The sequence below is a fragment of the Limnohabitans sp. 2KL-1 genome, from assembly GCF_003063435.1.
Lineage (GTDB): Bacteria > Pseudomonadota > Gammaproteobacteria > Burkholderiales > Burkholderiaceae_C > Limnohabitans_A.
The window spans coordinates 1-57671 of record NZ_NESL01000003.1 but is presented as its reverse complement, the minus strand read 5'-3'; the positions used below and the strand labels follow the sequence as shown (position 1 = coordinate 57671).

The 57671-nt window shown below is 60.7% G+C and carries 26 protein-coding genes (1 of these 26 running past the window's edge); 9 read left to right on the top strand and 17 right to left on the bottom strand.

What is annotated here, in order from left to right; genetic code table 11:
- The 4 genes from B9Z47_RS18910 to B9Z47_RS08305 form a co-directional block, all read right to left on the bottom strand.
- Positions 1–13853 carry the 5' portion of a tandem-95 repeat protein gene (locus B9Z47_RS18910; protein ID WP_255418456.1) on the bottom strand. Its footprint begins 574 nt before the window's first position, so only the first 13853 of its 14427 coding nucleotides appear in the window; its start codon is at positions 13851–13853; the stop codon falls past the left edge of the window.
- A gap of 251 nt (positions 13854–14104) precedes the next feature.
- Positions 14105–19435 carry a hypothetical protein gene (locus tag B9Z47_RS08315; protein WP_108330813.1) on the bottom strand — a complete coding sequence of 1777 codons (5331 nt, stop codon included), beginning with the start codon at positions 19433–19435 and terminating at the stop codon, positions 14105–14107.
- A gap of 192 nt (positions 19436–19627) precedes the next feature.
- On the bottom strand, positions 19628–31888 hold the full coding sequence (locus B9Z47_RS08310) for an Ig-like domain-containing protein (protein ID WP_158271648.1): 12261 nt from the start codon (positions 31886–31888) through the stop codon (positions 19628–19630).
- 1059 nt (positions 31889–32947) lie between these two features.
- Positions 32948–33697 carry an SOS response-associated peptidase gene (locus B9Z47_RS08305; protein ID WP_108330811.1) on the bottom strand — a complete coding sequence of 250 codons (750 nt, stop codon included), beginning with the start codon at positions 33695–33697 and terminating at the stop codon, positions 32948–32950.
- A 165-nt stretch (positions 33698–33862) separates the two neighbouring features.
- Here B9Z47_RS08305 and B9Z47_RS08300 point away from each other — a divergent pair, with 165 nt between their 5' ends.
- The 6 genes from B9Z47_RS08300 (at position 33863) to B9Z47_RS08275 (ending at position 39393) form a co-directional block, all read left to right on the top strand.
- Positions 33863–34399 (top strand): pseudouridine synthase, encoded by a 537-nt coding sequence (locus B9Z47_RS08300; protein WP_108330810.1) that lies wholly within the window; start codon positions 33863–33865, stop codon positions 34397–34399.
- Positions 34400–34467: 68 nt separating this feature from the next.
- A complete protein-coding gene (locus B9Z47_RS08295) occupies positions 34468–35106 on the top strand; it encodes a nitroreductase family protein (protein ID WP_108330809.1) in 639 nt (212 codons plus the stop codon).
- Positions 35107–35456: 350 nt separating this feature from the next.
- Entirely contained in the window at positions 35457–36119 is a 663-nt protein-coding gene (locus B9Z47_RS08290; RefSeq protein WP_108330808.1) for an RluA family pseudouridine synthase, read from the top strand.
- Between the two features lie 289 nt (positions 36120–36408).
- Entirely contained in the window at positions 36409–37686 is a 1278-nt protein-coding gene (locus tag B9Z47_RS08285; protein ID WP_158271647.1) for a tetratricopeptide repeat protein, read from the top strand.
- Positions 37687–37889: 203 nt separating this feature from the next.
- Positions 37890–39062 (top strand): murein L,D-transpeptidase family protein, encoded by a 1173-nt coding sequence (locus tag B9Z47_RS08280; RefSeq protein WP_108330806.1) that lies wholly within the window; start codon positions 37890–37892, stop codon positions 39060–39062.
- 37 nt (positions 39063–39099) lie between these two features.
- Positions 39100–39393 (top strand): 2Fe-2S iron-sulfur cluster binding domain-containing protein, encoded by a 294-nt coding sequence (locus B9Z47_RS08275; protein ID WP_108330805.1) that lies wholly within the window; start codon positions 39100–39102, stop codon positions 39391–39393.
- A 14-nt stretch (positions 39394–39407) separates the two neighbouring features.
- Here B9Z47_RS08275 and ntrC read toward each other — a convergent pair whose 3' ends face one another.
- The 9 genes from ntrC to B9Z47_RS08230 all read right to left on the bottom strand — a co-directional run bounded on the left by ntrC (position 39408) and on the right by B9Z47_RS08230 (position 49121).
- The gene (gene ntrC, locus B9Z47_RS08270) at positions 39408–40994 is read right to left on the bottom strand and encodes a nitrogen regulation protein NR(I) (protein ID WP_108331169.1); all 1587 of its coding nucleotides are present in this window, start codon (positions 40992–40994) and stop codon (positions 39408–39410) included.
- Between the two features lie 35 nt (positions 40995–41029).
- A complete protein-coding gene (glnL, locus tag B9Z47_RS08265) occupies positions 41030–42094 on the bottom strand; it encodes a nitrogen regulation protein NR(II) (RefSeq protein WP_108330804.1) in 1065 nt (354 codons plus the stop codon).
- Positions 42091–42594, bottom strand: coding sequence for a hypothetical protein (locus B9Z47_RS08260; RefSeq protein ID WP_108330803.1), 504 nt, complete (start codon positions 42592–42594; stop codon positions 42091–42093). The genes glnL and B9Z47_RS08260 overlap by 4 nt, the downstream gene beginning before the upstream one ends.
- A gap of 198 nt (positions 42595–42792) precedes the next feature.
- Positions 42793–44208: a type I glutamate--ammonia ligase gene (gene glnA, locus B9Z47_RS08255; protein WP_108330802.1), complete on the bottom strand. Its 1416-nt coding sequence runs from the start codon at positions 44206–44208 to the stop codon at positions 42793–42795.
- 296 nt (positions 44209–44504) lie between these two features.
- A complete protein-coding gene (locus B9Z47_RS08250; protein ID WP_108330801.1) occupies positions 44505–45320 on the bottom strand; it encodes a molybdopterin-binding protein in 816 nt (271 codons plus the stop codon).
- A gap of 61 nt (positions 45321–45381) precedes the next feature.
- Positions 45382–46302 (bottom strand): EI24 domain-containing protein, encoded by a 921-nt coding sequence (locus tag B9Z47_RS08245; protein ID WP_108330800.1) that lies wholly within the window; start codon positions 46300–46302, stop codon positions 45382–45384.
- 48 nt (positions 46303–46350) lie between these two features.
- Entirely contained in the window at positions 46351–47313 is a 963-nt protein-coding gene (locus B9Z47_RS08240; RefSeq protein ID WP_108330799.1) for a sterol desaturase family protein, read from the bottom strand.
- A 61-nt stretch (positions 47314–47374) separates the two neighbouring features.
- The gene (locus B9Z47_RS08235; protein WP_255418448.1) at positions 47375–48178 is read right to left on the bottom strand and encodes a polysaccharide deacetylase family protein; all 804 of its coding nucleotides are present in this window, start codon (positions 48176–48178) and stop codon (positions 47375–47377) included.
- Complete coding sequence (locus B9Z47_RS08230) at positions 48162–49121, bottom strand: YncE family protein (protein WP_369912078.1); 960 nt, start codon at positions 49119–49121, stop codon at positions 48162–48164. Before B9Z47_RS08230 ends, B9Z47_RS08235 begins: the two co-directional genes overlap by 17 nt.
- Positions 49122–49205: 84 nt before the next feature.
- Between B9Z47_RS08230 and B9Z47_RS08225 the strand changes: the two genes are divergently transcribed.
- Positions 49206–50024: an alpha/beta fold hydrolase gene (locus B9Z47_RS08225; RefSeq protein WP_108330798.1), complete on the top strand. Its 819-nt coding sequence runs from the start codon at positions 49206–49208 to the stop codon at positions 50022–50024.
- On the opposite strand, the gene B9Z47_RS08220 is transcribed toward B9Z47_RS08225, so the two are convergent.
- The gene (locus B9Z47_RS08220; RefSeq protein ID WP_108331166.1) at positions 50014–50733 is read right to left on the bottom strand and encodes a pseudouridine synthase; all 720 of its coding nucleotides are present in this window, start codon (positions 50731–50733) and stop codon (positions 50014–50016) included. The genes B9Z47_RS08225 and B9Z47_RS08220 overlap by 11 nt on opposite strands.
- A gap of 77 nt (positions 50734–50810) precedes the next feature.
- Here B9Z47_RS08220 and B9Z47_RS08215 point away from each other — a divergent pair, with 77 nt between their 5' ends.
- Positions 50811–51089 carry a hypothetical protein gene (locus B9Z47_RS08215; protein WP_108330797.1) on the top strand — a complete coding sequence of 93 codons (279 nt, stop codon included), beginning with the start codon at positions 50811–50813 and terminating at the stop codon, positions 51087–51089.
- Positions 51090–51319: 230 nt separating this feature from the next.
- On the opposite strand, the gene ettA is transcribed toward B9Z47_RS08215, so the two are convergent.
- The 3 genes from ettA to B9Z47_RS08200 form a co-directional block, all read right to left on the bottom strand.
- Entirely contained in the window at positions 51320–52981 is a 1662-nt protein-coding gene (gene ettA, locus B9Z47_RS08210) for an energy-dependent translational throttle protein EttA (RefSeq protein WP_108330796.1), read from the bottom strand.
- 137 nt (positions 52982–53118) lie between these two features.
- Entirely contained in the window at positions 53119–54273 is a 1155-nt protein-coding gene (locus B9Z47_RS08205) for a 3'-5' exonuclease (protein ID WP_108330795.1), read from the bottom strand.
- A 77-nt stretch (positions 54274–54350) separates the two neighbouring features.
- Positions 54351–55364 carry a tripartite tricarboxylate transporter substrate binding protein gene (locus B9Z47_RS08200; RefSeq protein ID WP_108330794.1) on the bottom strand — a complete coding sequence of 338 codons (1014 nt, stop codon included), beginning with the start codon at positions 55362–55364 and terminating at the stop codon, positions 54351–54353.
- Positions 55365–55686: 322 nt separating this feature from the next.
- On the opposite strand from B9Z47_RS08200, the gene B9Z47_RS08195 reads away from it, so the two are divergent.
- Positions 55687–57531 carry a DEAD/DEAH box helicase gene (locus B9Z47_RS08195; protein ID WP_108330793.1) on the top strand — a complete coding sequence of 615 codons (1845 nt, stop codon included), beginning with the start codon at positions 55687–55689 and terminating at the stop codon, positions 57529–57531.
- The last annotated feature ends 140 nt before the right edge of the window (positions 57532–57671 follow it).

The following is a 57671-nucleotide window of genomic DNA, read 5'->3' as shown; positions in this document are numbered from 1 at the left end:
GCGTATTGGCTGTTGTCGTGCACCAAACCATCGGCGTACTTGTCCCACACCAGCACGCCGTCCTGGCGACCCGCCCAGGCCGTCTGGTCCAGCTGGCCGTCGTTGTTCACGTCCATCAGCGTCTGGCTGTAAGACAAGTCGCCGTCGCGGTTCAAGTCCAGCACCACAGGCGCCACGCTGTCGTTGTTGGTCACCAACACGCCCGCCTTCACCAGCACTTGCGCCATGTTGCCTGCGTTTTGGTACACGTCGTATGTCACGGCTCCGTTGCTGACGGTGCCAACGTTGGTCCAAAAACCGGTGTCGGCCGCAAACACCACCGTGTCGATGTCCGTGCCGTTCACCACCAGCTGGTGGTACCGGGTGGTCGCACTCAGCGCCGTTCCCGTTGTGTTGGTCCAGACGTTACCGTCTTCACTGGCCGTGCCCGTGTGGATCACGTTGAAGCCGGCCATGTCCTTGACATCACGGGCTGTCAGCGTCAGCGTGTTGGCGGCAGTGTCTGCGCCCATCACGATGCGCTCGATGCTCTCGATGCGGCTGTTTTCTTTCAAGCCCAGCACACTGGTATTGCGGATGGTCGTGAGGTCCAGATTGGCCCCACTGCTCAGGCGAATCGTGTCAAAACCACTGCCACCGTCCACAAAGGCTTTGGCCGTCTGGCCCGTCGCGTTGTTGGCCAGTTGGGTCACATCCGTGCCTGTGAGCACGATGGTGTCATCCCCCATACCGGCAAAGAAACGGTCTACGCCGCCACCGCCCGTCAAGGTGTCGTCACCCGTTGACCCCACCAGGGCTTCAGAGGCGGCGGCTCCGGTGATGGTGCCTTGACCTTTGACCACCGACGTGATCCATTGCGTGCCGCCCAGCACCACGTTGTAGCTGCCGGCCGTAACGTTGCTCGGTCCGCCCACGATCAAGTCGTCCAGGCCGTCACCGTTGATGTCACCCGCCGCAGAAACCGCAAACCCCACCTGGCCAGTGATCTGGAAGCCCTGGCTCGGTGAAAGCGAGCTTGCTGCCGTGCCCACCGACATGCTGGTGCCACTGGCGTTGCCATAAATCACATACACCGCATTGGTGAAGCCACCACCGCCAGACACCATCAAGTCCATCAAGCCATCACCGTTGACGTCGCCAGCGCCCGAGACCCGCAAGCCCAGGTATTCCGAGGTTGTCGATGCGATTTTGAAGCCCAAAGAAGGTGTACTTGCCACACTGCTCAGGTTCACCGAAGACCCTGTGCTGTTGCCGTAAACCACATAAGCCGCGCCGTAGTTGGAATTGGTGCCGGCCGTATAGGTGCTCACAATCACATCGGCCAAACCATCGCCGTTGACATCGCCCACCATGTCCACGCTGCGCAAACCCGAATTAAGGTCCGCCACGATCTTGTAACCCATGGAGCTTGGAACCGTGGTACCGGTGATTTGATAGGAAGTCCCCGTGCTGTTGCCATAAATCACATAAGCAGCGCCGGTAGGCGGAGCCGTGCTGCCTTCCCCAGGCGCACTCACCACCATGTCGGCCAAACCGTCGCCGTTGACGTCGGCACCGCCAGACACCACGTAGCCAAAACCGTGGTTGTCGGTCGATCCGGCAATCCTGTAGCCACTGGACGCTGCAATGGTCTCGCCGCTGAAGTCGAACCCGGCACTGCCGGTGTTGCCATACACCACAAACACTTGGCCCGTGCTGGTGCCTTTGCCGTCATTTCGGGCCACGATCAGGTCGGCCAGGCCGTCGCCGTTCACGTCGCCAGCGTTGCTGACGTGCACACCGAAGAAAAACGCTTGACTGGTGCCGCTGCCTTTGACCCTGAAGCCCAGACTGGACGCGATGGTTCCACCGGACAAACTGAGGTCTGTCGCATTGCTGCTGCCATAGACCACATAGGCTGCGTTGTTGCCAGACCAAGTGGTTGGATTCGCGTAAGTACCCACCAACACGTCCATCAAACCGTCACCGTTGATGTCACCCAAACCCGACACGCTGTAACCCAACTCGCTGTTGGAGCCGCCCGTCATCTTGAAACCTGCGCTTGCAGCAATGGTGCTGTTGCTCAAATTAGGCAAGGTGCCAGAGGCGTTGCCGTACACCACATACGCTGCGCCAGAATAGCTGGAAGTGCCATGCGCCCCCACGATCACATCGTCATAGCCATCCCCGTTGAAGTCGCCCACTTCGGACATCGACATGCCCAGGTAACTCGAGGTTTGACCGGCATTGGCCGTCAAAGCAATGCTGCCGTCTGCGCTGGCCGTGGTGAAGTTCAGATCGGTGCTGTTGTTCAGCCCTGCAAATGAACTGCCCGCTGCATTTTTGATGGCGGCGGGGTTGATCTTGAGGTAGTAGTTGCTGGCACCGGCCAAGTTGGCAGTCGGGTTGATGCTCAAGGTGTTGCCTGTCCAACCCGTCACCTCGGTGGTGGTGGCCGCATCAAAGCTCTGCACCAAGGTGCCCGTGCTGCTGTTCCACAGCTCAATGGTGCCGGTACCCCGAACCACCGCCTGATCGAAGCTCAAGGTGATGGCGTCACTCAAGGCCATCATGTAGCCGTTGTCACCCGGCGTGCTCGACACCAGGGCGGGCCCGCCCAAGGCCTGCACCGCCACACCCGATTTGACCAACACCTGCGAAGCCGTGCTGGTGTTTTGATAAACCGTGTAATTGTTGACGCCGTCGCTGACCGTGCCCTCCAGGCTCCATGGCCCCACGGGGGTGCTGAGCACCAGACTGTCGTTGCTGCCACCCTCCACCACCATCTGATGGAAGTTGGTGATCGCTTTCAAGGCCTGACCCGACACATTGGTCCAGGTCTTGCCATCGGCACTGGGGGTGCCGGTGTGGATCAGGTCAAAGCCTGCCATGTCCTTCACATCGGTGGTCGTCAGCGTGAGCGTGTTGGCTGCAGCATCCGTGGCCAAGTCGATGCGTTCAATGCTTTCGATGCGGCTGTTTTCTTCCAAGCCCATGGCACCGGCATTGAAGATGGTGGTCAGATTCAGCGCAGCACCACCGCTCAAGCGCAGTGTGTCAAAACCCCCACCACCGCTCACGCTGGCCTTGGCTGTTTGGCCTGCGGCCACGTTACCCAAGTTGGTCACGTCGCTGGCGCTGAGCACGATCGTGTCGTCACCCAAACCGGCAAAGAAACGGTCTACACCGCCGCCGCCCGTCAGGGTGTCGTTGGCGGTTGAGCCCAGAACGGCCTCAGAGGCTGCTGTGCCCGTGACAGCGCCGTTGCCCACCACCGAAGCGGTCAGCCACTGCGTGCCACCAAAGACAATCTTGTAGCTGTTCAAGTTGCCAGTGGTCGACGACTTTTCGGCAATCACCAAGTCGGTCAGACCGTCACCGTCAAAGTCGCCCGCGAACGACACATCCTGCGCGGTCACCGCGTTGTCGGTGGTCGAATAGGTGAGTTTGAAGCCTTGTGATGCCGCAATGGTTGCTGCAGTCAAATCCACATCCACACCCGTGGCACTGCCGTACACCACATACGAGGAGCCGCTCTTGGAGCCCACGATCACGTCGGCAAAACCGTCGCCGTTGATGTCGCCCGCGCTTGAGACTTGGCTCAAGACCGCACCCGTGGTGGCGCCGCTGAAAATACGGAAACCTTGCGAAGCGGCCAAGGCCGCGTTGGTCACCGTCAAGCTTGTAGGAGCAGAACTGCCATACACCACATAAGCAGCGGTGTAGGTTTGATCAGCGTCGGTCGCCACGATCAAGTCGGCATAGCCGTCACCGTTGACGTCGCCTGCGCTCGAGACGCTGGTGCCCAATTGGATACCATTGGTGGAAGTTGAACCACTGATCTTGAAGCCCTGGCCTGCAGCCACAAGGGCATCCATCGTGCCACCCATTGTCGCACCGCCAAAAATGACGTAACTCGCTCCGTTGCTGGTGGACCCGGTATTGGGTGCACCCACAATCACATCGGCCAAACCGTCACCGTTGATGTCGCCAGCGCCTGACACAGAGAAGCCCGCCTTGTCACCGGCTTTGCCCGAGAGCAGCAAACCGTCCTGGGCTGCAATGCTGTAGTCGGTGCCCAGTACCAACGTACTGCCATTGGTTTTGCCATAAACCACATAAGCTGAACCGCCACTGGCGTTCACACCCAAAGACGGCGCGCCCATGATGAAGTCACCCATGCCGTCGCCGTTGAAATCACCCACGCCTGAGACACTGCTGCCCAAAGCGATACTGCCCTTGCCACCCACGATTTTGAAGCCGCGCGACGCAGCTATGTTGCCGCTGGAAATGTCCAAGGCCGCAGGATTGGCACTGCCGTACACCACAAACGCCGCACCAGCACTGGTGCCACCTTGGCCGTCGGTGGAGGAACCTATCAACACATCGGCAAAACCGTCGCCGTTGACGTCGCCAATGCCCGTCACCGATGTGCCCAATGAATTACTGCCGTAAATCTTGAAGCCCTGGTCGGCCGCAATCACGCCGTTGCTCATGATCGCACCGGCGTCCAGCTTCATACCCTCGCCAAGGGCGTTGCCGTAGACCACATACACGCCGGACTGACCGCCCGCCACACCGATCAGCAGGTCGTCGAAACCGTCACCGTTGAAGTCGCCTGCCGTCGCTACCGACCGCAAAAACGAAGAAGAACTGGCCGCACTGGCAAACGAAGTCGTGACGGCATAACTGCCATCGGCCGCCTGGGTGGAGAAGTTCAGCTGAAGGTCGCTGTTCATGCCCGCATAGGCCAAGCCTGACGAGTCCTGAATGGCGTTGTCGCTGACTTTGAGGAAATAGTCAGTACCCGCCAACAAGTTGGCCGAGGGGTTGATGCTCAACAGGCTGGTGCCCCAGCCTGTGACCAGCGCGCTGGTGCTCACGTCAAACGCTTCCACCGGCATGCCTGTGGTTTTGTTCCACAGCTGAATGAAGCCTGTGCCTTTGACCACGTTCTCGCTGAACTGCAAGGTGATGTTGTTGCCCAGGTTGGCCGTGTTCACAAAGTCGTTGTCGGCTGGCGTGCTCCACAAGAGGGTGGGTGCCTGGGTGTTCACCGCCACGCCCTGCTGCACCAGCAGCTGCGAGTGGGTGCCGTCGTTCTGGTACACGGTGTATTGGCTGGTGCCGTTGCTCACGGTGCCCACGTTGGCCCAGGTGCCCCCGTTGGCCGTCAGTGCCACGGTGTCGTTGCTGCCGCCCTCCACCACCATCTGGTGGTAAGGCGTGGTGGTGCCCAGCGCTGTGCCGGTCACGTTGGTCCAGGTCTTGCCGTCTTCACTGGCGCTGCCGGTGTGAATCTGGTTGAAGCCGGCCATGTCGTTGATGTCTTTGTTCGAGATCTTGAGCACGTTGGCCGCCGTATCGGTGGCCATGTCGATGCGCTCCATGCCTTCAATGCGGCTGGTTTCGTCGATGCCCATGGCCGCAGCGTTGGAGATTTTGAGCAAATCAAGGCTGGCACCGCCGGTCAGGCGAACCGTGTCAAAGCCTGTGCCGCCGCTGAGGGTGGTCTTGACCGTTTGGCCTGTGCTGTTGTTTTGCAAATTGGCGATGTCACTGGTGGTGAGCACGATGGTGTCGTCGCCACGGCCTGCAAAGAACCGGTCCACACCGCCGCCGCCGGTCATGGTGTCGTTGCCGGTGGAGCCGATCAAGGCTTCGTTACCCGCTGTGCCGGCAAAGTCACCCGAGCCGTTGAGCGCAGCGGTGACCCACTGCGTGCCGCCCAGCACCACGTTGTAGCTGTACTTGGACCCACCCAGAGTGGACGAGACCAACAGGTCGTTCAAGCCGTCGCCGTTGATGTCGCCGGCGCTGGCCACCGAATTGCCCACCCCGCCCACCAGCTTGAAGCCGTTGCTGGCGGCAATGTTGCCACTGGCGTCGATGGCCACGGTGGTACCGCTGGCATTGCCGTACACCACATAGGTGGTGTGCGCTCCGCCCCCAACGTCACTCCCGGTGATGATCATGTCGCTCAAGCCGTCACCGTTGATGTCGCCGGCACTGGCGAGACTGGTGTAGCCATTGCCAAGGTTGGCGTTGACGGTGGTGTTGCCATTGGTGATTTTGAAACCACGGCTCGGATCGATCACGCCGTTGCCCACATTCAGGTCCAGGGCTGTGCCACTGCTGTTGCCATACAAGACGTACACCACGCCACCGCCCGAGGCGGAATTGCCGCCATTAGCCGCCTCATAGGGCGAGCTGACCATGACGTCGGCTAGGCCGTCGCCGTTGACGTCGCCAGCGCTGGACACCCCAGTGCCAAAGTATGAGTTGGTACCAGAACGTGTAAGGCCTGTCACTTTGAAACCTTGGCTGGCATCAATGTTGTTGTTGGCGTCCAACTGAACGGGGGTACCCGTGCTGTTGCCATAAACGACAAACGCAGCACCCGCTTTGCCAACCGATCCGAAGTTGTTGGCCCCCACAACGAAGTCGGCCAGTCCGTCCCCGTTCACGTCGCCTGCGCCGTACACGGATGCGCCCAACTCTGCGACGGCACCTGCGAATAGGTTGTAACCCAGGTCGGCCGTGAAATCGGCGTAGGACGTCAGGTTGAGGGCTTGTGAGCCCGTTTTGCCGTAAATAACGTACGCATTGCGGAAATTGCTGGTGCCTTGGTCAGAGGTCACCAGCAGATCGCTCAAGCCATCGCCGTTCACGTCGCCCGCGTTGCTCACCGCATGACCAAGGTAGGTCTCGGTGATGTGGATCTGGTAACCATTGGTGGCAGCGATGCCGTTACCAACAGTGAAGCTGCTGCCATACACGGTGCTGGCGTTGTTTTGGCCAAAGACGACAAAGGCCGAGTTACCGGTGGGGTAGACGTTGCCACCGTATTTGGCCGTCACCACCAAATCGGCCAGACCGTCACCGTTGGTGTCGCCTGCGCTGTTGACGGCGACGCCAAAGTAATCGGCAACAGTCAATCCCGTTGAAATTTTGAAACCCGCACTGGCCGCAATGCTGCCGCCACTCAAGTTGGGCACGGTGCCGCTGGCATTGCCGTAAATCACATACGCCGCACCTGTGCTGTTGGCAACGCCCGCACCCACAATGAAGTCGTCGTAGCCGTCACCGTTGAAGTCCCCAATGGTGGACAAGTCTTGGCCCAAATAAACCCCAGTCTGACTGCTGGTAGTCGGCACCACAATGGCACCGCTGGCATCGGGTGTGGTGAAGTTGAGCGTGGTGGCATCGGCAATGCCCGCGTAGGCGTTGCCCGTCAAGTCTTTGACGGCGGTGGCGGCGACCTTGATGTAGTAACCGGTGTTAGCCAACAAGTCAGCCGTGGGGTTGATCGTCAAGTTGCTGCCGCTCCAGGTCAGTGCGGTGCTGGTGGCGGCGTCAAAGCTTTGCACCAGCGTGCCGTCGGCTTTGTACAACTCGATCAGGCCCGTGCCTTTGACCACGCTTTCGCTGAAGTTCAGCACCAGGTCGTTGCCCACGGCCGTCACGTAGCCGTTGTCACTCGGGTTGCTGCCCACCAGCGTGGGGACTTCGTCCACCCACACCTGCACGCCGTCACGCACAATCACTTGCGACAGGGTGCTGTTGTTTTGGTACACCTGATAGCTGTAAGTGCCATTGCTTGCCGTGCCGACCTTGTTCCACAGGCCCGGACCCGTGCGCATGTCCAGCACATCGCGGCTGTCGCCCTCTACCACCAGCTGGTGGTAGCGCGTGGTGGTCGCAAAGGCGGTGCCGCTCAGGTTGGTCCACACTTTGCCGTCGGGGTTGGTGGCGGTGTTGCCGCCCAGGCGCACGGTGTTGAAGCCGGCCATGTCGTTCACGTCACGGCCATTCAGGGTCAGGGTGTTGCTGGCGGTGTCGGTGGCCAGGTCGATGCGCTCGATGCTGTCGATTCGGCTGGCACCGCTGGTGCCCGAGGCGTCCACGTTGCTCACTTGCGTCAGGTCCAGGCTGGCACCGCCACTCACTTCAATCGTGTCGTAATGGTTACCGCCGTCCACGCGGGCCAGCTGGGTGGTGTTGCCGTTGGCCCCCATGTCGCTTTGCAGCGCAGCGATGTTGCTGGCGTTCAGCACAAAGGTGTCGCGGCCCTTGCCGCCATACATCACGTCGGCACCGCCGCCACCGATCAAAACGTCGAACCCCTCACCTGCCGCAAAGGTTTCTGCGGCGCTGGAGCCTGTGAGGGTGTCTGGGCCTACGGTACCCAGACGGTCCACCGTGGTGGCAAACTGGCTGCCCCCCAAGATGACATAACTCTTGCCCGCACCGACTCCGCCAGCGGGGTCGGCATCGCGTGCCGAGACCAGCAAGTCGGCAAAGCCGTCACCGTTGATGTCGCCTGCATAGCTGACGCTGCTGCCCGCCAAGTCGTCCGTCGATTGGCCATAAATCACAAAGCCGCCTGAGCCGTTGGCAATGTTGGTGAGGTTCACGCCCGTGCTGTCGGTTTTGCCATACACCACGTAGCTGCGTCCTGCGTCCACCAGGCCGTCGCGGTCTGCGCGCAATGCCCCGACGATCATGTCGGCCAGGCCGTCCCCGTTGACGTCGCCGGCATAGCTCACGCGCCCGGCCATGTCCCCGTCACTTTCGCCGCGAATGACGTAACCGCCCGTGCTGGTGGTCAAGGCAATCACCGACACGTTCATGGACGTGAGGTTGGAGCCACCAAACACCACGTAGCTGCGTCCGGCATCGGTGTTGCCGCCAGGGTCCGAGAAGAATGAGCCCACCAGCAAATCGGCATAGCCGTCGCCGTTGACGTCGCCTGCATTGCTGACAAGACCAGCCTGGTCGCCTGCACAGTTGCCCGAGAGTGCAAAGCCCCCGTTGTTGACCGCCACTTTGCTCAAGTCAACAAAGCCGGTGTCGGTCTTGCCATAGACCACATAGCTGCGGCCACTGGCACCGTTGGCGTTGGTGGCTCCAATGATCAAATCGGCCAGTCCGTCGCCGTTCACGTCGCCTGCGCTGCTGACACTGGCACCGCTGCGGTCACCGGCAGATTCACCCAGGACCACAAAGCCGCCTGTGCCATTGGCCACATCGCGCAAGCTGATGGCGCCTGTGCTTTTGCCAAACACCACGTAGGTGCGGCCAGCGTCGATGCCGCCTGCAGGGTCAGAGTCAGGCGCACCAATGATGAAGTCAGAGATGCCGTCACCGTTCACGTCGCCTGCGCTGCGGATGCTCCTGCCGGTGAGTTCGTCTACCGTGGTGTCCAGCGATGAGCGGCCATAAATGTAGAAGCCGCCCGAGTTGGCCGCGATGTCGCTGGCATTGACCGCGGTGGTGCTGGATTTGCCGTACACGATGTACGTGTGGCCCACGTTGTCACCGGTGGCGGTGGCCGAGAAGCGCCCATTGGTCGCGCTGACCATGACATCGGCCAGCCCATCGCCGTTGACGTCGCCTGCAGCGCTGACCGAGGTGCCCAAATAGTCCGATTCACTCCAGCCATTGACCACAAAGCCGCCGACGCCAGCCTCCACAGCGCTGAGGTTGATGGCGGCCAAACCCACTTTGCCGAACACCACATAGGATTTGCCCGCGTTGAGGGTAGCGCCCACTTCGGCCTGGTCTGCGCCGATCAAAATGTCGTCAAAACCGTCGCCGTTGACGTCCCCCGCATTCGAGACGGTCCAGCCGGATCGGTCACCAGTGCTGTCGCCATTGATGACGAAGCCGCCCAGGCTGCTGTTGATGTTGTTCAGGTCCACCGGGAGCATCTGGCTGATGGTGTCCATGTCGGTCGAAAAAGCCGTTGTCGCGCCATTGGGCACGGTGCTGACAAAGGTCCCTTCGGTGCCGCTGGTCTGGTCCCAGGCACGGAAAGTCAGCGCATCGCTGACCAAGCCACTGGCCACGCCGGTCACGGGTTTGAAGTACAGACGGTTGTTCGCGTCCGCGCCGATCAACAAGGCGTTGGTCTCGCTCAGCGTGCCGGACACTTGCGTCCAGCTGGTGCCGCCATTGGTGCTGTACCAGAGCGTGCCTTGGGTGTTCACGCCGGTGATGGCCATGCCGTGCAGCGCGCCTGTGTCGATGTCGGTGACGCCGCCCACAAAGTTGCTGACCAGACTGCCCACCGCGCCAACGGGATTGCCCGAATAGGTGCCCAGAGTCGTCAGGCTCAAAGCGGTATCGGCCAGCACGGGCGCATCGTTGGCAGGATTGACCGTGATGGCCACGGAGTCACTGTCGCTGAGCGTGCCGTCACTGCTGGTCATGGTCAGCGTGGCACTGCCATTGAAGTTGGCCGTGGGTTTGTAGGTCACGGCGTTGGCCGTGGTCAGCAAGGTGTTGACGGCGCTGACGGTGCCCGTCAGCGTCACGCTGGTGCTGTTGTTGTTGGTCAGGGTCACGCCGGTGCCCCCCAGCAGGGTCAGGGTGCCGTTGGTGACGGCCAGCGTCACGGTCAGACTGGTGCCCGCATCCGCATCGCTGACACCCAGGCCGGTGATGACTTGGTTGGTGTCTTCCGTCGCGGTCTGATCTGCCGGAACCGCGTTCACAGGGGCGTCGTTGACGGCGGTGACGTTGACGGTGATGGTGTAAGCGGCGACGCTGGTGTTCACACCGCTGTTGGCAACGCCGCCGTTGTCTTGTACCTTGAAGCCGAATGTGGCGTAGCCGGTGCCATTGCCGTTGGCTGCGGGTGCGTAGACCAAGTTACCCAAATTGGCAACGGCAATGGGCACGTTGAGGGCGACCGCTACGCCGCTGAGCTTGAGCGTGCCCGCCGTGGGAAGCGCCGTGATCATCACCGCGCTCAAAGCATTGGCCGGCGAATCGGCAGCGTCGGCAAATCCGAAGTCGGCCGCTGTGAAGACCCGGCTGCCATCCTCGGTCACAGTGATGGTGCCGTTGGTGCCTGTGGGCGCGTCGTTGACAGAAGCCACAGCGATGGTCACGGTGTCGCTGTCCGACAGCGTGCCGTCGCTGCTGGTCATGGTCAGCGTGGCGTTGCCATTGAAGTTGGCCGCAGGCTTGTACGTCACGGCGCTCGCGGTGGCCAGCAACACGTTGATGGCGCTGACGGTGCCCGTCAGCGTCACACTGGCGGTGTTGTTGGTTGCCAGGGTCACGCCTGCGCCACCCAATAGGGTCAACGTGCCGTTGGTCACCGCCAATGTGACGGCGATGCTGCCCGTGGCGTCGACATCGGTGACCTGCAGGCCACCGATGACTTTGTTGGTGTCTTCGTTGGTGCTTTGCGCACCGGGCACGGTGTTGACCGGGGCGTCGTTCACGGCCGAGACCGTGATGGCCACGCTGTCGGTGTCGGTCGCCGCATTGCTGTCGGTGGACAAGACTGTGAGCGTGTCCGAGCCGCTGTAGTTGGCATTGCCTTGGTAGAACAGAGAATTCAAGGCCTGGTTGATCTGCGATGGCAAGGCCGTCAGAGTCAAGGTGCTGCTGCCGTTCGCACCGGCCGTGATGAAGCCTTCATAGAACGAACCGATGCCCACCGTGCCGTTGAGCACAGTGAGCTTGACGGTGGCCAAGTTGCCATCCACATCGTCCACGCTCAGACTGGAGATGGCCAAACCCGTGTCTTCGGTGGCCGTCAAAGTGGCAGGCACCGTGTTGACCGGTGCGTCGTTCACGGCCGCGACCGTGATGGCCACGGTATTGGTGTCGGTGGCTGCATTGCCATCGGTGGACAAGACCGTGAGTGTGTCCGAGCCGTTGTAGTTGGCGCTGCCTTTGTAGCTGACGCTGCCCAAAGCGGCGTTGATTTGTGCTTGTGTGCCGCTCAGGGTCAAGGTGCTGCTGCTGTTGGCACCGGCGCTGATGGTGGCTCCTCCCGCCAGGCTCACGTTCAAGGTGCCGAAGTCGACGGTGAGTTTGGCGGTCGTCAAATTGCCGTCCACATCGTTGACGCTCAGACCCGTGATGGCCAGGCTGGTGTCTTCCGTGGCGTTTTGTGCGGCGGGCACGGTGTTGACCGGGGCGTCGTTCACAGCCGAAACCGTGATGGCCACGGTGTCGCTGTCAGTCAGGGTGCCGTCGCTGGCCAACAAGGTCAGGGTGTCCGAACCGTTGTAGTTGGCATTGCCCTTGTAACTGACACTGCCCAAGGCTGAGTTGATCTGCGTTTGCGTGCCACTCAGGGTCAGGGTGCCGCTGTTGTTAGCACCTGCGCTGATGATGGCACCACCGGTCAGATTCACGTTCAGCGTGCCGTTGAGCACGGTGAGCTTGGCCGTGGCCAGGTTGCCGTCCACGTCGTTGATGCTCAGGCCCGTGATGGCTTTGCTCGTGTCTTCGACAGCTGTCTGCGCACCGGGCACGGTGTTGACGGGTGCGTCGTTGATGGCCGTCACGGTGATGGCCACTGTGTCCGTGTCGGTGATGCCCGTGGCATCGGTTGACAAGACGGTCAGGGTGTCTGCACCGTTGTAATTGGCATTGGCTTTGTAGGCCAGACCTGCCACGACCGTGTTCAGCGCAGCTTGTGCGCCCGTCAACTTGACGGTGCTGCTGTTATTGGCACCGGCCGTGATGGTCACGCCCCCACTGAGGAGGACATTCAAAATACCGTTTTGCACCGTCAACTGGACACTGGCCAGGTTGTTGTCAGTGTCACTGACACTGATGCCCGCGATGGACTGGAGTGTGTCCTCGGGGACGGTTTGTGCGGCCGGCACGGTGTTGACCGGGGCGTAGTTGACGCTGGAGACCAGAATGTTCAGCGTATCGACATCGCTCAAAGACCCATCGCTGGTGGTGATGGTGAGTGCAGCGGTGCCGTTGAAGTTGGTGGTGGGCGTGAACCGCACACCCAGCGGATCGCTCAGCAAGTTGTTCAAGTCAGCCAGTGACCCGGTCACCTGAACACTGGCGCTGTTGTTGCCCACAAAGCTGATGCCCGAGCCTGTCAAGAACAAAACGCCGTTGGTCACGGCCAAGGTCATGGTCATGTTGCCAATGCCCACATCGGGGTCGGCAATTTGCAAGCCTGTGATGTATTTGGCCGTGTTTTCTGCGGTGCTTTGCGTGCCTGGCAAGGTGTTGACAGGGGCGTCGTTGGTGCCGGTGATGTTGACACTCACCTGCTTGGTGGTGCCATCGGTGGCCATGACGTTGAAGGTGTCTGTGTAAACCTGGGAGGCCACGAACTGGTTTTGCGCCGAGTTCATGGTGTAGCTCCACACACCTGCGGCGGTCAGGCCGAGCTTGCCATAGGTGCCTGCGGTGTTGACTTGTTCGATGAACGTGGCGGCGCTGTCCACATCGCTGATGGTGAGCGTGCCACTGGTCGACTGAACGGCGTTGGTCTCTGTCAGCGATTGGCTCAGTTGCCCGCCAATGACCGCCGCATCGTTGACCGGGGTCAGGGTGATTTTGAGCGTGGTTTGCGTAGTGTTGCCCGCCGCATCGGTCACCTTGTAGGTGAAGGTCTCCACCAGGTCAGCGGTGATTTCATCGGCAGCGCTGGTGCGCGTGTAGGTGTAACTGCCGTTGGGGTTGAGCACCAGGCTGCCTTTGGCACCCGTGGCACTGCCCACGATGGCGTAGGTCTCGCTGCCGTCTTTGCTGGTGTCGTTGGTGGCCACGGTGCCGGACAAGCTGGCCACGTCTTCGTTGCCACTGTTGACATCGGCCACAGCCACCGGGGCGGCGATGTCGATCGTGAAGGGCAGCGCTGTGGTGGACGAGGTGGTGTTGCCATACGCATCGGTGGACGTGGCCGTCACGCTGTGCAGACCTGGGGCCATGGCGGTGGTGGGCGTGAAGCTCCAGGCCCCAACGCCGTTGGCGGTGGTGGTACCCAAGAGGGTGACCCCGTCATACACCTTGACCACCGCATTGCCCTCGGTGATGCCACTGAAGGTGGGCTTGTCGTCGTTGGTCACGCTGTTGGCGGCTATCGTGCCCGTCACCGGGGCCACATCGTCCGTGCCGATCAGGGTGATCGAAGCCGGGGCCACGTTGTCCACGTTGTAACGCCAGTCATACACGCCGGGCGTGGATTGCGGGCCAAACGTACCGGCCGTGTTTTCAATCTGCGCCACATACAGCACGCTGTCGCTGTTGCCCAGCCCGGTGTTGTCGGTCAGCGTCCAGGTGCTTTGGCCTGTGCCGCTGGTGGTGACCGCAGCCGTGCCCACTTTGATCAGGGCGTTGGTGCCAGTCAGCCATTGGCCTTTGGTGGTGTCCCACTTGAAATACAGGTTGTCCTGCCCACCGCTGTTGACACCGGGCGAGCCCAAATTGCCAACCACCGTGCTGCCTGCGTACACCGTGATGCCCCAGCCGGAGCCTTTGCTGATGACCACCATGTCGCCGTTGGCGGGGGTGGTGGGCAGGTACACATTGCCTGTGCGCCGTAGTTGCCATTGCCGTTGTTGTAGTAAGTCAGCGCATTGCCGCTCAAAATTTGATCGCCAGCCAGTGTGCCGGCCTGCACCACCGTGGCCACGGCCAGGTTGGGCGTGCGGTACACGTTGACGACTTCGTTGGTGGCCAAGGCCGCGCCTTGCGTGGCCCCGCCCAAGGTGCCCAGCAGTTGGGGCGTGGTGTCGTTAGTCGTGCCGCCTGACAACACGGTTGAGGGTGTGCCTGCGTTGTCGTCAATCTGGGTGATGCCGAGGGTCAAGTTCGACACCGGCACATACGCGTAGGTGTGGGTATAGGGCGTGCTGCCGTTGCCTGCGGTGTCCACCACTTTGGCTTGCAAGGTGTTGCTGCCCACCAGCGTCACGCCCGGCAAGCTCCAGGTGCTGGTGCCCACGGTGGCGGTGGCGGCGGTCCAGGTCAGGCCGTTGTCCAGCGAGACCATGACTTGTTCACCCGTGGCCAGGTTGGCGCTCAGGTTGCCGGTGATGGTTTGCGCGGCCACGCTGGTGACGAAGTCGGTGGTGGAGGTGCCGGTGTCGGCACTGAGTGCGGCGCTGGTGACGATGGTCACCGGTGCGATCCTGTCCATCGACACCACGCGTGTTGCCTGGCTGCTGACGGCCTGCACCAATTCTGATGCGGTGATGGTGTTGGCGCCTTCCAGAAACAGGTCTTTGTTGTCGCTGAATGTGCCGTTGTTGACGACACCGCTGATGGCGGTGCTGCCCACGGTGGGGGTGGTGCCAGCCGCCGCTGCGTTGAGCTGGGTCGTGGTCATGGCCGACATGTCGGTCAACGAGGTGTAAATGGTCGCGCCGTTCAAACCCATCGAGTTGCTGTAGCCATAGCCGTTGATACCCTGCACTGCACCCGCCTTGACGCTGTCCACGGCGTAACTGGCACCCAAGTCGATTTGGACCCATTGCTCGCCAGCAGCCAAGACGCTGACGCCGCCACTCAAACTGCCATCGGTCAAGACGGTGGTCGTGCCGCTCACGCCGCCCAGCGAGGTGGTGACGGTTTTGCCCGCTGCCAGGTTGGTGCCGCCTTGGCTGGCACTGAGTTCAGAGATGCCAAAGTAACCGTCGGCGTCCCCGCCGTTGCCGTTCAACAGATTCTTGCGCACCATGATGTAGCGCACTTGCTGCACCGCGGCCACGGGGCTGGCGTTGTAGCTCCAGTCGCCCAAAGCATCGGCTGTCACTTCGCGAATGGCCCCGTTGATGTTCAGCGACACCAGGGCGTTGGGGTCGGCCTTGCCCGTGAGCGGGATGGCTTCGCCTTTGGCCACCAGGTCATCGGTGGACACCACGTTGATGGTGACGGGCTGAACCACGTATTCGCTGACGGTGTCAGGGGTTTGCGAAAACGCGGTGGTGCCGCCCGAGGGCGTGACGTTGGCGGTTTGGCCTTCGGTGCCCGTGGTGGTGTCCCAGGCGCGGAAGGTCAAGGCATCGGCCACAGCGCCGGCGGTGGTGGCTGCAGCTTTGAAGTAAACGCGGTTGTCCGCATCGGCTTTGAGCAGACGGGCCGTGCTGGTGGTGGCATCGGTGAGTTCGGTCCAGTTGGTGCCGCCGTTGAGGCTGTAGTACAGCGTGCCCTTGGCGGTGTTGACGTCGGTGATGGCAATGCCCTTGACCGCGCCCGCATCGATGTCGGACACGCCGCCCACCAGGGTGCTGACCAGTACGCCCACGGCCCCTGTGGGCACCGCACCGCTGCCCTGAAGGACTGCCGACATGCTCACGTTGGTGTCGGCCAGCACGGGGGCATCGTTGACGGCGGTGACGTTGATGGTCAGGGTGTTGGCGGTGGCGCTGGTGTCCACCCCGCCGTTGGCCATGCCCCCGTTGTCTTTGACCTTGAAGCCAATGGTGGCGTAGCCGTTGCCGTTGGCGTTGGGTGTGGGCGCATACACCAAGGTGCCAAGATCAGCCACGGCGATCGGCAGGCCTTGCGTGACCAGCGAGCCGTTGAGTTTGAGTGTGCCCGCAACAGGCAGCGCAGTGATGATGACCGTGCTCAGCGCGTTGGCAGGGTTGTCAGCCGCGTCGGCAAAGCCGAAGTCTGCGGCTGTGAAGGTTCTGCTGCCGTCTTCATCCACCGTGAGGGTGGCGTTGGTGCCTGTGGGCGCGTCGTTGACCGCCGTGACGTTGATGGTGGAGTTGACGGTGTTGCCGTTCACGGTGCCATCGTTGACCACGTAGCTGACCGTGCGCGCTGCTGTGCTGGGGGCGTCTGAGGTGTTGTTGTACGCCACGGCGCGCAAGGCGGCTTCCCACTGGGCCTTTGTGGCCGTGCCGCCTGCCGAACTGAGGCTCATCACGCCTGAGGAGGTGTTGTAGCTGCCGGTGATGTTGCCCATGCCGCTGTTGGTGAAGCTCAGCACGTCTTGACCGGTCATGAAGCCGCCCGAGATGGTCACGGTGGCGCTGGTCAAAGTGGCGTTGTCCACGTCGTTCACGGTGATCAGGCCGTTGATGGCCTTGGCCGCATCGTTTTCGGTGTAGGCCAGTGTGCTGCCCACGTTCAGCACCGGTGCGTCGTTGACGGGCGTGAGGTTGATGGTGGAGTTGACGGTGTTGCCGTTCACGGTGCCATCGTTGACCACGTAGCTGACCGTGCGCGCTGCTGTGCTGGGGGCGTCTGAGGTGTTGTTGTACGCCACGGCGCGCAAGGCGGCTTCCCACTGGGCCTTTGTGGCCGTGCCGCCTGCCGAACTGAGGCTCATCACGCCTGAGGTGGTGTTGTAGCTGCCGGTGATGTTGCCCATGCCGCTGTTGGTGAAGCTCAGCACGTCTTGACCGGTCATGAAGCCGCCCGTGATGGTCACGGTGGCGCTGGTCAAAGTGGCGTTGTCCATGTCGTTCACGGTGATCAGGCTGTTGATGACCTTGGCCGCATCGTTTTCGGTGTAGGCCAGTGTGCTGCCCACGTTCAGCACCGGTGCGTCGTTGACGGGCGTGAGGTTGATGGTGGAGGTGACGGTGTTGCCGTTCACGGTGCCGTCGTTGACCACGTAGCTGACCGTGCGCGCTGCTGTGCTGGGGGCGTCTGAGGTGTTGTTGTACGCCACGGCGCGCAAGGCGGCTTCCCACTGGGCCTTTGTGGCCGTGCCGCCTGCCGAGCTCAGGCTCATCACGCCTGAGGTGGTGTTGTAGCTGCCGGTGATGTTGCCCATGCCGCTGTTGGTGAAGCTCAGCACGTCTTCACCGGTCATGAAACCGCCCGAGATGGTCACGGTGGCGCTGGTCAAAGTGGCGTTGTCCACGTCGTTCACGGTGATCAGGCCGTTGATGACCTTGGCCGCATCGTTTTCGGTGTAGGCCAGTGTGCTGCCCACGTTCAGCACCGGTGCGTCGTTGACGGGCGTGAGGTTGATGGTGGAGGTGACGGTGTTGCCGTTCACGCTGCCGTCGTTGACCACGTAGCTGACCGTGCGCGCTGCCGTGCTCGGGTTATCCGACGTGTTGTTGTACGCCACGGCGCGCAGGGCGGCTTGCCATTCGGCCGTGGTGGCTGTGCCGCCTGCCGAGCTCAGGCTCATCACGCCAGCGCTGTAGGTGCCGGTGATGTTGCCCATGCCGGTGTTGGTGAAGCTCAGCACGTCTTCACCAGGCATGAAACCACCCGAGATGGTCACGGTGGCGCTGGTCAAGGTGGAGCTGTCCACGTCGTTCACGGTGATCACGCTGTTGATGACCTTGGCCGCATCGTTTTCGGTGTAGGCCAGTGTGCTGCCCACGTTCAGCACCGGTGCATCGTTGACAGGCATGAGGTTGATGGTGGAGGTGACGGTGTTGCCGTTCACGGTGCCATCGTTGACCACGTAGCTGACCGTGCGCGCTGCTGTGGTGGGGTTATCCGACGTGTTGTTATACGCCACGGCGCGCAAGGCGGTTTCCCACTGGGCCTTTGTGGCTGAGTTGCCTGACGAGATCAGGCTCATCACGCCGGTGGTGGTGTTGTAGCTGCCGGTGATGTTGCCCATGGTCGCGACACCTGCATTGGTGAAGCTCAGCACGTCTTCACCGATCTTGAAACCACCCGAGATGGTCACGGTGGCGTTGCTCAAGGTGGCGTTGTCCACGTCGGTGACGGTGATCAGGTTGTTGATGACCTTGGCCGCTTCGTTTTCGGTGTAGAGCACTGTGCTGCCCACGTTCAGCACCGGTGCGTCATTGCCGGGCGCGACGTTGAAGGTGATAGTGTTGGCCACAGGGTCTTCGTTGATGCCTGCACGGCTGTCCAACACTTTGAACATGAAGTTGGCGTAGCCGTTGCCGTTGGCATCTTGCGCGGCTTGATAAACCAACTTGCCAGCATTGAGGTCTGCAACCGATACAAATTGGTCCATGGTCACGGGCACACCATTGAACTTGAGCAAGCCCAAGGCGGGTGCACTGGCAATTTTGATGCCCTTCATGGTGTACCCCGCAGAAGCGTCGTAACCGAAATCAGCCACCGTCAGCGCGTAAGGCACGTCTTCGTTGGCTTGGACGATTTTGTCTGCGCCGGCGGGCAACTGCGTTGCCAATGTCACGGTGGCCGCATTGACCACGCTGATGTTGGTACCGGCGTTTTGTGCCAACACATCGATCACCAAAACACCATCGACCAAGCCTTGTGTGGGAACACCTTGCAAGCTGAAAGTTTTATCCGCTTGCACCACGGCGGTCACCTCGATGCTGGTGCCATTTTTGTCCCGAATCACCAGGGTCAATTGATCATTGGGGGCCATGGTGGGGGCCTTTCCCACGATGTTGATCTGGTTCAGCCCATTTATCTCGCTCGACGTGATGAGAATCGGGTCACTTTGAGCCATGCCGGCCAAATCAATCTCTGCCGGGACCAAAAGTGCATCCACGCTGGCCGTTGCAGTCAACTTGCCCGGCAAGAGCATGCCGATGTCTGTGGCAAGCACCTCGTAACTGCCATCGGGGCCAACTATGGCCGTGACCGTGGTGGTATTGCCTTGGACATCAGAGATGAGAATGCTGATTTCGGCCCCCACAGCGACGCCTTGCGTCACGCCAAACACCACCAAAGTACCGTCCAAATTATCGGTCCCGAACAATGTCAAGGTTGCGGGGGTGGTCGTCGTGGTGGTGTTTTCTGTGGTCATGGCGGTCTTCTAATCGGCGGGGTTGATGGGGGAATGGCTTGCGCGTGTTCAAAACAAGGCAAGTCTGACTTAATTTTGATTAATTTTATTTAAATAAAATATCAAAATCAACAATTAATCGTTAATAACGATAACTTATTACATGTTTTTACACAAAACCGACGGGGCCGCATCACTGCGGCCCCGTCAGGTTCACAACAGGTCTTGGGTCAGCATCTGATCGATGAACAAACTCGCAGAACTGCCAGCGTGGGTGTATTGGGTGTAGCTTCGACCCGGTTCAAAGCCAAACTGGGCGCCGAAGTTGTTTTGCAGTGCGGTGCCCCCCAAATTGGTCACGGCCGTCCAGTTGACACTGTCCACCAGTTGAACCGTGTTGAGCGAGGTGCCATGGACGACCACCATCTTGGACTCGTCCGCGTCTGTTGTGGCGGGGTTGTCCGGCAGGTCGGTGGACAGGTCCAGCACCTGTTGCAGGCCAAGTTTGACTTTGTTGCCATTGCCAACACCCAGGTCCAGCACGCTGAAGTTGTGCACCTTGCCCGCCACCGTGGTGTTCGTCAGGTCCATGTTGACATTGACACCCGAAATTTGCAGCGCGTTCACACCAGCGCCGCCGTCCACCTGGGCAGTGTTGGCATTGGCCAAGGTGGCGACGCTGTTGCCATTCAAGATGACCGTATCGTTGCCGGCCGCAGCATTGATCTGGTCGACGCCGCCGTTGCCAAAGATCACCTCGTCATTGGCCAGGCCGGTCAAGGTGTCGTCGCCACTGGTGCCCACGATGTCGGCCACCGGGGCCAGCTCGTCCACAAACAACGTGGCACCACTCTGGCTGAATTGGGTGTACTTGTGGTCGGCAATAAAGCCATATTCAGAGCCATACAGCGTGGTCAAGCTATCGCCACCCAGTCCGCTCAATGTCGCCCAGTTCAGTGTGTTTTGCAGGCTCACGGCGTCACCGCTGCCCGCCTGAACCACCAGCATCTTGGACTCGTCGGCGTCCGCTGTTGCCAAGTTGTCCTGCGCACCTGACAAGGTTTGCACGTTTTGCAAGTTGATCTTGAGTGTGTTGTTGCCGTTGCCCGTGATGTCCAACACGCTGAAGTGGTTGACCTTGCCTTGCACGGTCACATTGGTCAGGTCCAGCAAGGTGTTGGCTACGGTCAGCTTGAGGGTGTTGATGCCTGCCCCACCGTCGAAGTTGGCCGCGTTCACGGCGGGCAATGACTGCACGTTGGAGTCGTTGACAACGATTTTGTCGTTGCCATCGTCGGCATTGATCTGGTCAATACCACCCTTGGCCAAAATGACATCAGAGCCGACGCTGCCGTTGATGACGTCGTCCCCCGCCGTGCCGTTGTAGGCGGGTGACGATGCCAACGTTGCCACGGTCAGGGACACGGTGTCGGTCGTGCTGGAAAAGGCCGTGGAGCCGCCCACTGCCGTGATGTTGTAACCCTGTACCTGCATGCCGAGCACAGATTCGGGTTCGTTGTTGGTCGTATCCCAGGCCCGAATGGTCAAGGCATCGGCAATCGTGCCTTCCACGCCCACATGGGGCTGGAAGTAAATGCGCTTGTTGGCTTGGCCTTTGAGCAAAATGGCGTTGCCAGAGCTCACTTCAAAGGCTGGCGTTGTCCATGTGACGCCGCCGTCACCAGACAAATACAAAGTGCCCATGGCCGTGTTGACACCAATGATGGCGACGCCGTTGACCACGTTGACAACATCCGCATCGGTCACACCCGTGACCAATGTGTTGGCCGACACACCCAATGCATATCGGTTCTCGTCGGTTGGCAACAACAGGCTCGTCAGGGGTTGGATGCTGGGCAATACCAAATTGGCATCGGGCAAGACGGGTGAATCGTTCAGTTTTTTCACTGCGATCCAGGTGTAGGGCGAGCTGCCCACATTGGTCTGCCCACTTTCGTCCGTGACAGACCAGAAGACTTTGCGCGTCGTGTCCGTCGCGTAATCGTCTCTGGTGTGGTGGTACTTGACTGCGTTCAACGCATCTTGGTACTCCGCCACGGTGGCCACGCCAGTGAAAGTCAAAACACCTGTGGTGTTGTTGTAATTGCCACTGATGTTGGAGCCCGGTGGCAGCGTGAAAGTCAAGACATCGCCGACCATGAATGGATTGGGGTTTGTAAAAGACCCCACCCTGACCGTAGCACCTTGCAAGTTGGCCGAATCCACATCACTCACCCGAATGGGCGCGGTCATCGCCGCAACGGGTGCACCGTTCTCGGTGTACAACACGTAATCAATCGAATCTCTTGTGACTACCGGTGCATCGTTGACAGGCGTCAGCGAGATTTTCAATTGCGCCGTGGTTTCCTTGCCTGCCGAGTCCTTGACCTTGTACGTGAAGGTTTCAAGGGCCGCGGTCTGGATGGGGTTCAGGTCTGCTGTGCGGGTGTAAGTCCAGCCGCCATCAGGGCTGAAGGCCAAAGTACCGTGTGTGCCCGTTGGCAAAGAGGTCAGCTCGTAGGTTTCCGTGCCATCCTTGTGGGTGTCGTTGGTGGACACATTGCCCGACAGCAACGTGCTGTCTTCGGTGCCTTGCGCCTCATCCAGAACAGCCAGGGGTGTGTTGTTGTAGGGCGCAGAGTCGCTCGTCACCTGGTTGTTGAGGTTGGTGGATGTGGCCGTCAATTGACCGGCAGGCACTTCGCCCGCACTGTCCAATGACCATATGCCATTCACGACTGTCACGGTGCCAATGAGCACATTGTTGACGTCCTTGACTTCAATGGTCGCGCCCTCCTCGCCTGTGCCTGTGACGGTGATGGTGCCGCTCGGGTTCTGGGTCAGGGGTTCGTTGATGTTGACAGGGATGGCACTTCCCAATTGCCCGGTGACTGGCGCGCTGGTGTTGCCTGCGGGGTCTACGGCGGTCACGCCGTAAGTGCCGATGATCGTGCTCGGTGCCGGATCGATTTCCACTGTGAACACGCCGTCCGGTCCTGCAGTCACGGTGTGTGTTCCGCCTGCAGGGTCGGTGATGGTCACGACCGCATTGGGCTCGTCCACTTTGCCACTGACAGATGGCTTGCCATCGCCATCAGGGTCCCCCACGACGACGTTCGTGACCACGGGTGCAGTCAGGTCGGTTTCCGTGACGCTCACGGGCGCGCTAGTGTTGCCTGCGCCATCCACCGCTTTGGCAGTGTAGGTGCCCTGCAGTTGGGTCGGTGCTGCTGGCAGTTCCAGGCTGAACTTGCCATCAGGTCCGGCCATCGTGGTGTGTGTTTTGCCCTCTGGGTCGGTGATGGTGACCTTCACGTTGGGCGTATCGACCACGCCACTGACGGTGGGTTTGCCATCGCCATCGGTGTCTTTGGCGTCCAGGTTGGTGATCACTGGCGCAAGCAGGTCGGTTTCGTTGACGGTGACCGGCGCGCTGGTGTTGCCTGCAGGGTCCACTGCGGTCACGGTGTAGTTGCCTGTCAGTGGGCTTGGTGCCGGATCAATCTCGACACTGAACTTGCCGTCCGGGCCTGCGGCCACGGTGTGTGTTTTTCCCTCTGGGTCGGTGATGGTCACCACCAGGTTGGGGTCGGTCTGGCCGGTGACGGTGGGCTTGCCATCGCCATCGGTGTCCACCACGTCCACGTTCGTGACCACGGGCGCGGTCAGGTCGGTTTCCATGACGCTCACAGGCAAGCTCAGTACGTTTGCGCCATCCACAGTGATTGCTGTGTAGGTGCCCAGCAGTTGGAGCGGTGCCGGATCAAGTTCCAGGCTGAACTTCCCGTCCGGACCTGCGGTCACGGTGTGCGTGATGCCGTCCGGGTCGGTGATGGTCACCACCAGGTTAGGTTCGTTCACCTGACCCGTCACGGTAGGCTTGCCGTCGCCATCGGTGTCTTTGACGTCCAGGTTGGTGATCACGGGTGCTGTCAGATCCGTCTCATTGATCGTGACTGGAGCGCTGACGTTACCAGCGGCATCCACCGTGGTCGCGGTGTAGTTGCCCAGCACCGGGTTTGGTGCGGGATCAAGTTCGATGCTGAACTCGCCGTTCGGGCCTGCGAGCACGGTATGTGTTTTGCCCTCTGGGTCAGTGATGGTCACGACCAGGTTCGGTTCATCCACTTTTCCGCTGACGGTGGGTTTGCCATCGCCATCGGTGTCTTTGGCGTCCAGGTTGGTGATCACTGGCGCAAGCAGGTCGGTTTCGTTGACGGTGACCGGCGCGCTGGTGTTGCCTGCAGGGTCCACTGCGGTCACGGTGTAGTTGCCTGTCAGTGGGCTTGGTGCCGGATCAATCTCGACACTGAACTTGCCGTCCGGGCCTGCGGCCACGGTGTGTGTTTTTCCCTCTGGGTCGGTGATGGTCACCACCAGGTTGGGGTCGGTCTGGCCGGTGACGGTGGGCTTGCCATCGCCATCGGTGTCCACCACGTCCACGTTCGTGACCACGGGCGCGGTCAGGTCGGTTTCCGTGACGCTTTCCGTGGCCGAGTCTGCGCCGTTCACCGCTGTGGCGGTGTAGGGGCCCTCCAATGGGGTCGGCGCTGCTGGCAGTTCCAGGCTGAACTTGCCATCGGGTCCGGCCATCGTGGTGTGTGTTTTGCCCTCTGGGTCCGTGATCGTCACAACCTGGTTGGGTTTGTTGATGACACCGCTGACCGTGGGCTTGCCATCACCGTCCGTATCTTTGGCATCCAGATTGGAGATGTCCAGGCCATCCGCGTAAGGCGCGGTATCTGTAGCCACGTTGGCATTGATGTCTGTGGCCGTGGCCGTCAGCGTGCCAAACGGCACTGTGCCTGCACTGGTCAGTTTCCAGGTGCCATTGACCAGCACGGTGGTTGTTCCAATGATGGCGTTATTGACATCCTTGACCACGATCGTCGCGCCAGGCTCGCTTGTGCCTTCAACAAGCAGCGTACCGTTGGTGTTTTGGAACACGGGCTCAGTGATCTGCACCACAGGCGGTTTGTTGTCCACATAGGGGGCCGTATCGGTCGCCACTTCCGAATTGATGTCCGTCGCGGCCGCTGTCAATTCGCCTTGTTTAACTGGAACCTTGCTGGTCACGGACCAAGTGCCGTTTTGCAACACAATGGTTGTGCCCACCTCCACTCCCGCATAGCCTGTCACTTTGATCGTCGCACCAGGCTCACTTGTGCCGCTGACGGTCAAGGTGCCGTTGGGGTTTTGTGTCACGGGCTCGTTGATGTTCACCGCAGGCGGTTTGTTGTCCACGTAGGGGGCCGTGTCTGTGGCGGTGTCTCCGTTGAGACTGGCGTTCGCTGTCAACGTGCCTTCTGGCACAGGGCCGGCACTGACCAATGACCATGTACCGTTGTCCTGCACGGTTGCTGTCCCCAACAAGGCACCGTTGACACTGGTCACCTGGACGAGTGCGCCCTTCAAGCCTGTGCCGCTCACGGTCAGTGTTCCGTTGTCGTTTTGCACCACGGGCTCATTGATCACCACAGTGACGGGATTGACATCTGTGACGTTGAAGGTCAGGGTGTTGGCGTTGGTGCTGGTGTCCGAACCTGCATTGGCCGTGCCACCGTTGTCCTGAACCTTGAAGCCAATGGACGCATAGCCCGTGCCGTTGGCGTTGGGCGCTGGCGTGAACACCAGATTGGCCAAATCCGCAGCCGAGATGCTCTGGCCTGCTTCCACATTCAGACCACTGAGTTTCAGAGTGCCGGCAAGAGGCAATGCCGTGATGATCACCGCTTTCAGCGAGTTTGCAGGCGTGTCCAGAGCATCGGCAAAACCGAAGTCAGCCGCAGAGAACGTTTTGCTGGAGCCTTCCAGCAAAGTGATCGTGTTGCTGGCTCCGGTGGGCGCATCATTGACCGCAGCAATGTTCACGGTCACGGTATCGCTGTCGCTGAGTGTGCCGTCGCTGCTGGTCATGGTCAGCGTGGCGGTGCCGCTGTAGTTGGCCCCAGGTTTGTAAGTGACGGCGTTCTGTGCGGCCAACAAGGCATTGATGGCACTGAGGGTGCCGGTCAATTGCACACTGCCCGTGTTGTTGGTCGCGATGCTCACGCCGTCGCTTGGCAACAGTGTGATGGCTCCGTTGGTCACCGACAGGGTCACGGTCATGGTGCTGGTGCCTGCGTCCGTATCGCTGACTTGCAGACCGGTGATGACTTTGTTGATGTCTTCGAGCGTGGTTTGCAGGCCAGGTACCGTGTTGACAGGAGCGTTGCCTTGGACCTGGGTGTTGTAGTCCACACTGTCTGTGACATTGCTGCTGTTGCCTGCGCCGTCGGTGACGGCCACGCTCACTTCAACTTGTGTGTCCGGGTCGGCCAGCAGGTCAGCTGTAGGCACATTCACGCTGAAGCTGCCTTGGGCGTCCACCGCAGCGGTGAAGGTTTTGTCATTGACGCTGACGGTGGCCACATCGCCAGGGCGGAATTCGCCTGAGACTTTGCCGCTGACGGGCATCGTGGTCTGACCGGCTTCTTGCGCCGAAATCAGGTTGTCCGGGGTGATGTTGTTCACCGTGACGCTGGCCACAGGTGGCGTGATGTCCACACCGTAGTTCTGCACGGCATTGGCCGTGACGGTGCCTGCAGGGGTGGTGGCCGCTACGCTGGCGTTGATCTGGGTGTCGCCGTCGGCCAGCAAGTCGGTGGTGGGCACGTTGACGCTGAAGTTGCCTTGGGCATCCACTGAGCCGGTGAAGGTTTTGTCGTTGACTTGCAGGGTGACTTTGTCGCCGGCTGCGAACACGCCTGTGACTTTGCCGGTGACTGCGGTGTTGGGGCTTTGGGCCTCGGTTTTGTTCAGCAAGTTGTCTGCCGTGACGGGGTTGACCACCAGCGCTGTGCCGGTGGTGGGCAGGCTCTCCACCGCGTAGGTTTGGCTGTTTTGGGTCGACTGAAGTTGCCCGGTGATCGGGTCTTTGGCCAGCACGCTCACTTGCACTGTTTTGTCCGCATCGGCCTTGAGGTCGGCCATGGTCACGCTGACGGTGAATTCGCCTGCGGCGTTCACGGTGCCCGCCACAGTCTTGTTGTTCAGGTTGACCGTGACAGCATCGCCTGCCGTGAACGGTCCTGTGACTTTGCCGGTCAGGTTGACAGACGTCTGGCTGCCTTCGCTGGGGCTGATGATGTTGTCGCCTGTCACCGGGTTGAGGGTGATGGCCGCTGTGGTGCCCGGGTTGACGCTGGCGTTGTAGTCTTTGACAGCGGGTGTGTTGGTGGTGTTGCCTGCACCGTCGGTGACGGCCACGCTCACTTCGACTTGGGTGTCCGGGTCGGCCAGCAGGTCCACCATGGGCACGTTCACGCTGAAGTTGCCTTGGGCGTCCACAGCAGCGGTGAAGGTTTTGCCGTTGACACTGACCGTGGCCACATCGCCAGGGCGGAATTCGCCCGTGACTTTGCCGCTGACGGGCAGCGTGGCCTGACCGGCTTCTTGCGCCGTAATCAGGTTGTCCGAGGTGATGTTGTCCACCGCGACGCTGGCCACTGGTGGCGTGATGTCCACACCGTAGTTCTGCACGGCATTGGCCGTGACGGTGCCTGCGGGGGTGGTGGCCGCTACGCTGGCGTTGATCTGGGTGTCGCCGTCGGCCACCAAGTCGGTGGTGGGCACTTTGACGCTGAAGCTGCCTTGGGCATCCACCGAGCCGGTGAAGGTTTTGTCGTTGACTTGCAGGGTGACTTTGTCACCGGCTGCGAACACGCCTGTGACTTTGCCGGTGACGGCCGTGTTGGGGCTTTGGGCCTCGGTTTTGCTCAGGATGTTGTCGGCCGTCAGGGGATTGACCACCAAAGCTGTGCCGGTCTGAGGGGCTGTCTCGACGGTGTAGGTCTGGCTGTTGTTGGCGACTTGGGTCTGGCCTGTGATCGGGTCTTTGGCCACCACGCTCACTTGCAATGTTTTGTCCGCATCGGCCTTGAGGTCGGCCATGTTCACGTTCACCGTGAATTCGCCCGCCGCATTGACGGCCGCTGTGACCGTGCTGTTGTGCAAATTGATCGTGGCCACATCGCCTGCGGTGTAGGGGCCGGTGACTTTGCCCGTCAAACTGACGGTGGTCTGGTTGCCTTCGGTGGGGCTGATGATGTTGTCGCCCGTCACTGGGTTGAGTGTGACGGCCGCTGTGGTGCCCGGGTTGACGCTGGCGGCTGCGTAGTCCTTCACGGCAAGTGCTTCGGCGGTGTTGCCTGCACCGTCGGTGACGGCCACGCTCACTTCAAGCTGGGTGTCCGGGTCGGCCAACAGATCGGTGGTGGGCACGTTAACGCTGAAATTCCCTTGCGAATCCACAGGTGCGGTGAATGTCTGTCCATGGATTTTGACGGTGACCACATCGCCAGGGCGGAATTCGCCTGAGACTTTGCCGCTGACGGGCATCGTGGTCTGACCGGCTTCTTGCGCCGAAATCAGGTTGTCCGGGGTGATGTTGTTCACCGTGACGCTGGCCACAGGTGGCGTGATGTCCACACCGTAGTTCTGCACGGCAGTGGCCGTGACGGTGCCTGCAGGGGTGGTGGCCGCTACGCTGGCGTTGATCTGGGTGTCGCCGTCGGCCAGCAAGTCGGTGGTGGGCACGTTGACGCTGAAGCTGCCTTGGGCATCCACCGAGCCGGTGAAGGTTTTGTCGTTGACTTGCAGGGTGACTTTGTCGCCGGCTGCGAACACGCCTGTGACCTTGCCGGTGACGGCGGTGTTGGGGCTTTGCGCCTCGGTTTTGTTCAGCAAGTTGTCTGCCGTGACAGGGTTGACCACCAGCGCGGTGCCGGTGGTGGGCAGGCTCTCCACCGCGTAGGTTTGGCTGTTTTGGGTCGACTGAAGTTGCCCGGTGATCGGGTCTTTGGCCAGCACGCTGACCTGGACAGTCTTATCCGCATCGGCCTTGAGGTCGGCCATGGTCACGCTGACGGTGAATTCGCCTGCGGCGTTCACGGTGCCCGCCACAGTCTTGTTGTTCAGGTTGACCGTGACAGCATCGCCTGCCGTGAACGGTCCTGTGACTTTGCCGGTCAGGTTGACAGACGTCTGGCTGCCTTCGGTGGGGCTGATGATGTTGTCGCCTGTCACCGGGTTCAGGGTGATGGCCGCTGTGGTGCCCGGGTTGACGCTGGCGTTGTAGTCTTTGACAGCAGGTGTGTTGGTGGTGTTGCCTGCACCGTCGGTGACGGCCACGCTCACTTCAACTTGGGTGTCCGGGTCGGCCAGCAGGTCCACCATGGGCACGTTCACGCTGAAGTTGCCCTGGGCGTCCACCGCAGCCGTGAAGGTTTTGTCATTGACGCTGACCGTGGCCACATCGCCAGGGCGGAATTCGCCCGTGACTTTGCCGCTGACGGGCAATGTGGCCTGACCGGCTTCTTGCGCCGTAATCAGGTTGTCCGGGGTGATGTTGTCCACCGTGACGCTGGCCACAGGTGGCGTGATGTCCACACCGTAGTTCTGCACGGCAGTGGCCGTGACGGTGCCTGCAGGGGTGGTGGCCGCTACGCTGGCGTTGATCTGGGTGTCGCCGTCGGCCACCAAGTCGGTGGTGGGCACGTTGACGCTGAAGCTGCCTTGGGCATCCACCGAGCCAGTGAAGGTTTTGTCGTTGACTTGCAGGGTGACTTTGTCGCCGGCTGCGAACACGCCTGTGACTTTGCCGGTAACGACGGTGTTGGGGCTTTGGGCCTCGGTTTTGCTCAGGATGTTATCCGACGTGACGGGATTGACCACCAAGGCAGTGGCGGTGCCGGGGGTGGTTTCAACCGCGTAATCCTGGCTGCTTGCCGCTGTACTGGTCTGACCGGTACCGGATTTTTTGGCCAAGATGCTGACTTCGACTTGGGTGTCCGGGTCGGCCTTGAGATCGACCATGTTGACGATGAAGCTGTACTCACCTTGGGCATTGACCTGGGTGGTCTGCGTCTTGCCATTCAAGCTGAGGGTGACGACGTCACCCACGGTGAATGCACCGGTGACTTTGCCATTCAGGGCAATCGCGTCAGCCTGGCCTTCTGAGGGTGAAATGATGTTGTCGCCGGTCACCGGATTCAGGCTGATGGCCACCTCATTGGAGGGTGGCACGGCTGTGCTGCCATAGTCCTTTGGCGCTGTCACTGAGGTGGTGTTGCCCACGGTGTCGGTCACGGCCACCGTGACGTCAAGCAGGGTGTCCGGGTCGGCCAACAGATCGGCTGTGGGCACATTGACGCTGAAGTTGCCTTGCGAGTCGACTGTGCCCGTGAAGGGCTTGCCATGAACGCTGACGGTCACCACATCGCCGGGACGGAATTCACCGATCACTTTGCCCGTGACGGGCAGTGTGGCCTGACCGGCTTCTTCCGCCGAAATCAGGTTGTCGGGGGTGATGTTGTTGACCGTGACAGCGGCCAGGGGCGGTGTGATGTCCACGCCATACTTTTGCGTTGCCGAAAAGCCCAGGCCACCGGCATTGACCACCGTAGCCGTGATTTGGGTATCCGCGTCGGCCAGCAGGTCGGTGGTGGGCACATTGATGCTGTAGTTGCCGCCGCTGTCCACCACGCCGGTGAAGCTCTTGTCGTTGATTTGCAGGGTGACTTTGTCACCCGTGGCGAACACGCCACTGACTTTGCCCGTGATGGGTGTGCTCGTGTTTTGTGATTCAGCGATGTTGACAATGTTGTCCGCAGTGACCACGGCGATGGTGATGGCCGTGCCGGTGTTGGCGGTGGTCTCCACCATGTAGTTTTGGCTGTTGCTGGCGATGCTGATCAACCCGCCTTGCGGGTTTTTGGCGGCCACGCTGACATCGGCTTGTGTGTCGGTATCTGCCTTGAGATCGGCCATGCTGACCGCGCTGAAGGTGTATTCGCCCTGTGCGTTGACGGATGTGGTCAAGGCCTTGTTGTTCAGCGTGAGGGTGACGGTGTCGCCAGCCGTGAAGGCCCCAGTGACTTTACCGGTCAAGTTGGCTGTGGCCTGCGCGCCTTCGGTCGGCGTGATGATGTTGTCGCCCAGAACCGGGTTGAGGCTGATCGAGACACCGCTGTTGGGCACGGTGCCCTGAACGTTGTAGTCCAATTTACCCGGAACGTTCACGGTGTTGCCAGCGGCGTCGGTGACGGCTGCGCTCACTTCGAACTGGGTGTCAGGGTCGGCCTTGAGGTCGGCCATTGGCACTTTCACGCTGAAAATGCCTTGTGCGTCCACCGCGCCCGTGAAGGGCTTGCCGTTGACGGTGACCGTGACCACGTCACCTGGACGGAATTCACCACTGACTTTGCCGGTGACAGGCAGGCTGTCCAAGGCCACTTCTTCCCCTGAAATCAGGTTGTCGGGCGAGAGGTTGTCAACGGTGACCGTGGCCACCGGGGGCTTCGTGTCCACATTGACAACGAAGGGGGGGCTGGTGTTGGTGACACCATCAACCGTGGTCGCAGCCGTCAAATTGTGCGCGCCTTCGCCCAAGGGTGTGGTGGGCGTGTAGGACCACGCCCCATTCGGTCCAGCAGCGACGGTGCCCAAGACGGTGTTGCCATCGCGAATGGTGACCACGGCCCCCGGATTGGTCAGACCGCTCAGAGTGGGTGTGGGGTCGTTGGAAAATCCGTTTGAGGTGAGATTGACCACCGCATCGTTTGGGTTGCCCACGTTGTCGGTCACGCTCCCGATGGTGGGAGCGAGCAGGTCCACGACATAGTTCTGAACAGCACTGGCATTGACGGCACCGGTGGTGCCGGTCTGAACACTGCCGGCAATTTGTTTGTCGCTGTCAGCCAGCAGATCGGCGGTAGGAACAGGGATGCTGAATTCACCCGCTGCGTTGACAAGACCCGTGAAGTTTTTGCCGTTGATCACCAAGGTCACTTGGTCACCCGCCGCGAAAACACCCGACACCCTGCCGCTCACGACGGTGTTCGGGCTTTGGGCCTCTTGCGCGGTGAGGGTGTTGTCAGCCGTCACCGGTTCGATGACCAAGCTGGTGGCCCCGGCAGTGCCTGCCTGAGCGGCGACAGCTGCGGCACCCGCACCGGCCAAGCCCAAAGCGGCCAGCAACGGGTTAAAGGCCAACACGGCCACCGCAGCACCGGAGCCCACCACTTCTGCACCGCCGAGGGCCACACTCACGTACTGGCCACCATCGGCCAATTGGGGGATCAGGCCTTTCGGGTCCGGATCTTCAGGGATGTATTCGTAAAAATTGCCCGTGTGTGTTTCACCCACCAAGCCGTTGTAGCCCTCGGGCATGACATCGTAGTAATCCTCAATGATCACATCGGACTGGTTACCCCCCTCGAACACGATGTGCAAATTTTTGCCTACACGCTTGACCTTGACGTACTCAGGCGCCGTGTTTTTGTCCTTGCCGATTTCTTGCAACTGGTACTTGGTGCCGGGCTGCGCCTTGATGCGCAACGGTTGACCCCGATCCCCCTGCCCCTGTGCTGCATCCAACGTTTGGTTGTTTTCTGATTTGCCAGAGTTGACGACGATTTTGTATTTTTTTGACATGGTGTTTCCGGATCGTTGGGGTCGGGGAATGAGGGTTTCGTCAGGACGAAAATTCTGGATTTGAGATGCAGCAGGGCTTTTCAGCGCCTTGCGGGCTTGGCCTGGCATGCGTCAGATGGCAGTGGCCCATCAAACGCAATGGCCGCAGGCATCGGCATGGCGACGTCTGCGGCTCGAATGGAGGGGATGAATGAGGGTCGCCGGGATCGATGCGAACAATGACTGAGTGCCTCGGCCTGAAGCCCGATGGGGGCCCATTTGGAACGCGGCGCGCCAATGCCTGCCGGCTCAGTCGCCACGAAGTTCAAAACAGCGTTTCGGGTCTGATTCATCCAAGGCCTCCCTGATGACCAACTTTTCTTAAAATTTAACACTTTTGGTTGAATAAAAATGGATTGGCACGCCGCTTGATGCACAAGTACTTCAAATATTTAGAGTATTTTGTTGTTAATTTTGTAATCATACAGATCTAAATGATGGAATTTCCTTTCAATTCTAAGCACAAACACCGTATTGAGGTATTCACCAAAAGGGTAAGTTGTAACTTTTGTTATATTTTTTTAATAAACTTTATAAATGACGATTTAAACGAATTGCACAAATAAAACAAATAACAACAGGGGGATGCTGCGGTTTTAAATATGAGCAGGACTTTTGAACCCGCAGCCCACTCAAAAGCCTTCATTCGTCAAGCGACCGCCCCGGTCGTACCCAGGGTCGCGACAGTCGTCGACCATTACGCGGGAGGCATCCGTCTCTGGTCGGCGCCATCGCTGGCGAAAAAGTGATCGACAAAAAGACCAAAACCAAAAAAATGGGCTCAAGAGCAGCGCGGCCTGCTGCGCCGCCTGACAAGCGAATCCAGCACGACCCCAAAGCAGGCATGACAGGTGTGTTCAAGCCACGGTGCTGAAGTCCGTCATATGGACGCGAACGGGCTTCACAAAGTCGGCTTTGCGAAAAACATGCCATGGAATTGCCGCTCAGCGCAGCCGGGCGGGATGCGGCGCCTGCCCTCGCCCCATTCGGCCCTGAATACAGTGCGGCCCGGGGGTGCCGTTACTTCTTTTGTACGGGATTGGCCAGCAACAGGTTGGCCGGATAGGCCCGCATGAATTCACGCGCCTTGTCGAGCGGGGCGCTCAACCAAGCAGCCCAGGCACCTTCGTTCAGGATGGCGGGCATGCGCTTTTCATTGCCGTTTTGGCCATAACGGTTCATCAGCGCGTGGCTGTTGGCATTGACCGTCAGCAAGGTGAAGCTGGTGATTTCTTCGCCGTCTTTGGCCCAGTGCTCCCACAAGCCTGCCACGCCCATGGGTTTGCCGTCCACCCGAGCAATGCGGGTGGGCACAGCTTTGCCACTGCGCCAGTCGTCTTCAAAAAATGCCTGCAGCGGGATGATGCAACGTTGGGCCTTGAGCCAGATATCCCGTGTGGGCGTGGCCGTGCTCATGGTCTCGTAGCGGGTCACGGCCAGCTTGGTCGAGCGCAGTTTGGCGTCCGACACCGACTTGACCCAGGCAGGCACCAAACCGAACTGACCCTGCGCCAACGCCATCACAGCCGGCCCTGCGGGAGCGGCTTGGTCGGCATCGGCTTGTTGCCTGGCAGCGGCATCAGGCGTCACCGTCTCGTCGCTGGGGCCCTGAGGCTCGGCCGCCCCCGGTTTGCGCGAAGTCGCTTGGCGGATGAAAAACCCCTGTTGGCGTGGCCAGACCTGCTGACCCATCAGTGTTAAGGGTGCGGTGACGCCAAAGGCTTCAGCATACAGATCAGGACTTTTCAAACATTCATATTGGGCGCTCATGCAGGGAATGCTAACCCACGACCTGACACAGGCCTGCGGTCTGCCCTTGATCGCCGATGGGTCGGCCTGCGCATCGCCATCATGGACCCGCCTTGGCGTTGAGACCAATTGAGCTTCATGACCTGATACGCTCGTGCGTTCACCCCTGCCCTGCTTCGCTTGCCCATGCTGATCCGTTTCAACAAACCCTATGGCGTGCTCAGCCAGTTCACCCCGGAAGGGCGGTGGCACGGCCTCAAAGACTACATTGACCTGCCTGGTGTCTATGTGGCCGGGCGATTGGACGCCGACAGCGAAGGCCTGTTGTTGTTGACAGACGACGGCCAACAACAAGCACGAATTGCCGAGCCACGCTTCAAAATGGAAAAAACCTACCTGGTGCAGGTCGAGGGCGAGCCCGATGAACCCGCACTGGCTCAACTGCGCCGGGGTGTCATGCTCAACGACGGCCCGACTCTGCTCGCCCGCGCACAACGGGTTGAATGTCCGGCCGACCTGTGGCCGCGCACCCCACCCATCCGGGAGCGCAAAAACATCCCGACAGCCTGGATTGAGCTGGTCATCCGCGAGGGCCGCAACCGACAGGTGCGGCGCATGACCGCCGCCGTGGGCTTGCCCACGCTGCGTCTCATCCGCACCGCCATAGGTCCCTACAGCCTGGAAGGACTGACCACCGGGCACTGGAAAGAAGTCCCCTTTTGAACAGGCTCGCCATCAGGCCACCGCTGTTCGGACACAATGACGCGTCTTTACCTCACACAGGAAACTGCATGTCTGATTTGCTGAACAAACTCGAATGGCGCTATGCCTGCAAGAAAATGGACCCCGCCAAGGCTGTGCCCCAAGACAAAGTGGACCGCATTGTCGAAGCCGCCCGTCTGGCCCCGACGTCCAGCGGCTTGCAACCGTTCGAAATCCTCGTGGTGACCAACCCCGCCGTGCGCGAGCAGATCAAGCCCAAGGCTTGGGGTCAGGGCCAAATCACCGATGGTTCGCATTTGCTGGTGTTTGCGGCGTGGGACAACTACACGGCCGAGCGCATCAACATGATGTTTGACATGACCAATGCCCAGCGCGGCGGCACCAATGAAGGTTGGGAAAACTACCGCCAGATGCTGCTCAAGAACTACCCTGTCCGTGAGCCTCAGGTCAACTTCGAGCATGCTGCTCGCCAAGCTTACATAGGCCTGGGCGCGGCCCTGATCGCCGCCGCCTTTGAAGAAGTTGACGCCACCCCCATGGAAGGCTTTGACCCCAAAGCCGTCGACGAGATCTTGGGTTTGTCAGCCCGTGGCCTGCGCAGCGTGGTGATCGTTCCCCTGGGTTACCGGGCTCTCGAAGGCGATTGGCTGGCGAACCTGAAAAAAGTGCGCCGACCAACCGAGCAGTTCGTGACCGAAGTCAAGTGATCGCGTCAAGCCCCAAATTCGGCCCGGCGGCAAGCGAGGCCGGCCGGGTTTGTGGCTTACCATAGAAGACATCCCGCTTTGGGATGCCAACCAAGGAAACGAACATGGCCAAAGGCGAACAACGCAGCAACAAAATGGCCAAGAAGCCGAAAAAAGACAACTCTGCCCCCAAAACCCACACGTCAGATCGGCCCATGGCGCCGACGACCTTTGTGGCACCGCGCGGCAAAGTCAAACCCTCTTGAGGGCCTCTGCGGGCTCAGGCCTGCCAACCAGCGCGGACACGCCCTCGGCTTGAACAGTTCGGCGCTCAGGCGGGTTCTGCAATTGTTTTTTCCTGATTTTTTGGCATGACCCCGATTTACGAAGACGAGCACCTGCTTGTGCTTGAAAAGCCCAGCGGCTTGCTGTCGGTGCCCGGACGCGGCCCGGACAAGCAAGATTGCCTGTCCAAACGCGTACAAGACATTTGGCCTGAGGCACTGGTCGTGCACCGACTCGACCAGGACACCTCGGGTTTGCTGATGATGGCTAAAGGCATTGAGGCCCAGCGGCGACTGAGCAAACTGTTTGAAACCCGCCAGGTACACAAACGTTATGTGGCGGTCGTGGCCGGTCACCCCTTGCACAGCCAAGCGCAGGTGATGGCCGATGAAGAAGGCTGGCGCACCATCGATGGCCCGATCTTGCTGGACTGGGAACGCCGCCCGATCCACATCATTCACCCCGATGGCAAGGCCAGCCGCAGCCGCTGGCGTGCCCTGCAAAGCGGCGACACCAGCACTTTGGTCGAACTGGAGCCGGTGACGGGCCGCACACACCAACTTCGGGTGCATCTGCAAAGCATTGGCCACCCCATGCTGGGGGACTCGTTGTATGCGCCGGCCGAGATCAAGGCCCTCAGCCCACGTTTGCTGTTGCATGCACAGGAACTGGCCTTTCCCCACCCTTTCACAGCCGCCCCCATGGCTTTCAAAGCCCCCGCGGGCTGGACGGCGCAGCCCCCGGGTTAAGGCTGAATCTCTCCTCGGGCATGCATGACACCGGTGGGCCGCCCTTGTGGTGCTCAGCCCAGTCTACGGCTAGCTTGGGGCCGATGGGCACAAATCCACGGTGCCGGTCGATGCCAAGCACCGTTCACAGCCGATTCAAACGATAAAATCTGTCATTTTTTGCAATCGACCCTTGTTCATGACGTTTTCACAACTGCTGCAGTGGCGATCTGCACCCCGACCTCCCTCACGGTGGGCCACGTTGGGGCTTCAATCTGCTTTGTTATGGGGTATTTGCAACGCCGCCAGCATGGCCCAAACGCAGATGAGCGATCCGGCACAGGACGCCATCAAGAAAGCACTTCAATCGGGACAACTCGACCAAGCTCAAAAATTGGTCTTGCAAGCACGTGAAGCCGCCCCCAAGAACGTGCAGTGGCAATTCATGGAAGGCGTGATTCAAGCCCAGCAAGGCCAAACCGACAAGGCCATTGACACTTTCAAGAAAATCACCGAAGCGCACCCGGACCTGTCCGAGGCATTCAACAACCTCGGCGTGCTGTACGCCGCCAAAGGGCGTCTGGAGGAGTCCAGGGCTTACCTTGAAAAGGCGCTGCAAACCCATCCGAGCTACGCCGCAGCGCACCGCAATTTGTCAGACGTGCTGAGCCAACTGGCCAAAGACAGTTATGGCAAAGCCTTGCAAGTGGACCCCAAAGTCCGTGCCAGCACCCCGCAGCTGACGCTTTTGGGCAGCATTGCCCCTGAAAAACGCACGCCAGTGGCTGTGGCCAAGGCCAACACACCCCTCGGTGCTGTGGCCAGTGCCCCTGCCAGCTCGGCCACAGCGGGGCCTGCCCATGCCGCTGCCAGCGCCCAGGTCGTGCCCCCTGCAGTCAAACCGGCTTCGCCTCCCGCCATCCCCTCGGTGGCTGCGGCGTCGGTGACCTCGACAGCCGATGCGCCCACCGCCCCCTCGGCTAAAACACTCTTGGCATTGCCCAAACCCGCGGCCCAGGCTTCTGCGTCCGTTCCGGTGGCAGCCGTCAAGCCAGCGCCACCTGCCGCTTCCGCGCCTGTCCAGGTGCCTGCCAAGCCCACTGCCGCCGCTGTTGCACCAGCGTTGCCTCAAGCGACCGCTCAGGCCGCCGCCAAAACAGCCGCAGCGAGCACCCCGGGCCAACCCACAGCAGCCGCAACGCCTGCACAAGCTCCTGCACGCCCCCCCACACGAGCCCAAGCCAACACCCCATCCGACCAGGATGCCGTGAAATCCGCCGTGCTCGGCTGGGCCAAGGCATGGAGCCAGAAGGACATGAACCGTTACCTTGCCGCCTACGCCAGCAATTTCCAGACGGGCAACATGACGCGCGCCAAGTGGGAAGCCGACCGACAGCTCAAAATTTTGTCCAAAAAGACCATTTCAGTGAACGTTAACCAGCTCCAAGTTGCCGTCAAGGGGGACAAGGCAACGGCCCGTTTCCAGCAAATCTACACATCCGACTATTTCCAGGGCAACAGCCGTAAAACGCTGGAGCTGCACAAGCAAGGTGAGCGCTGGGTGATCATTCGCGAGTCGGTGAATTGAAGCGCCAACGTTCACCCCAGGCATCCCGCAAAGCCACCGTCCAACCCCAACGTTCCAGGCCTTGGCGTTGGGCTTGGCCGAGTCTTCTGGCGGCAGTGATACTGGCCGTCGGTGGGTGGTTTTCTGAGGACCTGAAAACCGCCTTTTCCCGTGCAAGCACGTACATCCATGATCAAGCTTCTGACCTGACAGGCGGGCGGGCGATGCCCTGGCGTCTGGATTTTGACGGATTGACACCCGCCACCACGCCAGCATCCACCGACCCCGAACACATGGTTCGTCAGATTTACGCCCATCTGGGTCAAGGCGACAGAGCGCAGGCGCTGGCCACGGCCGCGCTGCTGGCGTCTGAATACCCCACGTTCCAGTTGGGCCAACTGCTTTATGCGGATTTGCTCAACATCAGCATCCAAAAACCTGTGTCATGGGCCGAGGTCAATGAAGCCGAACAACCCTCGTTGATGAAGCGGCTGAACGAACTGGTGTTGGAATCGAAACGGCGCTTGCAACGCCAAAGCGCTCAGCACCTGCTGGGTAAAGTCCCCGCTGCATTTGTATTTCTGAGCCCACAGCAGCCCTACGCGGCCGTGGTGGATGCCTCTCAATCGCGGATTTACTGGTTTGAAAACCGCAGCGACAGCACGGGCCGCATGCAATTGCAATTGATCAAGGAAACCTACATCTCGGTGGGGGTCAACGGGACAGGCAAACGGCAAGAAGGCGATGGCAAAACCCCACTGGGGGTGTATTTTGTTCAAAAAGGCTTACCCGGCGACACCTTGCCCGATCTTTTTGGGGTGGGCGCGCTGACGCTCAATTATCCCAACGCACTGGACTTGATGCAGAAAAAAACCGGCTCGGGCATCTGGCTGCACGGCACGCCCAGCGCGCAATACGCCCGCGCTCCCGAATCTACCGACGGTTGCGTGGTGCTGTCCAACCCGGTGATGGACGCGTTGATGAGCTTGCCAGGTCTGCGCATGACCCCGGTGGTCATCGCCAACAAGATCGACTGGTTGCCCAGTGGACAAACCAGTCCGTCTTTGGCTGATTTCAAGCCCACCCTGGACCAGTGGCTGGCGGCGCGCAACGGCCATGATCCTGAGGCCTTGAAACTGCACTACAGCACGCGCTTTGAACGCGACAACATGGACCTGGAGCAATGGTGGCCACGGCTGGCCCAAACCACTTTGGGTCACATCGTCAGCAAGCCCTTGGAATTGGTGTCTGTCTTGCAGTGGCAAGACGACATGCACACCATGGTGGTCACACTGAAAGACCCGAATCAGAAGGGCCAAAGCCAGCAACAGTACTTGCGCACCTATTGGCAAAAGGAAAATTCGCAATGGAAGCTGGTTTTTCAAGGACCGGCCTGAGGGTCAGAATGGGCAGGCCTTTGACGCCAACACGCGCATGAGCACCGAGCCGCCTTTTTTCAAGGCCTGCATAGAACCCGATGGCCATCGTTTTGACGCTGGGCGTGAACAGTCTTTGCTGCAGTCCATGGAGCAAGCTGGTCTGCAGTGGCCCAGCTCTTGCCGCGCAGGCACTTGTCGCACCTGCATGGGCCATTTGAGCGCAGGCCAAGTTCGCTACAAGATGGCATGGCCCGGCATGACCGCCGAAGAAAAGGCCGAGGGCTGCGTGTTGCCCTGTGTGGCCTTCCCCGTCAGCGACGTGGTGCTCATTGACCCTTTTTCAATTTGACGGGCTGAACACCCTCAGGCTTCATCCAGGCCCAGCTCCTGGATCTTGCGTGTGATCGTGTTACGCCCGATGCCCAATTTTTGTGCTGCTTCGATGCGCCTGCCCCGGGTCACGGCCAGCGCAGCCTGAATCAGACTGGTCTCAAAACGCCGCGTCAACACATCCCACACATCGGTGCGACCGGTGGCCAACAAAGCCAAGGCCTCTTGCTCCAAGCCAGCTTCCCAAGCCAATGAAGCGGGTGTCGCCCCTGCGGCTGCCATGGACATCGGCGTGGCCGGCGAACCCAACACCAGCGCCTCCAAAGCCATCAGTGAATCATCCCCTGCCCTGGCAGAAATGCCGCCTGCCGAGGAGAGCACGCCAGCACCTGTTGCGCTGCCGGCCGACAAGACACCCGCCGCCCCCTGCTCGGCCACACCCATGAGGCTGTCAGGGCTGCCCAGCACCTCGGGCGGCAAATCCTTGACTTCAATCACTTGGGCGGGCGCCATCACCGTGAGCCAATGGCAGATGTTTTCAAGCTGCCGAACGTTGCCTGGGAACCGGAAATGGCTCAACCGTTCGAGTGCGAGGTCCGAGATGCGTTTGGGCTCCACACCCAGCTGCTGCGCGCTGCGCTGCAAGAAATAGCGCGCCAGCATGGGCACGTCTTCGCGCCGCTCGCGCAAGGCAGGCAGGCGCAGGCGGATCACATTCAGCCGGTGGAACAAGTCTTCGCGGAACACGCCTTCCTTGACGCGTTGCTCCAGGTCCTGGTGGGTGGCGGCGATCACGCGCACATTGGCCTTGACCGCGCTGTGCCCACCCACGCGGTAGAAGTTGCCGTCGGACAAGACGCGCAGCAGGCGGGTCTGCAAATCAAACGGCATGTCGCCGATTTCATCCAGGAACAAGGTGCCGCCGTCGGCCTGTTCAAAGCGGCCCCGGCGTGAGGCTTGTGCGCCGGTGAAAGCGCCGCGCTCGTGGCCAAAGAGTTCGCTTTCCAGCAAATCCTTGGGGATGGCCGCTGTGTTGATGGCCACAAAGGGCTGTCCGGCGCGGGGCGAATGCTTGTGCAGCGCATGCGCCACCAGCTCTTTGCCCGAACCCGATTCACCGGTGATCAGCACCGTGACGTGGCTTTGCGCCAGGCGACCAATGCCGCGGAACACGTCTTGCATGGCCGGGGCCTGGCCGAGCATCTCGGGGGCGTCGACCATTTTTTCTTCGGTCACCTCTTCGCGCTGGCTTTCGCCCACGGCGCGGCGGATCAGCTCGATCGCCTTGGGCAGGTCAAACGGCTTGGGCAGGTATTCAAACGCGCCGCTGGAGAAGGCCGACACGGCGCTGTCCAAATCGGAAAACGCGGTCATGATGATGACCGGCAAACCGGGCAGGCGCTGTTTGATGGTGGCCAGCAAATCCAGCCCCGAACCACCGGGCATGCGGATGTCGCTCACCAGGACCTGGGGGCCGCCTTGGGGGTCTTCCGAGTCCAGCGCCTTGAGCACCTCGCGTGGATTGGTGAAGCTGCGGGTGGGCAAACCTTCTCGCAACAATGCTTTTTCAAGCACGAAGCGAATGGATTGGTCATCGTCTACGATCCAGATCGGCTTCATGAATGCGGCACTTTCTGTGGACACTTTTTTGTGCGTTAAGGCAACGGAATCAAAATTTTGAAATCCGTACGGCCAGGCTCGCTGTCACATTCGATCATGCCGTGGTGTTGTTGCACAAAGGTTTGCGCCAATGTCAGCCCCAGGCCCGAACCGCCTTCGCGTCCCGATATGAGCGGGAAAAAAATGCGGTCCTTGATCGAGTCTGGAACACCAGGCCCGTTGTCGATGACATGCAATTCCAATGCCAGGCGGTAACGCTGCTTGCCAAACGTGACTTGCCGCAAGATGCGGCTCCTGAGTGTGATCTGCGCATCGCCTTGCGCAATGCGTTCTTGCAGGGCCTGGGCGGCGTTGTGGGTGATGTTGAGCACCACCTGAATGAGCTGTTCGCGGTCACCGCGAAACTCAGGGATCGAGATGTCGTAGTCGCGCACGACCTTCAAGCCACGGGGGAACTCGGCCAGGATCAGGGTGCGAACACGCTCGCACACCTCGTGGATGTTCACATCGCTCACCACATGCGGGCGGCGGTGCGGGGCCAGCAGCCGGTCCACCAGGGTTTGCAGGCGGTCGGCCTCATGGATGATGACCTGGGTGTATTCGGTCAGGTCTTTGCTGCCCAGCTCCATCTCCAGCAGCTGCGCCGAGCCGCGAATGCCGCCCAACGGGTTTTTGATCTCGTGCGCCAGGTTGCGGATCAGCTCCTTGTTGGCCTGGGCCTGCTCCAGCAAGCGCTCTTCGCGCTCTTGGCGGGTTTGCTGCTCCACCGGCAGCAGCTCGACGATCACCTCTTGCGGCTGGTCCGACGGGGCCACGATCACATGCACCGGCAGGCTGTCTTCATGGTGCAGGCGGCGCAGCTGGGCTTCGTAGCGCAGGGCCGCAAACTCGTTGGACTGCGCGCCCGCCAGCGCATTTTTGAGCGGCTGTCCGTCCACAAAAAAGTCGGGCATGTGCAGGCCCTGCAAGGTGCGGCGCGACATGCCCAGCACGTCTTCGAGCGCGGCATTGACAAAGCGCACCTGACCACCGCCTTCGAGCACGGCCACAGGGGTGGCCAGCAAGTCAAAGGCCTGAAAACGAGACACAGGGGTGTTCATGGCGCGGCAGAACTGGCAAGCACCGGACGGCGGTTCAACTCGCGCTGCAGGCTGACAATGTCACGCTCGGTGCGCTCAATGGCGGCTTTGAGGGCCGCCACACGGTCCAGGTATTTGGTGTGGTTACGCGCTTCGCTGGCCCATTTTTCAGGCTCACCCTGGTTGTATTCCTGCACCAGTTGCGCGAGTTGCTGGCGCGCTTTGTCCAGCTCCAGACTCACAATGCTGCGGGCTTGTGCATCGCGCTCAGTTTGCGGGGCATTGGCCTGACGCACAGACTCCACTTTGGTGCGTGCATCGCTTGCGCGCACACCATCAGGGGGCGCGCCCACACGTGCCGACACGGCCGCAGCGGGCAAAGACGCCACCGGGCGTGTGCCCGTGATGACCGTGACCGCCTGAGGGGACATGCGTTCACACCGCGTGGTGTCGCGGGGCGCGTTGGTGTATTCCTGACCACAGCGGTAAATGGCTTCTTGGGCCAACACGGTTGTGGCCAAAACAGCACTCCACAAGCAACCCCGAGAAACAGGGCGTAGCCATTGCTTTGACACGGCGGATAAGAGGTTTTTCATGGTCTGAACCCGATGTGATCTGGCAGCTTCAAAAACGCAACGACATTGCACCAGAAAAAAAGGACGGCCTGAGCCGTCCTTGAGGGGCATTGCACGGGGCGTGTGCAATGTGGAACATACCGCTTACAGCGAGTAGTACATGTCGTATTCGACAGGGGACACTTCCACGCGGCTGCGGTTGACTTCCTGCATCTTCAGTTCGATGTAGGCGTCGATCCACGAGTCGGTGAACACGCCACCCTTGGTCAGGAAAGCGCGGTCAGCGTCGAGGGCTTCCAACGCCTGGTCCAGGCTGGAGCACACGGTGGGCACCAACTTGTCTTCTTCTGGCGGCAGGTGGTACAGGTCTTTGGTCGCTGCTTCGCCGGGGTGGATCTTGTTTTCCACGCCGTCCAGGCCCGCCATCAACAAGGCTGCAAAGCCGAGGTAAGGGTTGCACAGTGGATCGGGGAAGCGGGCTTCCACGCGACGACCCTTGTCGGATGCGACGTTGGGGATGCGGATCGAAGCGGAGCGGTTCTTGGCCGAGTAAGCCAATTTCACGGGCGCTTCGTAGTGAGGCACCAAGCGCTTGTAGCTGTTGGTGCCAGGGTTGGTGATCGCGTTCAGGGCGCGAGCGTGCTTGATGATGCCGCCGATGTAGAACAGGGCGAATTCAGACAAACCAGCGTAACCGTTGCCAGCGAACAGGTTCTTGCCGTCTTTCCAGACGGACTGGTGAACGTGCATGCCGGAACCGTTGTCGCCCGCGTAAGGCTTGGGCATGAAGGTGGCGGTTTTGCCGTACGCGTTGGCCACGTTGTGGATCACGTACTTTTGCATCAGGGTCCAGTCGGCGCGCTCAACCAGGGTCGAGAAACGGGTGCCGATTTCGCACTGACCTGCGCCAGCCACTTCGTGGTGGTGCACTTCAACTGGAATGCCAATCGATTCGAGGATCAGGGACATCTCGCTGCGCATGTCGTGTGTGCTGTCAACAGGAGGCACTGGGAAGTAGCCACCTTTGACGCGGTTGCGGTGACCGCTGTTGCCGTTTTCCATCTTGGTGCCGCTGTTCCATGGGGCTTCAGCTTCGTCGATGGCGTAGAAGGTGTTGTTCGGCTCGGTGCTCCAGCGCACGTCGTCAAACAAGAAGAATTCTGGCTCAGGACCGAAGAACGCAGTGTCGCCCAGGCCAGCTTGCTTGAGGTAAGTCTCAGCGCGCTTGGCGATCGAACGTGGGTCACGCTCGTAGGCTTTGCCGTCGGTGGGTTCGATCACGTCGCAGATCAGCACCAGGGTGACTTCTTCGAAGAAAGGATCGATGAAGGCGCTGTTGGCGTCAGGGATCAACAACATGTCGGAGGCTTCAATGCCCTTCCAGCCGGCGATCGAAGAACCGTCAAAGGCCTGGCCTTCTTCGAACTTGCTCTCGTCAAACTGCGACACGGGCGCAGTGATGTGCTGCCATTTGCCACGGGTATCGGTGAAACGGAAGTCAACGAACTTGACTTCGTTCTCTTTCACCATCTTCATCACGTCTGCGACGGTCTTGGCCATCAAATTCTCCTGAATGGAAAGGGGTTAAAAAGCTGACGCACAGGTCTTGCAGTTTCTGTGCCAAGTGGCCCAGTCAACCGAAGCTGAACAACCCGTGATTGTGCCTTGCGTCCGGCCTGCCGGGTTGTCTGCGTCACAAAAAAGCACAGAAAGCGGATGCGCGTCAGGGAATCGGCGGGCAAACTGGAAGCCCTATCTAAAATCTGGCGCTCCGCGAAGCCCGGCAAACCGCGTCACACCCAGCCCATCAATGCACCAAAACGGGTCAATTTTGCACTGTTTTGGTGTTTTTTAAATCAACGCACCAACTCAGGGCCATATTCCAGCGAAAAAGGTTTCAAGCCTTGGCGCAGGTCGGCATAGGCCCGCTCGGCATCCACGGGTTCGCCTTTGACACCCAACTCGATGTGGCGACCCCATTGTGGGTGGTCCACGCTGGGCAGGCTGAACACCTTCACGCCGGGATGCGCGGCTTCAATCGCTTCCATCAGCGGGGTCAAAGTGGCTTCCATCGCGCCGAAAATGACCACCGACTTTTCAACATACGCGTTCTGGCGGAAGTGAGCGCTGTATTGCGCATCCAGAATGGACTCGATCATCGGCCAAGCCATGACCGGAAAGCCCGGCACAAAGTGCACCGCGCCACCGCCGACACCACGGCAACTGAAACCAGGAATCTTGTTATAGGGGTTGCGGATGATGGCCGCTGTCTGGGGAAACACCCCCATGTTCAGGCGATGAACATTGTCAGGGCGGTCTGGCTCATAGGCCACGCCCTGCTCCCGGGCCGTGTCTTGCATGCGCTCGTGAATCAACAACTTGGCTTCGGGGTGCAGCACCAAGGGCACGCCCAGTGCCTTGCCAGCACATTGGCGCGTGTGGTCATCGGGCGTGGCCCCGATACCGCCACAACTGAACACCACATCGGCCGAAGCGAAGGCGCGCTGCAAGGTCGCGGTGATACGCTCTGGCGAATCCCCCACGTACTCGGCCCAAGTCAGGCTCAGGCCCCGCTGGGTCATCAGTTCAATGACTTTGGGCATGTGCTTGTCCTGGCGCTTGCCGGACATGATTTCGTCGCCAATGATGATCAGGCCAAAAGTCGGGGTCATGTGGGAGGTCTCGGGTTTCGGGATGAAAGGACGGTCTGCACACGGGATGGCATGGCAGCACTCAAAGGATGGGGCGGGGATCGACATCGGTGACGCCGTCGGCCTTGTTTTCACCTGCCCCTGCCCCCAAGCGGGCCACCGCGTGAGGAGAAGCCGGCACGGCGGTGTCATGGGCCGCTGCGTGCGGTGGTTCGTTGCGCAAAGCTTGCAAGGCCGCCAGCGAAAAATGCGCAAACCACAGCGAGGAAAAAGCAAAAACCAAGGTGTAGATCCAGATGGCCAGGGGCACGAGAATCACAAAGGCTGCGGCAAACAAGGCCCCCGAGGCCCACACCAGGCTGGGCGCTGCGCCCATGAGACCCGTGACCACCCCGATGCCCAGCAGGCTCATGCGGTGACGCGCCATCAGGGTGTTGCGCTCATCAACGCTGGCAAACTCGGCCAGCACATCAAACGCCATGACGCGGTAGGTGAGCCAGCCCCAAATCAGTGCGGGCAGCAGCATGGCCAAGGGCGGCACCAACCACATGGGCAAAGTGAGCAACAAGGCGCCCAGCGCCAGCAGCAATGACAAGAAGGTCCACCACAAACTCAAAAGCAAACTGCCGCCCCGTTTGCGCTGCAACCCCGCAAAACGCCGATCGGCCACCAAGCGGGTCAGCGAAGGCGTCATCAGGAACGACACCGCCAACAAAGACGCCACCACCACAAGGGGTGTGACCGAAAAAATCACCAGCAATGGTGCCACCACCGTCTTCAGATCGGGCAAGCCTATGCCTTCGAGCCAGCGCCACACCACCGCCAACCAACTGGAGGCGTCCAGCCAAGCACGCACCCAGGTGACGGCCATGTCCCAATACAGGTAGCCCAACAACCAGGACGAGGCCACGATCAGCACCAGCGGCAAAAAAGACAAGCCGATCACCCGTGGATAGAGGCAATACACCACCGCGCGCCAAAAGGAATCGATCAACATTTTCATGGTCGAAAGCTTAACAGCTGAGCGCAACGGGCCTGTGCGTCGCCCCGCTCAGCCACGCCCCAGCAGGCGCAACAAGCCCTGCCGCTGCTGCGCCCAAAAGCTGACGCCGTAGTCACGGCCTTGCTCCACTTGGTCGCGCACGCCTGTTGCGTCAAAGCGCAACTTGAAGTCGGCGGTGCCAAAGAGCATGTCCCACCAGGGCAGCAGCACCCCAAAATTACAGCCGCCCAGCACCTTGCGGCCCTGCACTTCGGATTCATGCCCAATGCCAATGCTGTGGTGCCTGCGGTGAAAACGCGGGCTGACCCACAAGCGCTCGCCGATGCGGCCAAACCAGATGCGCACATTGGCGTGCTGAAAGTTCTCGCTCAGCTGGCCGATGGCCACCAGCGCCACAAACTGGGCGGGCCCGACGCCGATCAGCACCGCCACCGCCGACAGGACCAGGCTGGTCACGATGTCATCGAGCAAGTGGTTGCGGTTGTCGCTCCACATGGTCATTTGCCGCTGCGAATGGTGCAGCGAATGCAGGGCCCACCAGGTGTTGGACTGGTGCTGCGCCCGGTGAATCCAGTAGTTCACAAAATCAAACACCACCAGGTACCCCACAAAACTGACCCAGGCCAGATCGGTCACACCAGGCCACAAACCGTCCAGGTGCAGCGTCGGCAGGCCCATGGCGCGCAAGCTGCCCAGCCCTTGCTCAAACGCGTAGTCAAACGTGAAGAACATCCCCAGCTTGAACAGCCCCAGCCGGTGAACCAGGGTGTAGACCACATCGGCCCACACCGCCAGGCGGTCTGTCACTGGCTCCACCGGCCAGCGCCGCTGCATGGGGCCAATCACGGCCAGCATGACCAGCAGCTGCAACAGGCCCACCACCACCCAGCCTGTGCCTTCGTAGGCTTTCTCGAGCAAATGGCCCAGGCCCGCGGCAAAGGCCACGGGTTGAACCAGCACTTCGTAAAGCGTTTGCTGCAGCCACTCGAAAAGGTCAATCAGGAAGTCCATAGGTGGGATTGTCGTGAATCGGGTCAAACCCGTCATCCAAACGGGCTGTCGATCAGGGTAATCAAAGGGGATTTTGGCGAACCCAGTCGCGGTAAGCCGGGTGCTCACGCAAAGTGGCAAAACACAAGCCACGCGCCTTCAGACCCACGATCAACGGCTCCAGCACGGCAGGTGCCCAAGGGTCTTGTCGCGACCAGATGCCCAGGTGCGCCATCAGGATGTCACCTGGGCGAATCCGTTGCAGGGCTTGTTGCAACAGCTGTGCATTGGGGTAGGGGTCGCTGGGCAACTCGTCGCCCAAAAAACCCGCATCGGCCCAACCCACATGGGCAAAGCCGCATTGCCGGGCCGCCTGAAGAAGGCGTGGCGACGTTTTGCCACCAGGGGCCCGGAACAGTGGCAGCGGGGCTTGCCCGGTTAACACCTGCAAGCGCTGCGCTGCCTGTCGCAAGTTGTCGCAGTAATCTTGCGCGGTCCAAAGGAGGTTTTGGCCCGCCTGTGCACCAGCGCTGGGGCGGATGCGAAATTTTTGCACACCACCTTCTTGCACATCGGCGCGCCAGTAAGCGTGGCTCCAAGTGTGCGAGGCAAAGGCATGACCTTCCGTTGCGCGTGCCTGCCACCAGGGTGCCCAGTGCTGGCCCAAGGTGCCGTCGCCCTCGCGGGTTTTTTCATGCGCTGCAAAAAAGGTGACCTTGACCTGTTGACGCTGCAGCACGTCAGCAATCAGCGGGGCCACGCCCATGTGGCCGGTATCGAATGTCAGATAAACAGGCTGGCTGCAACTGGCACCTGCCAGCGGCAAACTGCCCGCCCACAGCAGGCAGGCGGTCAGCGCACGAACCGCGTCAATGGCGAGGCGCATGGTCCAGTGTCCACACCCCATGGGGCGATTTGCCCACTGGGACCTGCCGCACCACCTTGCGCGTGGCGATGTCAATCACCGTGAGTTTCTTGGCCCAGCGCGAGGCCACCAAAATGTATTTGCCGTCGGCCGTGATGTCCATGCAGTCCGGTCCCGCAGGACCGGGAAACTCGGCCACAACAGCCATGTTCACATAGTCAATTTGGCTGATCGAATTGGTCACACGGTTGCTGACCATCACATGGCGCTTGTCACCCAAAGCCCTGAAGGCATGCGCCCCCTTGCCCGTGGTGATCTTTTTGACCCACTTGGGTTGAGCGCCGCTGATGTCGTAGACCTCTACCCCGTCCCCGCCGGTCAAGCCAACCAACAACGACTTGTCGTCGGGCGTACCGAACAAATCGGCCGGCACAGATCCCACCTTGGTGCGTGACTTCAAGGTTTGCGTTGCCAGATCAATCGCCACGATCTCATCGCTGTCTTGCATCGACGCCCAGACCATCTTGCTTTGGCTGTCGATCCACAGATGGCTGGGCGTCTTGCCCGTAGAGATGCGCTTGGCCAGCGTGGCGTTGTGACCATCCCAGTGGTAAACGTCCACGTGGTTCAGTCGGTTGGCGGCAATCACGAACCACTTCATGTCGGGTGAAAACCGCAGGTGGTACGGGTCGAGAATGCCCTTCACGGTGCGCTGGATCTGGGCCGTGCGCGGGTCAATGAAGGTGAGCGAGTCACCCATGGCATTGGCCACGATGACCGATTTCTCATCGGGAGTGAGGTACAAATGGTGCGGCTCTTTACCGGTGGGAATGCGCTTGGTTTCGGTCCAGCTCACGGGGTCAATCACGCTCACATTGCCATCGAGCGAGTTGAGAACAAAAACAGGTGCCGGTGTTTTGGCCTGCAAAGGGAGCGCCAAAGACGCCACAAACACCCAGGCCAAAACTCTGGAAAATACACAAAAACGGGTCACATCAGGCTTTCAAAATCGCGGTCAAGTGTAATCCGAGCGCCTCAAGGAATTTCGATGCACATCAATGGGTCTCAAAAAATAAGCATTCAGGGCATTCAGCTCGAAATCCAACGGGTTTCAGGCACCGGCACCGCCAGCCAACCCACCCTGGTTTTCCTGCACGAAGGGCTGGGCAGTGTGGCCATGTGGCGTGACTGGCCCGCCCAGTTGTGCCAGCGGCTGGGCTGCGCGGGCTTGGTGTACTCACGCCGGGGCTACGGCCAGTCGGATGCGGTGCCCGATGTGCGTGGCCCGTCTGACGAGGCCGATGGCCAGCGTGTGGGCCGTCTGCTGCCCGACTACATGCACGAAGAAGCCCTCGTGGTGCTGCCCGCCTTGTTGCGGGCACTGGGCATTGAGCGCCCGGTACTGCTGGGCCACTCGGACGGCGGCACCATCGCCCTGATCCATGCCAGCCACTTTGAGGTAGCCGGCTGCGTGGTCATGGCCCCGCATATGATGGTGGAAGACATCTCGATTGCGGCCATCACCGCCGCCCGAGATGCCTTTGAAAACGGCCCCCTGCGCCAGCGCCTGAGCGCCTACCATGCCGATGTGGACTGCGCCTTCTGGCAATGGAACGATGTGTGGCTGAGTGAGGCCTTCCGCTCGTTTGATATTCGCCCTGAACTGGGAGAGATTTCAGCGCCCTTGCTGGCCATACAGGGCGATGCCGACCCCTACGGCACCATGGCCCAGATCGACGAGATTGCCCAGGCTGTGCCGCATGCCCGCTTGCTCAAACTGCCCGACTGCGGGCATTCACCACACCGAGATCAGCCCGAAGCGGTGGCGCAGGCCATAGAGGCCTTCATGGCGCAAGTCAGGGCTTGAGCAAAGCCAGGTCTTCGTCCGTCAGCCAGCGCCATTGGCCAGGGGCCAGATCGTTCAACACCAGCCCCCCGATTTGCGAGCGATGCAGGCCCTCGACCCGGTTGCCCACCGCCGCCAGCATGCGCTTGACCTGGTGGTATTTGCCCTCGGTCAGGGTCAGCTTCAGGTGCAACTCACCCACGGCCTTGCAGGCAGCGGCTTTGACCGGCTTGGGGTCGTCGTCGAGCACCACGCCGCTCAGCAGCTTGTCCACCATCTCGGGCGTGATGGGGTGTTTGGTGGTCACCTCATAAACCTTGGACACATGGTGCTTGGGTGAACTCATTTTGTGGATGAATTGGCCGTCGTCGGTCATCAACAGCAAGCCCGTGGTGTCTTGGTCCAGTCGGCCCACCGCCTGCACGCCCTGCACCGCCGCTTTTTGGGGGCGCTGCCGCAGGGGCGCGGGCAGCAAGGTGTAGATGCTCGGCCAGGTCGACGGCTTTTGCGAGCACTCTGTGCCTGCGGGCTTGTTCAGCAGCACATAGGCTTTTTCCTTGAACGGCCAGTCGGTTCCCTGCACATTGAAATGCAGACCTTCCAACTCGAAAAACTCACCCGAATCGGTGACGGTTTCGCCGTTGACTTGCACATGGCCTTGCTGCACGAGTCCGGCACACACGCGGCGGGTGCCAAAGCCCTGGCTGAACAAAATGTCTTCCAGGCGCATGGGTTTGAGAGGTTTGGCTTTCATGGGGCATGATTGTCGCCGCTAAAACTTGTCCACTTTGCAGGAGACCCCGCCCCATGAGCGCCGCCCTTGACACCTTGAGCCGCATGACCGACGCACTGACCGCCAGCAGCCGGGGCGACTTGCCACAAAGCGAGATGATCCGGCTGTGGCGCAGCAGCGCCGCCGCCCTGCCCTTGCCCGAAAAATTCAGCATCGTGCTGGGCGATTTGCTCGACCGCATCGAGGCCAGCGCCCTGTTCAGCGGAGAAAGCTGCTCGTTCAGCCAGAAAGACCTGCTGGACAACCTGCAAGTGTGGGCGGACAAGGCACAGGCCAAGCTCTCAGCGCAATAGGTGGTTAGGCACGCATTCGGCCGCAGGGGCGACCTCCCACAGGGAAAAAGGCGCTGGCTGGGTTTCTTGTGCTGGGTATTTTGTGGGAGCGAGCCCCTGCTCGCGAATATTTGCACTGCCACTGCACGCATTCGGCCGCAGGGGCGGCCTCCCACAGAATAAACACAGCTTCAGCAGCCCCAAAACACAACGGGCCCCGAAGGGCCCATTGAGGTGTGCACAGCAGCTGATTACTTCAAAGCCTTGAAGCGCACGCGCTTGGGCTTGGCACCCTCTTCACCCAGACGGCGTTTCTTGTCGGCTTCGTATTCCTGGTAGTTACCGTCAAAGAACACCCACTGGCTGTCGCCTTCGGCGGCCAAGATGTGGGTGGCAATGCGGTCGAGAAACCAGCGGTCGTGGCTGATGACCATGATGGAGCCCGCGAATTCCAGCAACGCGTCTTCCAAGGCGCGCAAGGTTTCCACGTCCAAGTCGTTGGAAGGCTCGTCCAGCAGCAACACGTTGCCGCCTTCGATCAGGGTTTTGGCCAAGTGCAAACGGCCGCGCTCACCACCGGACAGCATGCCGACCTTCTTTTGCTGGTCCCCCCCGTTGAAGTTGAAACGGCCGCAATACGCACGGCTGGCCATCTGGAACTTGCCGACGTTGATGATGTCCAAGCCGCCCGAGACGTCTTCCCACACGGTTTTGTTGTTGTCCAGGTCGTCGCGGTTCTGGTCCACAAAGGCCATTTTCACGGTTTGGCCGATCTTGACTTCACCGCTGTCGGGTTGTTCTTTGCCCGCGATCAACTTGAACAGGGTCGATTTACCAGCGCCGTTGGGGCCGATGATGCCGACGATGGCACCTGCAGGCACCTTGAAGCTCAGGTTGTCGATCAGCAAACGGTCACCAAAGGACTTGCTGACGTTGTTGAACTCGAACACTTCGTTACCCAAGCGCTCGGCCACAGGGATGAATATCTCCTGCGTCTCGTTGCGTTTTTGGTATTCGTGGTCGCTCAGCTCTTCGAACCGGGCCAAACGGGCCTTGCTCTTGGCTTGGCGGCCCTTGGGGTTGGCGCGAGCCCACTCCAGTTCTTTCTTCATGGCTTTGGAGCGGGCGTCTTCGGTGCGCTGCTCGGTGGCCAGACGGGCATCTTTTTGCTCCAGCCAGCTGGAGTAGTTACCTTTGTAGGGAATGCCGGAGCCCCGGTCCAGTTCCAAAATCCACTCGGCGGCGTTGTCCAGGAAGTAGCGATCGTGGGTGATGGCCACCACGGTGCCCGAAAAACGCTGCAAGAACAGCTCGAGCCAGTCCACCGATTCGGCGTCCAAGTGGTTGGTCGGTTCGTCAAGCAAGAGCATGTCGGGGCGCGACAGCAGCAAGCGGCACAGGGCCACGCGGCGTTTTTCACCACCCGACAATTTGCCAATGATGGCGTCCCAGGCGGGCAAGCGCAGCGCGTCGGCGGCGATTTCCAGTTGGTGCTCTGAAGCATCGCCTGCGGTCGAGATGATGGCTTCGAGCTTGGCCTGCTCTGCGGCCAGAGCGTCAAAGTCGGCGTCTTCTTCGGCGTAGGCGGCGTAAACCTCTTCGAGGCGGGCCTGCGCGGCCTTGACTTCGCCCATGCCGCTTTCGACGGCTTCGCGCACGGTCTGCTCAGGGTCCATCACGGGCTCTTGCGGCAGATATCCGATTTTCAGGCCCGCCATCGGGATGGCTTCGCCTTCGATTTCCTTGTCAATACCGGCCATGATCTTGAGCAAAGTGGACTTGCCCGAGCCGTTGGTGCCCAGCACGCCAATCTTGGCGCCGGGGAAGAAAGACAGCGAAATGTCTTTGAGAATGTGACGTTTGGGCGGCACGATCTTGCCAACCCGGTTCATCGAAAATACGTATTGAGCCATGTGTAACCCTGAATAAAAAAGGGCAGAGACCGATCACCCCGAGGGCGTCAGCTCTGCACCGCAATCCTGCATGTGGAGGCTATTGCGGCATATGCAACCCGCCATTATCCCAGCTTGCCGGGCTGGACAGAGAAAAATCAGACCGAGCGCTCGCTCAACTGGCCAGAACGGCTGGAAAACTGCACCAGGCTGTTCATGGCTTCGAGCTGAACCCGGGCACTGCGCGAGCCATACACCTCGGCCCGCAACCAGGCGCATTCGGCGTCCAGCAGGTCGTCTGAGGCCAAACTGCACCACCAAACCCGCCCTTCGCCGTCCCAGCGGTAACCGCGTGATTTGAGCTTATCTTTGGCCTCAAACGGCGCACCTGTGGCGCGCAGCTTGTAGCGGGTCTGCCCTGCACCGGCCAAAAGGCGCGACAAACCGGTTTGGCCATCGGCCAAGGGCGAGGCCAGCACCTGCAGCAAGGCATGGCAATCCACCTGCGCCCGGTGTGCGTCGTAAAACCAGCCGCGCTCAGACGCCAAAAACTCCAGCTTGGCCGAGCCACTGCCCTCCTTCTTCCAGTCGATGCCCTGGAAAGAACAGCCCCAGGCCTTGCCCGCAAACACAGGCCAACGCGCCTCGACAAACGGCCGGTCAAACCCGGCGTTGTGCGCCACGACCAAGTCCGCTTGCGCCACCATGGCCGTCACGGCCGCGTCGTCGATGCGCTGCCCCTGCACCATGCTGTCGTCAATGCCTGTGATCTCGGTGATCTGGGGCGGAATCGGCTTGCCCGGGTCTTCAAACGACTCGTAAATGGTGACTGGCCCCACCGGCAAGCCGGTCGCGCTGTCCACCAGCACCGACAACATGGCCAGCTCAATGATTTTTTCGCTCTTGCTGTCCAGCCCGGTGGTTTCGGTGTCCAGCACGATCACGCGCTGCGTGGGCTGACCATGCAAGCCGCCGTAATCGCTTTGCGGCACCAGACGGCGCAGCACGCGAAAGTCCGGGTGCTGCGCCAAGGCGCGGGCCATGGCTTCGGGGTCAGCAGGAAGAGCAGCAGGGGCGACAAGGGCAACAGCCTCAGCCGTCAGCACCGCTGCGGGTTGAGCAGGGGCATGCACGGGTGTAGCCGCGGCCGCAGAAACTGGCAAAGGCGTCACTGCGGCGGCGGGCACGACTGGGGTGGCTGGAATGGCTTTTGCGGCTGGCGCGGGGGCTTTGGCAGGCCTGCCCGCTTTGGCGGGCTTGTTTGAGCCCCCGGCTTCAAAGCCGAAAAAACTCATCTGGTCGGTTTTGTTCATGGCCACAATTAAACCGCGTCTCAAGGGTGCCAGCACTGGACCTCAGGTGGTGATGCTTCAAATTTCGCGGAATTCACTCAATCGAGCTTGATCCCCAGATCCACCGCCAGCTTGATCCATACCGGCACTTCGCCTTCCCAATCCTTGCGCGTATCGGCCAGGTTTTTGGGCTTGTTGGGGATGGCGAAGGTCTCGCGCAGTTTGGCCGCTTTGTCGGTGTTGGACCAGGCCACGGCTTCATCGGCCAAGCGCTTGAGCACGGCTTCGGGCGTGCCGGTCGGGGCCATCAGGGGCAAACCGCCCTCCAGGCTGACGAGCCTGGCGGTGTCGCCTTGCTCCATCAGCGTGGGCACGTTGGGCAATTTGGGCGAGCGGTAGCTGCCCGTCACGCCGATGGCTCGCACGCCCCGGCTGGCCACCGCGTTGAACGCAAGATAGCTGCCCACCGCGATCTGGGCCTGGCCAGAGGCCACATCGAGCCACATGGGCGCTTCTCCCCGGTAGTGCACCGACTGAATCTGAGTGCCGCGCACCCGGTTGGTCTGGTCGGCCACCATGTGCGGGTAAGAACCCGGCGCGTAGGTGCCCATCGAGGTCGGGTTCTTTTTGGCCCACTCGACAAACTCGGCCATGTTCTTCGCAGGGATCTTGTCGTTGATGCCCACGACCAAAGGGCCCGAGGGGAACACGGTCACCGGGGTCAGGTCCTTGTCGAGGTTGTAGGGCAGCTTGCTGTACAAGATGCGGTTTTGCCAGAAGGTGCCCGAGGTACTCATGACCAGCGTGTGGCCGTCTGCAGGCGATTTGGCGGCAGCGTCGATGCCGATGATGGCCCCGGCGCCGGGTTTGTTGTCGATCACCACCGGCACACCGAGCTTGCCAGACAGGTGTTCGCCATAGCTGCGTGCCAGCGCATCGGTCAGCCCGCCGGGCGGAAAAGCCACAATGACCCGAATGGGTTTGGCCGGCCAAGGGGCGGCCTGCGCCAGGGCCTGGTGCAAAGGGGTGCTGGCCGCCAGGGCCATGACCGCACAGGTGGTGATTTGCAAAAAGCGGCGGCGGTCTTGGGCTTGGGTTTTGTGATGGCTCATGGTCTGGTATCGATGAAAAATGAATGCCCAGTCTAAGCAAGCCCCCTGCCACTTTGAATTGGGGTTTGAACCCATGACGCGCAAGTGACCCGGGCCTGCCAACACCCCAAACAAGGCCTGCCCGCGCTTTGTGCGACAATCCAACCCGCTGCAGCCTCCAGTTGCCGCAGCATCAGCACTTCTGCTGGGGCCTGACCCAGGCAACGCTCAAAACAAGCGCCTGCGGTTTCCATGCCCACCCTAAGACTTATCGGCCCTCACTGGTAACTGCCACCCGCAGTTGAATGAGCCGATACCCGCGCCGGACATGGCGCTCTGAAAAATGAACTTCGAAGAATTGAACCTGGCCCCGGCCATCATGCAAGCTGTGCGCGAGCTCGGCTACGAAACCCCTACACCCATCCAGGCCCAGGCCATCCCTGCCGTCCTGGCCGGACATGACCTGCTGGCTGGCGCGCAAACCGGCACCGGCAAAACCGCCGCCTTCACGCTGCCCATGCTGCACAAGCTGAGCCTGAGTGAGCCCGGTCAAAACCGCTTTGGCGGCAAAGCCATCCGCGCCTTGGTGCTCACGCCCACCCGCGAACTGGCCGCCCAGGTCGAAGAGTCGGTGCGCGACTATGGCAAATACCTCAAGCTCGACTCCACCGTGATTTTTGGTGGCGTGGGCATGAACCCGCAAATCAACAAGGTCAAGCGCGGCGTGGACATTCTGGTGGCCACACCTGGCCGCCTGCTGGACCTGCAAGGTCAGGGCTTCCTTGATCTGTCCACGGTGGAAATGCTGGTGCTCGACGAAGCCGACCGCATGCTGGACATGGGCTTCATCCACGACGTGAAGAAGGTGCTGGCCCTGGTGCCCAAAGAAAAGCAGAGCCTGCTGTTCTCGGCCACTTTCAGCGACGAGATCCGCGAGCTGGCAAACAACCTGCTCAAGAACCCACAAAGCATCCAGGTCACGCCCAGCAACACCACGGTGCAGCGCATCACGCAGGTGATCCACCCCGTGGGCCGCAACAAGAAAAAGGACGTGCTGCTGCACATCATCCAGAAGCACGACTGGAGCCAGGTGCTGGTGTTCACCCGCACCAAGTTCGGTGCCAACAATGTGGCCGACTTCCTGACCAAAAACGGTGTCAAGGCCATGGCGCTGCACGGCAACAAAAGCCAGACCGCCCGCACACAAGCGCTGGCTGGTTTCAAGAGCGGCGACATCCGCGCTCTGGTGGCCACCGACATTGCAGCGCGCGGCATCGACATCGAAGACTTGCCGCACGTGGTGAACTTTGAAATCCCGAACGTGTCGGAAGATTACGTGCACCGCATTGGCCGCACTGGCCGCGCGGGTGCCAGCGGCGAAGCGGTGAGCCTGGTCTGTCTGGACGAAGAAGGCTTCATGATGGACATTGAGCGCTTCACCAAACAAGAGATTCCAGTGCAACTGCTCGAAGGTTTTGGTCCTGAGGCCGGTGAAGTGGCCGAGCCCATCGCCATGGGTCGCCAGACCCTGTGGGGCGGCGCGGGCAAGCCACCGGGCCGCGATGTGATGGCCGCAGCCGCCAAGGCCGCACGCCAGGACATGATGCAACGCATCCGTGACAACAAAGCACCCGGCGGCAGTGCCGGCGGTCAGCGCCAGGCTCGCGGCGAAGGCCAAGGTCCGGCCCGCGCACCGCGCAATGGTCCCGCCCCGTCGCGCCGCAATGGCCCACAGGGCGCACCGCGCTTTGAAGGCCAGGCCGATGGCCGCCGCGAAGGCGGTCGGGATGGCCACCGTGACGGTGGTCGCGGCCAGGAACAGCGTGGCGATCCGCGCTTTGACAACCGTGGCGATGGCCAGGGCCGTCCCGCACCACGCGGTCCGCGTCCTGAAGGCCGTGGCCCGGCACGTGGCGCACAAGGTGGCCAGGGGGGTGGTCAAGACCGCCGCCGGGGCGATGGTGACGAACTGCCACGCCACATTGACCCGCTGAAAACCACGCAGTTTGCGCGTCTGGACCTGCCCAACCGCAAGCCCGTGCGCACCAGCGGCCAACCCGACCCGACACGCACCAGCATCGACAGCCTGGCCAGCGGCGGTCGCCGCCATGGCGGTGGTGGCGGCGGCGGTTACGGCGGTGGCAACCGTGGCGGTAACGGTGGTGGTGGCCGGGGATTTGGCCGCTGATCAGCGCCTTGCCCCATCGGCATAGGGGGCCTCCCTGATGGGAGGCACCCCTGCCACACCACCCGGCATGCGGGTCCGCACCGGGCGGTTCGAGCGCTTGAGGTCAGGACAGCCTTGGCACCCCCAGCCGATCAAAGTAC

Excerpts from the sequence above, each read along its gene's own strand:
- B9Z47_RS08305 (WP_108330811.1), bottom strand. The coding sequence starts at position 33,697 with ATGAGCGCCCAATATGAATGTTTGAAAAGTCCTGATCTGTATGCTGAA.
- B9Z47_RS08205 (WP_108330795.1), bottom strand. The coding sequence starts at position 54,273 with ATGAACAAAACCGACCAGATGAGTTTTTTCGGCTTTGAAGCCGGGGGC.
- B9Z47_RS08215 (WP_108330797.1), top strand. The coding sequence starts at position 50,811 with ATGAGCGCCGCCCTTGACACCTTGAGCCGCATGACCGACGCACTGACC.
- B9Z47_RS08225 (WP_108330798.1), top strand. The coding sequence starts at position 49,206 with ATGCACATCAATGGGTCTCAAAAAATAAGCATTCAGGGCATTCAGCTC.
- B9Z47_RS08310 (WP_158271648.1), bottom strand. The coding sequence starts at position 31,888 with ATGTCAAAAAAATACAAAATCGTCGTCAACTCTGGCAAATCAGAAAAC.
- glnA (WP_108330802.1), bottom strand. The coding sequence starts at position 44,208 with ATGGCCAAGACCGTCGCAGACGTGATGAAGATGGTGAAAGAGAACGAA.
- B9Z47_RS08285 (WP_158271647.1), top strand. The coding sequence starts at position 36,409 with ATGGCCCAAACGCAGATGAGCGATCCGGCACAGGACGCCATCAAGAAA.
- B9Z47_RS08250 (WP_108330801.1), bottom strand. The coding sequence starts at position 45,320 with ATGACCCCGACTTTTGGCCTGATCATCATTGGCGACGAAATCATGTCC.
- B9Z47_RS08290 (WP_108330808.1), top strand. The coding sequence starts at position 35,457 with ATGACCCCGATTTACGAAGACGAGCACCTGCTTGTGCTTGAAAAGCCC.
- B9Z47_RS08280 (WP_108330806.1), top strand. The coding sequence starts at position 37,890 with ATGCCCTGGCGTCTGGATTTTGACGGATTGACACCCGCCACCACGCCA.
- ettA (WP_108330796.1), bottom strand. The coding sequence starts at position 52,981 with ATGGCTCAATACGTATTTTCGATGAACCGGGTTGGCAAGATCGTGCCG.
- B9Z47_RS08275 (WP_108330805.1), top strand. The coding sequence starts at position 39,100 with ATGAGCACCGAGCCGCCTTTTTTCAAGGCCTGCATAGAACCCGATGGC.
- B9Z47_RS08315 (WP_108330813.1), bottom strand. The coding sequence starts at position 19,435 with ATGACCACAGAAAACACCACCACGACGACCACCCCCGCAACCTTGACA.
- B9Z47_RS08220 (WP_108331166.1), bottom strand. The coding sequence starts at position 50,733 with ATGCGCCTGGAAGACATTTTGTTCAGCCAGGGCTTTGGCACCCGCCGC.
- B9Z47_RS08300 (WP_108330810.1), top strand. The coding sequence starts at position 33,863 with ATGCTGATCCGTTTCAACAAACCCTATGGCGTGCTCAGCCAGTTCACC.
- B9Z47_RS08240 (WP_108330799.1), bottom strand. The coding sequence starts at position 47,313 with ATGGACTTCCTGATTGACCTTTTCGAGTGGCTGCAGCAAACGCTTTAC.
- B9Z47_RS08195 (WP_108330793.1), top strand. The coding sequence starts at position 55,687 with ATGAACTTCGAAGAATTGAACCTGGCCCCGGCCATCATGCAAGCTGTG.
- B9Z47_RS08295 (WP_108330809.1), top strand. The coding sequence starts at position 34,468 with ATGTCTGATTTGCTGAACAAACTCGAATGGCGCTATGCCTGCAAGAAA.
- B9Z47_RS08200 (WP_108330794.1), bottom strand. The coding sequence starts at position 55,364 with ATGAGCCATCACAAAACCCAAGCCCAAGACCGCCGCCGCTTTTTGCAA.
- ntrC (WP_108331169.1), bottom strand. The coding sequence starts at position 40,994 with ATGAAGCCGATCTGGATCGTAGACGATGACCAATCCATTCGCTTCGTG.
- B9Z47_RS08245 (WP_108330800.1), bottom strand. The coding sequence starts at position 46,302 with ATGAAAATGTTGATCGATTCCTTTTGGCGCGCGGTGGTGTATTGCCTC.
- glnL (WP_108330804.1), bottom strand. The coding sequence starts at position 42,094 with ATGAACACCCCTGTGTCTCGTTTTCAGGCCTTTGACTTGCTGGCCACC.
- B9Z47_RS08235 (WP_255418448.1), bottom strand. The coding sequence starts at position 48,178 with ATGCGCCTCGCCATTGACGCGGTTCGTGCGCTGACCGCCTGCCTGCTG.